The 57,671-nt window shown below is 64.5% G+C and carries 49 protein-coding genes, 1 tRNA gene and 1 pseudogene (1 of these 51 running past the window's edge); 32 read left to right on the top strand and 19 right to left on the bottom strand.

Going from position 1 to position 57,671, the window contains the following annotated elements:
* Nucleotides 1-54, top strand: a pseudogene (locus ACIGGF_RS02675) (FAD-dependent monooxygenase); its annotated part reaches 1,632 nt to the left of the window's first position; the annotation flags it as partial.
* 33 nt (nucleotides 55-87) lie between these two features.
* Here ACIGGF_RS02675 and ACIGGF_RS02670 read toward each other — a convergent pair.
* Nucleotides 88-939, bottom strand: coding sequence for a TspO/MBR family protein (locus ACIGGF_RS02670; protein ID WP_397520147.1), 852 nt, complete (start codon nucleotides 937-939; stop codon nucleotides 88-90).
* Between the two features lie 29 nt (nucleotides 940-968).
* Between ACIGGF_RS02670 and ACIGGF_RS02665 the strand changes: the two genes are divergently transcribed.
* Together ACIGGF_RS02665 and ACIGGF_RS02660 are read left to right on the top strand one after the other, a co-directional pair.
* Nucleotides 969-2,204, top strand: a complete 1,236-nt coding sequence (locus tag ACIGGF_RS02665; protein ID WP_397519905.1) for an alpha/beta hydrolase family protein — start codon at nucleotides 969-971, stop codon at nucleotides 2,202-2,204.
* Nucleotides 2,198-3,079, top strand: coding sequence for an alpha/beta fold hydrolase (locus tag ACIGGF_RS02660; RefSeq protein ID WP_397519904.1), 882 nt, complete (start codon nucleotides 2,198-2,200; stop codon nucleotides 3,077-3,079). The genes ACIGGF_RS02665 and ACIGGF_RS02660 overlap by 7 nt, the downstream gene beginning before the upstream one ends.
* A gap of 132 nt (nucleotides 3,080-3,211) precedes the next feature.
* On the opposite strand, the gene ACIGGF_RS02655 is transcribed toward ACIGGF_RS02660, so the two are convergent.
* The 7 genes from ACIGGF_RS02655 to dcd all read right to left on the bottom strand — a co-directional run bounded on the left by ACIGGF_RS02655 (nucleotide 3,212) and on the right by dcd (nucleotide 10,927).
* The gene (locus tag ACIGGF_RS02655) at nucleotides 3,212-4,327 is read right to left on the bottom strand and encodes a fused (3R)-hydroxyacyl-ACP dehydratase subunits HadA/HadB (protein ID WP_397519903.1); all 1,116 of its coding nucleotides are present in this window, start codon (nucleotides 4,325-4,327) and stop codon (nucleotides 3,212-3,214) included.
* A gap of 50 nt (nucleotides 4,328-4,377) precedes the next feature.
* Nucleotides 4,378-5,346 (bottom strand): Hsp70 family protein, encoded by a 969-nt coding sequence (locus tag ACIGGF_RS02650; protein WP_397519902.1) that lies wholly within the window; start codon nucleotides 5,344-5,346, stop codon nucleotides 4,378-4,380.
* A 127-nt stretch (nucleotides 5,347-5,473) separates the two neighbouring features.
* Nucleotides 5,474-5,761, bottom strand: coding sequence for an ANTAR domain-containing protein (locus ACIGGF_RS02645; RefSeq protein ID WP_397519901.1), 288 nt, complete (start codon nucleotides 5,759-5,761; stop codon nucleotides 5,474-5,476).
* Between the two features lie 150 nt (nucleotides 5,762-5,911).
* Nucleotides 5,912-6,997 (bottom strand): hypothetical protein, encoded by a 1,086-nt coding sequence (locus ACIGGF_RS02640; protein WP_397519900.1) that lies wholly within the window; start codon nucleotides 6,995-6,997, stop codon nucleotides 5,912-5,914.
* A gap of 82 nt (nucleotides 6,998-7,079) precedes the next feature.
* Nucleotides 7,080-8,522 carry a CHAD domain-containing protein gene (locus ACIGGF_RS02635; protein ID WP_397519899.1) on the bottom strand — a complete coding sequence of 481 codons (1,443 nt, stop codon included), beginning with the start codon at nucleotides 8,520-8,522 and terminating at the stop codon, nucleotides 7,080-7,082.
* Between the two features lie 54 nt (nucleotides 8,523-8,576).
* Nucleotides 8,577-10,247: an Hsp70 family protein gene (locus ACIGGF_RS02630; RefSeq protein ID WP_397519898.1), complete on the bottom strand. Its 1,671-nt coding sequence runs from the start codon at nucleotides 10,245-10,247 to the stop codon at nucleotides 8,577-8,579.
* A gap of 101 nt (nucleotides 10,248-10,348) precedes the next feature.
* Nucleotides 10,349-10,927: a dCTP deaminase gene (gene dcd, locus ACIGGF_RS02625; protein WP_397519897.1), complete on the bottom strand. Its 579-nt coding sequence runs from the start codon at nucleotides 10,925-10,927 to the stop codon at nucleotides 10,349-10,351.
* A gap of 141 nt (nucleotides 10,928-11,068) precedes the next feature.
* Here dcd and ACIGGF_RS02620 point away from each other — a divergent pair, with 141 nt between their 5' ends.
* The 6 genes from ACIGGF_RS02620 to ACIGGF_RS02595 all read left to right on the top strand — a co-directional run bounded on the left by ACIGGF_RS02620 (nucleotide 11,069) and on the right by ACIGGF_RS02595 (nucleotide 18,217).
* Nucleotides 11,069-11,782, top strand: coding sequence for a hypothetical protein (locus ACIGGF_RS02620; RefSeq protein ID WP_397519896.1), 714 nt, complete (start codon nucleotides 11,069-11,071; stop codon nucleotides 11,780-11,782).
* Entirely contained in the window at nucleotides 11,779-13,953 is a 2,175-nt protein-coding gene (locus ACIGGF_RS02615) for an Rv1355c family protein (protein WP_397519895.1), read from the top strand. The genes ACIGGF_RS02620 and ACIGGF_RS02615 overlap by 4 nt, the downstream gene beginning before the upstream one ends.
* An 87-nt stretch (nucleotides 13,954-14,040) precedes the next feature.
* On the top strand, nucleotides 14,041-15,852 hold the full coding sequence (locus tag ACIGGF_RS02610) for a putative bifunctional diguanylate cyclase/phosphodiesterase (RefSeq protein WP_397519894.1): 1,812 nt from the start codon (nucleotides 14,041-14,043) through the stop codon (nucleotides 15,850-15,852).
* A 35-nt stretch (nucleotides 15,853-15,887) separates the two neighbouring features.
* Nucleotides 15,888-15,961, top strand: a tRNA-Gly gene (locus tag ACIGGF_RS02605).
* Between the two features lie 281 nt (nucleotides 15,962-16,242).
* Nucleotides 16,243-17,094: a glycoside hydrolase family 16 protein gene (locus ACIGGF_RS02600; protein ID WP_397519893.1), complete on the top strand. Its 852-nt coding sequence runs from the start codon at nucleotides 16,243-16,245 to the stop codon at nucleotides 17,092-17,094.
* Nucleotides 17,095-17,260: 166 nt separating this feature from the next.
* Nucleotides 17,261-18,217: an esterase/lipase family protein gene (locus ACIGGF_RS02595; RefSeq protein ID WP_397519892.1), complete on the top strand. Its 957-nt coding sequence runs from the start codon at nucleotides 17,261-17,263 to the stop codon at nucleotides 18,215-18,217.
* A 4-nt stretch (nucleotides 18,218-18,221) separates the two neighbouring features.
* Here ACIGGF_RS02595 and ACIGGF_RS02590 read toward each other — a convergent pair whose 3' ends face one another.
* Nucleotides 18,222-19,400, bottom strand: coding sequence for a PucR family transcriptional regulator (locus tag ACIGGF_RS02590; RefSeq protein WP_397519891.1), 1,179 nt, complete (start codon nucleotides 19,398-19,400; stop codon nucleotides 18,222-18,224).
* 138 nt (nucleotides 19,401-19,538) lie between these two features.
* On the opposite strand from ACIGGF_RS02590, the gene ACIGGF_RS02585 reads away from it, so the two are divergent.
* The 5 genes from ACIGGF_RS02585 (at nucleotide 19,539) to ACIGGF_RS02565 (ending at nucleotide 25,014) form a co-directional block, all read left to right on the top strand.
* Complete coding sequence (locus ACIGGF_RS02585; RefSeq protein WP_397519890.1) at nucleotides 19,539-21,314, top strand: aldehyde dehydrogenase family protein; 1,776 nt, start codon at nucleotides 19,539-19,541, stop codon at nucleotides 21,312-21,314.
* A 31-nt stretch (nucleotides 21,315-21,345) separates the two neighbouring features.
* Nucleotides 21,346-22,932 (top strand): GMC family oxidoreductase, encoded by a 1,587-nt coding sequence (locus tag ACIGGF_RS02580; protein ID WP_397519889.1) that lies wholly within the window; start codon nucleotides 21,346-21,348, stop codon nucleotides 22,930-22,932.
* 162 nt (nucleotides 22,933-23,094) lie between these two features.
* Complete coding sequence (locus tag ACIGGF_RS02575; RefSeq protein ID WP_397519888.1) at nucleotides 23,095-23,790, top strand: hypothetical protein; 696 nt, start codon at nucleotides 23,095-23,097, stop codon at nucleotides 23,788-23,790.
* A gap of 91 nt (nucleotides 23,791-23,881) precedes the next feature.
* Entirely contained in the window at nucleotides 23,882-24,352 is a 471-nt protein-coding gene (locus tag ACIGGF_RS02570) for a hypothetical protein (RefSeq protein WP_397519887.1), read from the top strand.
* Nucleotides 24,349-25,014, top strand: a complete 666-nt coding sequence (locus ACIGGF_RS02565; RefSeq protein ID WP_397519886.1) for a methyltransferase domain-containing protein — start codon at nucleotides 24,349-24,351, stop codon at nucleotides 25,012-25,014. The genes ACIGGF_RS02570 and ACIGGF_RS02565 overlap by 4 nt, the downstream gene beginning before the upstream one ends.
* Here ACIGGF_RS02565 and ACIGGF_RS02560 read toward each other — a convergent pair.
* Complete coding sequence (locus ACIGGF_RS02560; protein WP_397520146.1) at nucleotides 25,001-26,317, bottom strand: hypothetical protein; 1,317 nt, start codon at nucleotides 26,315-26,317, stop codon at nucleotides 25,001-25,003. The genes ACIGGF_RS02565 and ACIGGF_RS02560 overlap by 14 nt on opposite strands.
* 79 nt (nucleotides 26,318-26,396) lie before the next feature.
* Here ACIGGF_RS02560 and ACIGGF_RS02555 point away from each other — a divergent pair, with 79 nt between their 5' ends.
* The 5 genes from ACIGGF_RS02555 to ACIGGF_RS02535 all read left to right on the top strand — a co-directional run bounded on the left by ACIGGF_RS02555 (nucleotide 26,397) and on the right by ACIGGF_RS02535 (nucleotide 29,900).
* Nucleotides 26,397-27,194 (top strand): S-methyl-5'-thioadenosine phosphorylase, encoded by a 798-nt coding sequence (locus tag ACIGGF_RS02555; RefSeq protein WP_397519885.1) that lies wholly within the window; start codon nucleotides 26,397-26,399, stop codon nucleotides 27,192-27,194.
* Nucleotides 27,191-28,249, top strand: coding sequence for an NAD-dependent epimerase/dehydratase family protein (locus ACIGGF_RS02550; RefSeq protein WP_397519884.1), 1,059 nt, complete (start codon nucleotides 27,191-27,193; stop codon nucleotides 28,247-28,249). Before ACIGGF_RS02555 ends, ACIGGF_RS02550 begins: the two co-directional genes overlap by 4 nt.
* Nucleotides 28,242-28,895, top strand: a complete 654-nt coding sequence (locus ACIGGF_RS02545; RefSeq protein WP_397519883.1) for a glycosyltransferase family 2 protein — start codon at nucleotides 28,242-28,244, stop codon at nucleotides 28,893-28,895. Before ACIGGF_RS02550 ends, ACIGGF_RS02545 begins: the two co-directional genes overlap by 8 nt.
* Nucleotides 28,892-29,566, top strand: coding sequence for a DUF2064 domain-containing protein (locus ACIGGF_RS02540; RefSeq protein WP_397519882.1), 675 nt, complete (start codon nucleotides 28,892-28,894; stop codon nucleotides 29,564-29,566). The genes ACIGGF_RS02545 and ACIGGF_RS02540 overlap by 4 nt, the downstream gene beginning before the upstream one ends.
* A gap of 172 nt (nucleotides 29,567-29,738) precedes the next feature.
* Nucleotides 29,739-29,900: a hypothetical protein gene (locus ACIGGF_RS02535; RefSeq protein WP_397519881.1), complete on the top strand. Its 162-nt coding sequence runs from the start codon at nucleotides 29,739-29,741 to the stop codon at nucleotides 29,898-29,900.
* A 7-nt stretch (nucleotides 29,901-29,907) separates the two neighbouring features.
* Here the strand turns inward: ACIGGF_RS02535 and ACIGGF_RS02530 are convergent, their stop codons facing one another.
* A complete protein-coding gene (locus ACIGGF_RS02530) occupies nucleotides 29,908-30,342 on the bottom strand; it encodes a MarR family winged helix-turn-helix transcriptional regulator (RefSeq protein WP_397519880.1) in 435 nt (144 codons plus the stop codon).
* A 76-nt stretch (nucleotides 30,343-30,418) separates the two neighbouring features.
* Here ACIGGF_RS02530 and ACIGGF_RS02525 point away from each other — a divergent pair, with 76 nt between their 5' ends.
* Both ACIGGF_RS02525 and ACIGGF_RS02520 read left to right on the top strand, forming a co-directional pair.
* Nucleotides 30,419-31,042 carry a class I SAM-dependent methyltransferase gene (locus tag ACIGGF_RS02525; protein ID WP_397519879.1) on the top strand — a complete coding sequence of 208 codons (624 nt, stop codon included), beginning with the start codon at nucleotides 30,419-30,421 and terminating at the stop codon, nucleotides 31,040-31,042.
* A 79-nt stretch (nucleotides 31,043-31,121) separates the two neighbouring features.
* A complete protein-coding gene (locus ACIGGF_RS02520) occupies nucleotides 31,122-32,957 on the top strand; it encodes an acyl-CoA dehydrogenase (RefSeq protein WP_397519878.1) in 1,836 nt (611 codons plus the stop codon).
* 204 nt (nucleotides 32,958-33,161) lie between these two features.
* Here the strand turns inward: ACIGGF_RS02520 and ACIGGF_RS02515 are convergent, their stop codons facing one another.
* From ACIGGF_RS02515 to ACIGGF_RS02500, 4 genes are all read right to left on the bottom strand, one after another.
* Complete coding sequence (locus tag ACIGGF_RS02515) at nucleotides 33,162-34,148, bottom strand: hypothetical protein (protein WP_397519877.1); 987 nt, start codon at nucleotides 34,146-34,148, stop codon at nucleotides 33,162-33,164.
* Between the two features lie 379 nt (nucleotides 34,149-34,527).
* Nucleotides 34,528-35,019 (bottom strand): flavin reductase family protein, encoded by a 492-nt coding sequence (locus ACIGGF_RS02510; RefSeq protein ID WP_397519876.1) that lies wholly within the window; start codon nucleotides 35,017-35,019, stop codon nucleotides 34,528-34,530.
* Nucleotides 35,020-35,190: 171 nt separating this feature from the next.
* Nucleotides 35,191-37,740, bottom strand: coding sequence for a VanW family protein (locus ACIGGF_RS02505; protein ID WP_397519875.1), 2,550 nt, complete (start codon nucleotides 37,738-37,740; stop codon nucleotides 35,191-35,193).
* Between the two features lie 228 nt (nucleotides 37,741-37,968).
* Nucleotides 37,969-39,273: a PucR family transcriptional regulator gene (locus ACIGGF_RS02500; protein ID WP_397519874.1), complete on the bottom strand. Its 1,305-nt coding sequence runs from the start codon at nucleotides 39,271-39,273 to the stop codon at nucleotides 37,969-37,971.
* A 148-nt stretch (nucleotides 39,274-39,421) separates the two neighbouring features.
* On the opposite strand from ACIGGF_RS02500, the gene ACIGGF_RS02495 reads away from it, so the two are divergent.
* Genes ACIGGF_RS02495 through ACIGGF_RS02475 form a run of 5 tightly spaced genes read left to right on the top strand, consistent with a single transcriptional unit; the run spans nucleotide 39,422 to nucleotide 44,217 of the window.
* Complete coding sequence (locus tag ACIGGF_RS02495; RefSeq protein ID WP_397519873.1) at nucleotides 39,422-40,243, top strand: ABC transporter ATP-binding protein; 822 nt, start codon at nucleotides 39,422-39,424, stop codon at nucleotides 40,241-40,243.
* Nucleotides 40,233-40,955 (top strand): ABC transporter ATP-binding protein, encoded by a 723-nt coding sequence (locus ACIGGF_RS02490; protein WP_397519872.1) that lies wholly within the window; start codon nucleotides 40,233-40,235, stop codon nucleotides 40,953-40,955. The genes ACIGGF_RS02495 and ACIGGF_RS02490 overlap by 11 nt, the downstream gene beginning before the upstream one ends.
* Before the next feature lie 22 nt (nucleotides 40,956-40,977).
* Nucleotides 40,978-41,856, top strand: coding sequence for a branched-chain amino acid ABC transporter permease (locus ACIGGF_RS02485; protein WP_397519871.1), 879 nt, complete (start codon nucleotides 40,978-40,980; stop codon nucleotides 41,854-41,856).
* 1 nt (nucleotide 41,857) lies between these two features.
* On the top strand, nucleotides 41,858-42,901 hold the full coding sequence (locus ACIGGF_RS02480) for a branched-chain amino acid ABC transporter permease (protein ID WP_397519870.1): 1,044 nt from the start codon (nucleotides 41,858-41,860) through the stop codon (nucleotides 42,899-42,901).
* Nucleotides 42,898-44,217, top strand: a complete 1,320-nt coding sequence (locus ACIGGF_RS02475) for an ABC transporter substrate-binding protein (RefSeq protein ID WP_397519869.1) — start codon at nucleotides 42,898-42,900, stop codon at nucleotides 44,215-44,217. Before ACIGGF_RS02480 ends, ACIGGF_RS02475 begins: the two co-directional genes overlap by 4 nt.
* Before the next feature lie 135 nt (nucleotides 44,218-44,352).
* On the opposite strand, the gene ACIGGF_RS02470 is transcribed toward ACIGGF_RS02475, so the two are convergent.
* Complete coding sequence (locus ACIGGF_RS02470) at nucleotides 44,353-45,651, bottom strand: acetyl-CoA C-acetyltransferase (protein ID WP_397519868.1); 1,299 nt, start codon at nucleotides 45,649-45,651, stop codon at nucleotides 44,353-44,355.
* 139 nt (nucleotides 45,652-45,790) lie between these two features.
* Between ACIGGF_RS02470 and ACIGGF_RS02465 the strand changes: the two genes are divergently transcribed.
* Together ACIGGF_RS02465 and ACIGGF_RS02460 are read left to right on the top strand one after the other, a co-directional pair.
* A complete protein-coding gene (locus ACIGGF_RS02465) occupies nucleotides 45,791-47,137 on the top strand; it encodes a 3-oxoacyl-ACP reductase (RefSeq protein WP_397519867.1) in 1,347 nt (448 codons plus the stop codon).
* Entirely contained in the window at nucleotides 47,134-47,991 is an 858-nt protein-coding gene (locus ACIGGF_RS02460; RefSeq protein ID WP_397519866.1) for a MaoC/PaaZ C-terminal domain-containing protein, read from the top strand. The genes ACIGGF_RS02465 and ACIGGF_RS02460 overlap by 4 nt, the downstream gene beginning before the upstream one ends.
* 109 nt (nucleotides 47,992-48,100) lie before the next feature.
* Here the strand turns inward: ACIGGF_RS02460 and ACIGGF_RS02455 are convergent, their stop codons facing one another.
* Nucleotides 48,101-48,721, bottom strand: a complete 621-nt coding sequence (locus tag ACIGGF_RS02455) for a TetR/AcrR family transcriptional regulator (RefSeq protein ID WP_397519865.1) — start codon at nucleotides 48,719-48,721, stop codon at nucleotides 48,101-48,103.
* A 62-nt stretch (nucleotides 48,722-48,783) separates the two neighbouring features.
* On the bottom strand, nucleotides 48,784-49,959 hold the full coding sequence (locus ACIGGF_RS02450) for a glycoside hydrolase family 3 N-terminal domain-containing protein (protein WP_397519864.1): 1,176 nt from the start codon (nucleotides 49,957-49,959) through the stop codon (nucleotides 48,784-48,786).
* A 153-nt stretch (nucleotides 49,960-50,112) separates the two neighbouring features.
* Here ACIGGF_RS02450 and ACIGGF_RS02445 point away from each other — a divergent pair, with 153 nt between their 5' ends.
* From ACIGGF_RS02445 to ACIGGF_RS02435, 3 genes are all read left to right on the top strand, one after another.
* Complete coding sequence (locus ACIGGF_RS02445; RefSeq protein WP_397519863.1) at nucleotides 50,113-50,580, top strand: universal stress protein; 468 nt, start codon at nucleotides 50,113-50,115, stop codon at nucleotides 50,578-50,580.
* Nucleotides 50,581-50,684: 104 nt separating this feature from the next.
* Nucleotides 50,685-50,855: a DUF2613 domain-containing protein gene (locus tag ACIGGF_RS02440; protein WP_397519862.1), complete on the top strand. Its 171-nt coding sequence runs from the start codon at nucleotides 50,685-50,687 to the stop codon at nucleotides 50,853-50,855.
* A gap of 22 nt (nucleotides 50,856-50,877) precedes the next feature.
* On the top strand, nucleotides 50,878-55,119 hold the full coding sequence (locus ACIGGF_RS02435) for an alpha-(1->3)-arabinofuranosyltransferase (RefSeq protein WP_397519861.1): 4,242 nt from the start codon (nucleotides 50,878-50,880) through the stop codon (nucleotides 55,117-55,119).
* On the opposite strand, the gene ACIGGF_RS02430 is transcribed toward ACIGGF_RS02435, so the two are convergent.
* Entirely contained in the window at nucleotides 55,097-56,245 is a 1,149-nt protein-coding gene (locus ACIGGF_RS02430) for an acyltransferase family protein (protein WP_397519860.1), read from the bottom strand. The two genes, ACIGGF_RS02435 and ACIGGF_RS02430, sit on opposite strands and share 23 nt — an antisense overlap.
* Nucleotides 56,246-56,412: 167 nt before the next feature.
* On the opposite strand from ACIGGF_RS02430, the gene ACIGGF_RS02425 reads away from it, so the two are divergent.
* Nucleotides 56,413-57,549 carry a DUF3068 domain-containing protein gene (locus ACIGGF_RS02425; protein ID WP_397519859.1) on the top strand — a complete coding sequence of 379 codons (1,137 nt, stop codon included), beginning with the start codon at nucleotides 56,413-56,415 and terminating at the stop codon, nucleotides 57,547-57,549.
* Nucleotides 57,550-57,671 lie beyond the last annotated feature (122 nt).

Here is a 57,671-nt window from a genome sequence, read left to right as displayed (position 1 = left end):
ATAGACCTGTTCGAGGTGGGCGAATCGGGAGCAGTTCTGGTGCGTCCCGACGGTCACGTCGCGTGGCGTGCCACAGACTCGCGGACGTCACTGCCCGAGTTCCTGCGTACGTGGACGAGCTACTACGGCGGCGACGGTCTGACGGCCCGTCGCCTGCTGCGACCTCACTCTGATTCCCACCGTCGCCACGGCGACGACTGCCGCCGCGAGCACCGCAGCCCAGCCGACCGTGGTGTTCGTCAGCTCGCCTGTGAGACGCCCCTGGGCCAGCCAGCCGAGTCCCCAGACGATGGCGAGCATGGGAGCGATCGCCCCGCCCGAATAGCGCGCAAGGGTCACACCGACGAGCGCTGCGACGACAAGCACGACGACTGCCCACGTGGTCGCGGCATCGGTGACTCCGAGATCCACCAACCATGCCGAAACGTTGGCGATGGTGGCCACGCACACCCAGCCCAGATAGAGGCCGAAGGTGCCGTCGGTGATCACCGCATCGGCGACGCTCTCGGGCGGGCGTTGTTGCAACAACACGAACACGCGCACGAGCGCAGCCAGCAAGGCCACGATGACGACGACACTCAGCCACACCTGCCCGAGCTGAATCGCGAGAATCCACGCCGGATTGAGCAACATCGACGCGATGATCGGTAACCGCAGGGCGTCGTGACGCGTCGTACGCCCGGGCAGGAATTGCCAGACGGCATAGACGATCAGCCCGGTGTAGATGACCGACCAGATGGAGAACGCGGGACCTGCGGGTGCCACCAGCGTCGAGGTTGCACTCAGCGCCCCGCCGGCCGCCTCGGCAATGGGGGTGCCGATCCACGCGCCGGATCCGAGAAATGAGACGACGACAGCAACGACCGCACTGACTACGACACCGATTTTCACAGCTGAGTTGATCCCCGTTCGGCGTCCGGTGCAAACACGAATGCCCATCCCCGCCGCACTCTGGTAGACACGCGGGAGTGAATGTCACTGGGGGACCCATCCGAGTTCGACGCGCAGGAACAGTTCTGGTCGCGGCGGCGTGCTCTCTGACCGCGCTCGTCGGGTGCAGTTCCGAGCCCGCTACCAGTCCCGCAACTGCTCCGGCAAGCGCCGGTACGGCCACTGCACCGGCCCCCGAGTACAACCTGACGGGTGTGCCGGGCACCGTTCTCGCTTCCGAGGACTTCGGTGCCCGCTCCACCGAGCTCACCGCCACGGGTGCCACGTTGTATCGCTTCGTGTACGAATCGACCTCGGGTGTCGACGGTTCCCAGACAGCGGTCTCGGGTGTGGCCGCCGTTCCGCCAGGCATCGCACCCGCGGGAGGCTGGCCGATCGTCGTCTACGGGCACGGCACCACCGGCGTGCAGGCCGACTGCGGACCCACCCTGTATCCGGATCTGCTCGGTTACCAATTCGCGGTGCAGGACTTCACCGAGCTCGGGTACGTCACCGTGCTTCCTGACTATCAGGGCCTGGGTGTCGGCGGTGGGACGCACCCGTACCTGGAACCACGCACCGCCGGCAACAACATGATCGACGCCGCCCGCGCAGCGCACACCGCACTGCCCGAGGTATCCACTCGCTGGGCCGCGGTCGGCTTGTCGCAGGGAGGCCAAGCCGCCTGGGCGGCAAACGAACTCGCCTCGTCGTACGGTCTGGGACTCGATCTCGTCGGATCGGTGGCACTGTCACCGCCGACCGACCTGACACCGCTGGTCCGATCCGGCATGGACGGAACCCTCACCGATCCCCAGAAGGAGCTGTTGCCGTATCTGCTGTACGGCGCACAGCACGTGGACCCGTCGATCGATCCGAAGGATTACAGCGGCAGCGTTGCCGAGGCCAACAACGAGCTGCTGCTCACCTGCCAGGGCGGAGACACCGAGGCCAAGGAGCGGGCTGTTCAAGCAATGGCCCCCGACGAGTTCGCCGCCGACTCGATCGAATCCGAGCAGAGGCTGCTCGACACCATCGGACGCTACACACTCCCGCAAGTGCGATCCGAGACGCCGATGTTCGTGGCCTACGGCGCGAAAGACGACATCGTGTTGCCCCAGTGGACCCGCGAGGGCGTCGAAAGGGCATGTGCCCTGGGCGATTCGATCGTCGCGCAGGAACAACCCGAGCAAGGCCACGACGTCAGCGACGAAGCCGCCATGCAGTTCCTGGCCGCAGTGTTCGCCGGCCAGTCGGTGCCCAGTACATGCTGACAACGTCGGGAAGGATCAACGAATACACCCACGAGGGACTGGTGTTCGACGTCCTCGACCAGGGACCTCTGGACGGTCCGGTTGTGTTGCTGCTGCACGGTTTTCCCGAGCGAGCATCATCGTGGTCTGCAGTGATGTCCATTCTGAACGACGCCGGATTCCGCACCATTGCACCGGATCAGCGTGGATACTCACCGTGCGCCCGGCCGAGACGGCGTCGTGACTATCGCGTCGACACTCTGGTAGACGACGTCGTCGAGCTCATCGAAACGATCGGCCGCCCAGTGCATCTGACGGGACACGACTGGGGAGCGATGGTCGCGTGGGTCACCGCGGGCCGACGCCCCGACCTGGTGTCGTCACTGACGGCGTTCTCGGTTCCGCACCCCGGCTCGTTCTTGACGGCGATGCTCACCTCGAAGCAAATACTGCACTCCTGGTACTTCGCATTCTTTCAACTACCGATACTGCCCGAGAAATGGATGGCGCGCCCCGGCCGCAGAGCCGAAAAGTGGTACGAGAACAGCGGAATGAGTACCGACGATCTGGAGCGCACGCGCACGGACATCGTCGAGTACGGAGCGCTTCCCTTCTCGGTGAACTGGTACCGCGGAATGCCGTTCTCGAACCCGGGCATCGGCCGCCTGCGCATCACCGTCCCAACCTCGATGGTGTGGAGTGATGGCGACACCTTCATCGCACGATCTGCCATAGAGGGAACGCAACGCTTCGTCGATGCGGCATACACACTGACCGTCTTGCCCGGCATCTCGCATTGGATTCCCACACAGGCGTCCAGAGTTGCTGCCGCGGCCATCCTGACCAACGCCGAACTCGCAGTTACACAGAGCTCCGGGGCCGAATCGTCTGCATAACTGCGAGCTCGTGAGATGGACGATGAACTCGACACATCTACGCCCCTCGTCGGAATCCGCGCCCCTTTATGCGGTGCAGATTCCGAACCGGGGCGTAGATCCCGACACCCGAACACATCGGCCGCAACAGGCTCAGGCCAGCTGCACCGTTGCCGTCGCGCGGTGACCGAAGATTCGCTTGCCCTCGAATGTCGCGCCGATGGAGATCACTGCAGTACGCGTCGCCTCGTCCTTCGACTTGATCTTGCCGCTGAAGACGATGTCGGCGGGCTTGTGGGTGTCCACCGGAATGGGGGTGGTGAAGCGAACGGTGTAATCCTTGACGGCACCCGGATCACCGAGCCATTCGCTGATGTATCCGCCGCCGACACCCATGGTGAGCATGCCGTGCGCCAGGACGTTCTCGAGGTCGATCATCTTGGCGAACTTCTCGTCCCAGTGAATGGGGTTCGCGTCACCGGCGACGCCGGCGTAGTTCACCAGATCACCGCGGGTCAGACGCACTGTGCGCGTGGGCAACTCGTCGCCGACGTTGACCTCGTCGAACTTCTGCGTCGGCTGCCCGCGGTACTCCTCGACGATGAGGGGCTCGTGCTCCTGCGGGGTGGACAGCGTGTCGTGCTCACTGCCGGCAGCGGCAGCGGCATCCATCGACACTCCGTGCATCACCAGGTTGCGGGCGGCATCGGCGATGGCCGGATCGATTTCACCGGACCGCCCGACGAGCAGGGTGGTGTACGTGGTCTGCACCAGTTCGTTCTTCTGGTTGGACACGACGTTCTTGTTAACCATCATGTCTCGACCCATGACGGTCTTGAACGAGTCGAGGGAGACGTCGCACGTCAGCTGATCGCCGGCCAGGATGGGCTTCTGGAAAACCAACACCTGGTCGGTCTGGAGAATCTGGCTCAGGTCGTAGCCCTCGGCGATGGACTCGAGGAGCTTCTTCTGCGCGAGGGTTCCGACCAAGGACATGAATGTCAGAGGTGCAACAAGAGCGTGGTGACCCAGCGCAGCGGCGGCCTCGCCGTCCCAGTGGGCGGGGTGGAAGTCCTGGACGGCGCGAGCGTACTCACGAATCTTCTCGCGACCCACCTCGTAGTAGTCCTCGGTGCGGTAGTGATAACCGACCATGCTCCGCGCGTGTTCTGCCGGGTCGAATGTCTGCCCGTCAGTCGTTACCGCGCCGGACTCCGCTACCTGCTCTGCCACTGTTGACCCACCGTCTCGTGCCCTGCTGTTCGTCATTACCGAAAGAAACCTACCCAACGACGGCGCGGGTTGGCCAGGATGGTCGTTCAAGCCGAGCGGTGTCGCGCGGCGTCGTTGTAGCCCACAACGCCCACCATCGCGTCCGGTGCCGACGGCGCACCGGCCCGGCTCATCGCCCCACGCGGGTGGTGCTGACGCGACGCAACCGCATCGGCGGCCATCAGCGCAGCACCGTGAGCAGTGAGCGATTCCGGATTCGCGGGCGCGATGACCGGCAGCATCAGATCGCGACGAAACAGCCGCCGAAGAGATGGCAAATTGGCGCAGCCACCGACCATCACCAGGGCATTCACAGCACAGGGCGCATCGACGATGACGCTGGCGACCCAGTCCTCGAGCGAACCGATACTGCGTTCGAGGACGTCGTCGAAGGTATTGCGCCACAATCGAACCGGACCAGCGACGAACGGACCCTCCACCTCGGCCACCCGCAACCTCGAGAGTTGCTCCCGCGCCGTGCGAACGGCGACCATCAGGTCTGCGCGGGCGCGATCGGACGCCAACTCGTCGGCTCCGAATGTCGAGAGCAGGTAGCGCGAGATCTGCTCGTCGCAGCCGATACCGCCGAACAGCGTGGTGCGCACCGAGCTGAACACCCTGCCGGTGGCCGGATCCGCGATGGACATCGTGGTGCCGGACGCGCCGATGTCGCAGATCGCGACGGTACGTGCGCCCTCCAGCTGGCCCGATCCTCGCAGGTACCGAAGCTGAGCACCGAGCTCCGACGCGACCAGCAGGCGATCTGCCTCGTACGTGGAGTACGCCGACGTACGGCCACGGGCTCCGGGGTCATCGGGGACTGCCAGGACGATGTCTGCTCGCCCGACCATCTGATCGCGCGACATCGACTCGAGCAGATCGAGAGCGACCTGAAGATGGTCGCCGGGATCGAACGAGTGCACGATGTGGGCCGACCGCACCGACTCGTCGATCGCATCGACTGCGACCCCTCGGGCCGTGGCAGAACCCACCGAGACTCCAAGGACTGTTCTCATGTTTCCTCGACTCGAATAGCTACTCCGACCTGCTGATAGTAGCCCTCGAACCGCCTACTGGACAGTAAAACACCGATCTAATCGAACTCAGAGTTTGTTTTGGCGTTCACTACGCCGAGAAACCCGATCAGGCGACGTGATCGAAGGGGTCGCGGCGGTCGGCCAACAACGATCCCCAGTCTTCCCGCGCCGACGTCATGGCAGCGCCCGCAACTCCGTTGGCCGAGTCCATACCGCGGGCAGCGGCAACGATGGACCTGGCCGATTGCACCAAGGAAACATCGAACCTGAAGCTGTGCGCCGCCAACTCTGCGAACGCGTCATCGGGACTACAACCACGCAGCGCGATGAGAACACCGACTGCCCTGTCGATCGTCGTGCGGGTCACCACTTCTGCTGCGGGATTGTCGGTCATCGGATACTCACCGTCTACTGGTCGATGACCCGATGGTAGCGAGGCTCGAGCAGAAGTTCAGGTACCCAAGGGGAATTCACACACCCGTCACGCGAAGGATTTCTGCGAGTATCAAAACCCCTCGCTCACAAAGGAAAAGCCCGTTTCGGATCACTCGACCGGTGCCGCGGTCTGATCCGCGCCCGACTCCTCCGGGGGCGTAGTGGGCTCGGTTGGAGTCGACTCGTCAGGATTGGTGGTAGGCGGATCCGTGTCCGGGTTATCAGGTCCGGGATCCGTGTCCGGATCAGGCTGTGGATCCGGATCAGGCTGGGGCTTCGGATCGGGCTGGGGCTTCGGATCGGGCCGGGGCTTCGGCACGGTGATCGGAGTTCGTCCACCGTCCGACTCTCGGCCCTCGGCCGAATCACCGCCGACCACCCGGTCCGGCCTGCTGCCTCCGCCCGAACCACCGATATCCGACGCCGCAGCGGCCGACGACGTCGGAACAAGAGTTGCCGGCAGCGATTCGCTCCACGCGCCCACCGGCACCGGCCCGACCACGGGTGACTCTGCGATCGGCGACGCGGCGACAGGAACACTCGACGAAGACGAAGACAAGGGTGCGTCGGAGCGATCGACCACCACCGTCGCCGACGGTTGCAGCTCGGAGACAGCGTCTGCGGTACCGACCGCCGGACTCTGCTCGGGGCCGGTCGCCGCCAGCGCCCAGACCGTCGCGCCGCTGAGCGCGGCGACGATTGCGACACCCAATCCGATCATCGTCAGTCGGGCAACGCGCGGGGTGCCCGTTCGATCATCAACCGGCGCGCCGACGCCGTCATCGCTCGTCGGGGGCCGGCCGGCCGGATGCTCACCGCTCCACAAGGCGGGCCCGGTTTCGATTGCGAACAGTGCCACTGCGGCGTCCAACGGGGCGTCGGCGTCCAACCGCGGATCGCCTGCATCGACCACCCCGACGTCGCGCACATCATGGGCTGCGAGGGCGGCACGGACGATCCCGCACAGGAGAATGCTGTCGCAGACCACCGCGGAGCCGACAATGTCCAAATCGTTCTGGGCAGCCTGCACCCGCATGATTCCGAGCATCGTGGTGACGGCGTCTCCGACTCCGCCGGGAGCCGCGGCAACAGAGACGGTGCGGGCCGAAATCGGTCCGACTTCGGGCAGATCGGAGTCGACCAGTACGGCCGACACTTCTTCTGTACCGACATGAACGCCGAGCGCTATGAACATGTTCGTCGACTCCCCCGAAATCAAATTCGGCTCAGAGTACCCTTCGGAACGTCAAACGGGGAAATGAACGGTTTTCCGCCGTTCAGAACTCCAACCGGCTCACCTCGTCGCGAGCCAGCTCCGCCGCGCGGCGCTCGCGCTCGAAGAGCAGACCGAACGTGAATCCGTTCTCCCCTGCCGTCGTCCCCGCTCGCGCACCCAACGTACGCAGAATGCCCGCCGCGACCACCGCATCCTGATGCTCGCCGAGCACTTCCTGAATGGTCTTGAAGCATTTGATCCTCGCTTTCGCGTCCTTCTTGTCCAGCACCGGCGCCACCAACTCGACCGCATAGCGAGCTCGCTTCGACGCCTTCCGCGCCCGATGCAACGCCTCGTCGTCGGTGCCGCGCACCGCACTCTTCGTGCGATCGATCGCCTTCTTGCCGGCCTTGCGCGCGAGCTTGACCAGCAGGCGTTCGTTGGCCTCTCCATCGATCGGCAGTCCGCGCGACCATGCCGACAACTGCGTCAGAAGTGCGCGGTAGCGGTCGCCGTCGAGTTCGGCCATCACCGTGTCGCGATGACCGATCTGCTCTGCCAACAGATCGTTCTCGATACGCGAGGCCACTGGCCCCAGCACCCATTCGGACGGCAGTTCCCGCAGCGCAGCAGCGAACCGGGCGCGCTGCACCTGACGGTCTCGCACCTCACCCAGAAGGCTTGCGTACCAGGACAACTCGGTCTCGAGCTGCGCGGCGGGCTCGTCCTCGAACAGGCTCCCGAACACCCGAAGAGTACTGCGATACCGTCTGATGGCCACCCGGGTGGAATGAATCGGATCCAACCCCCGACGCAGGTACACATCACCCGCCACGATTGCCTGCACCTGTTCATCGAGGTACTCCGTCACCAGCTGAACCCCGGCATCGGCCGGAACCTCGCGCACCACGGACAGCGCCCGATCCAACTTCGACGAGTGCGCCGACGGGTGAGCACCGGCACCGCGCAGCAGCTTTCCGGCTTTCTTCAGGAACGACTCCGAGCCCGCGGGGCCGAGCTCGACCTCCACCTCGCGCCACTGCGGGCCCGTCGCGCCGCCTATCAGAGTGACCGTGACGTGGTCGTCGGCGATCTCCGCAACAACCGCTCCGTCGGCGTCGGAGACCGTATGTACCGTCCGGCGCGTCGACAGGGTCGCGACCGCGGACAACTGCCCGCCCATCACGGCACCGCGAAGAACGTCGGCCAACTCGTCGGGCACGGTGTCGTCGACCCCGCTACCGAGAGGAAGCCGAATCTCCGTTCGCGCCTTCTCGGCCGGCACCTTCGCATGCCAGCCGTTGTCGGAATCGCCGGTTCGCCGTCGCACCGTGATGCCGCGCCGCAACAGATCGTGCCCGGTGGTATCGAAATACTCACTGACCAAGTCGGTCTCGCTCGAGGCAAGAGTCCCGTCGACGGGCACCAACGAAGCGAGAGTGGGCAACTCGAAATGTGCGTCGACGTCGAATTTGTCTTCGCGCTCGATCTGAATCGACTCCATACGACCATCCTGCCTCGAGTACCGGGGCCCACGACGGCGGAAGTCGCAGACCCGTCAGCCGCGAGGCATGTCCAGGTTGGGGAATGGAAAATCGAACGTCCGCGTCGAACGCGTCGTGGTCGTCGGACGACTGGTTGTGGTGGCCGGGGGCCGTGTCGTCGTGGCCGGGGGCCGTGTCGTCGTGGCCGGGGGCCGTGTCGTCGTGGCCGGGGGCCGTGTCGTCGTGGCCGGGGGCCGTGTCGTGGTGGGCGGTACCACGGTCGTCGTCGGCACCGTCGTCCGCTCCGAGGTGGTCCTGCCCGGGTCCCTCGACTCCACTGTCCGCCGCGGGGCGGTTGCCGGCGGCGCATCCGAGGTCGTGGATGCGGCGACCGACGATGTCGCGGGCGTGGGCGAGGAGGTCGAGAGCGCGGGCGGCGGAGAGCTCACGGCACCGGCCGAGGTCGTGAGCGGCGTCGGCAACCCATCGGACGCCGTGAGGGGACCGTCCGATGCAGGCGCGACGGGCTGGGAGCGAACGGCCGGTGAGGGGTCCTGCGAGGTGTACACCGTTGCAGCCGGGTCGTCCGTGGCGGTTCGCGCCGACGCGGCAACGACGGTCCCGGCTGCGCAGACCACGACCAATGCGGCGAGTGCGCCGCCGAGATGCCGTGACTTGTTGACCCGGGTCATCCGCTTGGACGAGGTATCGCTGTGTCGCGGGCGTTTGGAGGTCACCGCAGATTTCGAGACCACTGCAGATCCCGGTACGGCCGCGACCATCTCGCGGTCGGCGGAATCGCGTCCGACGGGTGCGAACCGATCGGTGATCGCATCATCCGTCGTCGGGGTAGGCCGCCGCCCCACCGTCCGGGCTATTCCTGCAGCACCATGTGCTGCAAGCAGTTCCGGCTGTTCGGGTACGTACACCGGCGTCGAGACCGCGTCGAAGAGGACCTGCCGAACGATCTGCATGTTGGCACCACCACCGACCGCGACGACGGCATCCACGCGGATGCCCTGTGCGGCGACGGCGTCGAGCACATCGACTGCCATCGAGACGGCATAGTGCACCGAGTCGGCGACGAGCTCGTCGAGGGTGCCGCGCCACAGCGTCGCACGACCGCCGACGAAAGGTCCGGGAACCGAGACGCTGCGGAACAGCGACAGTTCGTGCTTTCCGGCCCGGACATCGTGGACGAGCCGTCTACGGGCCTCGACCGTCAATGCCTCTGCCGCCCCGAACACGGCGATGAGGTGATCGCACAGGACGCGATCGCAGACAGCACCGCCGAATTCGTCGGTGCGCCGCGTTGCGAGTACCCGGCCGCTGTGGACGTCCACCACCGATACCGACGTACCGGACGCGCCGACGTCGAACAGCGCAACGCACTCCTCGCCGGCCAGCACACCGGTTTCCCGGAGTGCGCCCAATTGCGCGCCGAGCTCCGAAACCAGTACCACGCCGTCGGAGAAGTCCTGGTCGAAGGCCGTTCTGGGGTTGCTCTCACGAAGCGCGAGCACCGGATAGAAGGCGGCGGACGCATGCCCGCCCGCCAGATTGTGCACCGAGGTGACGACGGCATCCCACGGGTCGGGCGCGAGACCGTTGGGTGCGGGCCGGGACGCCACGGGTTCGTGTACTTCCAACACCGAACCCGAGCGGGCGCTGTTGCTGATGACGCTGCGAACACCGCTCGACCCCAGTGATGCACCGAGAACAGACGCGCCGTAATCCGCGGACACAAGAAACCTCGCTCTGGTAGGCCCCAACCCACGTTCGGTCACCAGAGTACCGCTACAACCGTCCACTCGTCATGTTTCAAGGGCCGGAAACAAACTGGAGGTCAGTCCACTCGCGACTGATTGAAGTTCAAGTACGCCTTGGACGGGGTTGGGCCGCGTTGGCCCTGATATTTCGACCCGACGGCGTCGCTGCCGTACGGGTTCTCGGCCGGCGACGACAAGCGGAACAGGCACAGCTGCCCGATCTTCATTCCCGGCCACAGCGTGATCGGAAGGTTCGCGACGTTGGACAACTCCAACGTGATGTGGCCGCTGAAGCCCGGATCGATGAACCCCGCCGTCGAATGGGTGAGGAGCCCGAGCCGTCCGAGCGAGCTCTTTCCCTCGAGCCGACCGGCCAGATAATCCGGCAGCGTCGTCAGTTCCAGCGTGGAACCGAGCACGAACTCCCCCGGGTGCAGAACGAAGGGTTCGCCGGCCGCGGGCTCGACCAGCGTCGTCAACTCGTCCTGCTGCAGCGCCGGATCGATGTGCGTGTAGCGAGTGTTGTTGAACACCCGAAACAGCTTGTCGAGCCGTACATCGACGCTCGACGGCTGGACCATCGACGGGTCGAACGGCTCGATCGCCAGGTTGCCCAGAGTTACTTCGGCACGAATGTCACGGTCGGAGAGCAGCACCCCTGCAGGTTACTGGTCCACCACGTCCTCCCGCGACACACCCGAGTCCCGGTTCCGGGCGAGTAGCTCGGCAAATGAATACGCGGACAATCGAACAGCACCATCTTTTCCACTCGGGCATCTCCTATCAGAAAGAATGACATGACAGTCTCATTCGACGTTCCGTCGTATCAGGACGATCGATCTCTGTGCCGCATTGTTGCCACCACACCCGGAAAGAATCCGGCATTGTGGGAACAATTTCTCGACGGCGCAGAGCAGAGTTATACGAGACACGGTGTTTCGTCGGCGTTGGAAATATCGGACATTCGAGACGGCACCAGCACCACCTTGTTCTTTGCCGCACTCGACCACGCCGAGGCAATGGTCGGCGGGGTGCGTGTGCAAGGACCATATTCATCGGTGGACCAATCACACGCACTCGTAGAATTTGCCGACTATCCGGACGGGCGTCGACACGTGCACGCCATGCTCGACGAGCGCATCGCGCACGGTGTGGTCGAACTCAAGTCGGCCTGGGTCGCTCGCGACGCACACCGCGGCCATGCCGTCACCTCGATGATCGCGGAATCGCCCGCCTACAGCACGGCCCTGCTCGGCGCGCGGTACGCACTGGCCACGGCAGCCTCGCACGTCCGACGCGCGTGGCTGGACACCGGCGCGATCATCGCCACCGAGATCGAACCGATTCCCTATCCCGACGAGCGATACCGAACAGAGGTGTTCTGGTGGGACAGGCGAACTCTCGCGTTCGACGCCGACCTCGCCACCTGGCGTCGGATGCGCCGCAACACCGTCACCCTCCTGGCGCACCGTCGCCCGCCCGTCGACCTTCCGGAAGCAGTGGCATCATGAGCGATCGAATCGACACCGGCCAGCGCTGGCAACCTGTGATACTCGACAAGACGGACCCGGTCCAGCGCGCCGCACTGGACGAACTCGGCACCGATCCGAGCCTGACTTTTCTCGACGAGCGCGAGACGCAAAGGAAGGGCTTGCAGACTCTGCTACCTACTCCCGAGCAGAGCCTCCTCGACGAGAACGACCGGTGGGTGTACTTTCCGTGGCGAAAGACGGTTGTCGCGGTTCTCGGGCCGAACGCTTTCCGCCACTTGAGACTCGACAGAAACAGGAACAAGATAACCCGCTCCGAACAGAATTCCTTGGGAGATCTCACGATCGGGATTATCGGCCTCAGCGTCGGACATGCCATTGCCCATACGTTGGCACTCGAAGGGATCTGCGGAACGCTGCGTCTTGCAGATTTCGACGAAATCGAACTCTCCAATCTGAACAGAATTCCGGCATCCATCCTCGACCTCGGCGTGAACAAAGCGGTTGTCGCAGCGAGACGCATCGCGGAGATCGATCCGTATCTACGGATAGAAATAGTGCAGGACGGAATCACGGAGAACACCATCGACGGATTCTTCGACGGGCTGGACCTGCTGGTGGAGGAATGCGACTCCCTCGACGTCAAGGTCCTCGCGCGCGAAGCGGCCAGGTCGCGAGGCATCCCGGTGATGATGGAGACGTCGGACCGCGGGTTGCTCGACGTCGAACGATTCGACCTCGAACCCGAGCGGCCGGTGTTCCACGGCGTACTCGGAGACATCGACTCGGCAAGTCTGCGCGGGCTCGGCACGCGCGACAAGATCCCGATCGTGCTCGACCAACTCGACGCCTCCCTGCTCTCGGCCCGGATGGCCGCCTCGATGGTGGAGGTGAGCGAGACGATCGAGACGTGGCCGCAGCTGGGCGGCGACGTCCAGCTCGGTGGTGCCACCGTCGCCGCCGCTGTTCGACGCTTCGGCACCGGGGCCCACCTACCGTCCGGGCGAATCAGAATCGACCTCGACGCCCATCTCGACGCGCTCGAGTCACCGCAACCGACTCGGACGCAGGAGAAGGCCCCTGCCCAAGACGACCGGCGATCCGGAATCGTGCCCGCCGATCTCGACACAGCAGATCTCGACGCTGCACATCTCGACACAGCAGATCTCGACGCTGCCGTGCTCGACGCTGCCCGACGGGCACCGTCCGGTGGCAACAGCCAGCCGTGGACCCTGTCGACCGACGGACGCACGGTGACGATAGGTGTAGACCGGTCAGTCACGTCGACTCTCGACATCGCATTCCGCGGCAGCTATGTAGCAGTGGGTGCTGCGGCCTTCAATGCTCGTGTGGCCGCCGACGCACAGGGCCGATTCGACGGTGAGCGCATCACCGAGCACGGAGTCGATATCACCTTGCGTGAGTGCAGCCCTGGGTTCATCGAGGATCGACGCCTGCTCGACGGCGTTCTCGGGCGCTGCACCACCAGGGAGTTGGGCACCGCCGAGCCCCTCTACGCGAATATCGCGACAGACCTCGTTGCTGCCGCCGCGGCGGAAGGCGGGCGAGCCGTACTCCTGACCACTCGCGAATCCGTCGCTGCGGCAGCAGACATCCTCGGCGCCGCCGATCGCCTTCGCTATCTCACACCGCAACTGCATCGAGAGATGTTCTCCGAGTTGAGATGGCCGGGAGATCCGGATCCGAACAGAGGTATCGAGGTGTCCAGCCTGGGGATCGACGACGCGGATCTGTCCAAGCTCGAGATCGTCAAACGGCCGGACGTCATGGCACTCGTCGATACCTGGGACGTCGGCGCTGCTCTGGGGACCGACATGCGGGACCGGGTGCTGTCGAGCTCGGCACTGGTGGTGATCGTGGTTCCGGGATCGACTGCGGAACATTACATTCGGGGAGGGTATGCAACGGAGAACGTGTGGGTAACTGCGCATTTGCAGGGCCTGGCGGTACAACCGGTTTCCCCCGCATTCCTCTACGCTCACACCCAGGAAGACCATTTGCACCTGTCGTCACACCACGCAGAACCGTTGCAGCAGTTGAACTTGCGATTTCGTGAGCTACTCGGCATCACCGACCCCGAATCGGTAGCGCTGGTGTTGCGGATCGGTTGCGCCCCGAAAAGCGGGATTTACAGTCGCAGACTGCCTGTTTCGATCCCCGGATCGGGGTAGAGTCCGGCGCAGACCAGGGAGAACAGTCCTTCACTGCGTCTGTGACGAGGCAGGAGTGGGGCACTGGCGCACACCCGGACGCTCGAGGTGCTCGTCACCGGCGTCGCAACCGAACTCATGGGAGTGGATGCGGCGACGGTGCGCGAGGCCTACGAATCGGTGCTGCGGCAACTCGTCGACCATCTCGGTATCGACTTCAGTTTTCTCAGACACAACGATTTCGAGGCCAGAGCCACGGTGCTCAGCGCGGAGTGGCCTCCACGATCGATCAAGCCGGATCCGGATCCGCTGGCGGTCGTGAAGTTCGACGACGCCGATTCGGTGTTCGCACTGGCCGAAACACTGACCGAACCGGCAGTGTTTCGGCCGAGGCCGCAACAAGAAGACTATCGCCGACGCGTCGAGCAGGCGTCTGGATTGTCCGCGACGTCGATGGCCGTGGTGCCACTGCTCCACGCAGGACGAACCATGGGCATCCTCGGCCTGATCAAGGTCGGCGACCGCTCCTGGTCCGACGCAGAACTCAACGCACTCAAGGCAATTGCGGCTCTCTTCTCGCAACTGCAGGCACGAGTGATCGCCGAGGAACAACTGCGATTCGCGGCAATGCACGACCACCTGACGTCACTGCCGAACCGCACCGCGCTGGCGCAGTACCTGCACGACCGACTCGACCCGTCCATGCCAGGTCCCGTCGCGGTGCTGCACATCGACCTCGATCGAATGAAAGCGCTGAACGACTTTCTCGGGCATCTTGCCGGCGACCGTTTCCTCCGTACCATCGCCGATCGAATGCGTGGCTTCGTCGGCGACTCCGCCGGCATCGTCGCGCGTCTGGGTGGCGACGAGTTCGTCGTGGTACTCGCTGGGCCGTGCTCGGCGCGCGTCGCGACGCATCACGCCCAAGTCATCGCCGATGCCATCGACGCACCCGTCACTCTCGGTGTCGAACGAATATCTCGTAGCGCGAGCATCGGCATCGCGTTCGGTCGCCCTGGGCACCACACCTCGGAATCCCTACTGCAACAAGCCGATCGAGCCGCCTTGGTCGTCAAACGAGCAGGTGGCCACGACATCGCCCTGTTCACCGACGAAATGCACGCCGATTCCGAACTACGCAACGACGTCGAGATACACCTTCGCGACGCCATCGCCGGCGACTCGCTGATTCTGCATTTCCAGCCCGAGGTGGACCTCGTCTCGGGACGGATCACCGCAGTCGAAGCGTTGGTTCGATGGCAGCACCCCACCCGCGGCCTGCTACCCCCGTCCGCGTTCATTCCGGTCGCCGAGGAGACGAACCTTGCGGGCGAACTGGGTCGCTGGGTTCTCGAAAACGCCTGCCGCACGCTGGCCGACTGGCACCGAGATATTCCCGGGCTGGACATCTCGATGCGAGTCAACATATCGCCCGTCCAACTCGTCACGAACGGCTTCGTCGGTGCCGTTGCCAGAGCTCTCGAACAGTTCTCGATAGTAGGCCCTGACCTCTGCCTCGAGATCACCGAAGTAGCAGTGGTGCAAGACCTTTCACGCACACGCGTCACGCTTCGCGAACTCCGCGAACTCGGGGTGCAAGTGGCCATAGACGATTTCGGAACCGGATACAGCTCACTGTCACACCTGAAGGAATTGCCCGTCGACACACTCAAGATCGACCGCGCCTTCGTCACCGAGCTGGGCAACGGGGCCACCGGCGACCTCGCCATCGTCCAGTCCATCATCGGACTCGCCGACGCATTCGGACTCGGCATCATCGCCGAGGGCGTCGAAACGCAGCGCGCCAGAAGCACCCTCATCGATCTGGGCTGCACTCGTGCGCAGGGGTACCTGTTCTCCACACCCGTAGCCGCCGAGGACGCCCTGATCCTGCTGCACGGTGTGCGAATCGACGTCTGAGCATCCTGCTAACCTGAACATCGCAGTACCACCTGGCCGGTGTAGTTCATTGGTAGAACGCGACCTTCCCAAGGTTGAGAGGCGGGTTCGATTCCCGTCACCGGCTCCACGGTACGACCCCTGCGGTCGTCCCCGACACCTCTTATCGGTCATCGACACTCTGACCTCACCGGCAATCCCCAGTCACTAGTTTCACTTCCGAAACAAACCGACCACCGGGTCGATCGTTCGGTACCCCCGCAAAAGACCAATTGCATATGCGAATTCAATCATTGTATTCGAAAGAATTCCTGCATTTTTAAAGACGCGACTAATGCCTTCTCGGGCGTGCTAGAAATCGGATGTCGGAGTTCGTTCAGACGGCATATGACCTGATAGGAATCCCCCCTCATGCGATCACTATTAACAATTGTTGCGGTCACCTTGACGACGATGGCCGTGGCCGTCTCGTCGGCGACTGCCGCCCCGTCGCTCGCCGCACCCCCGAGAACCCAGGGCGGAGCAGGAACCCTGCTGTGGGAAGATCAGTTCAACGGGTACGGCGGTCCCGATGCCTCCAAGTGGGGTTTTCAGACCGGGCGCTGGGGCGCGAGTTCTGGTGAGCAGCAGTACTATACGAATTCCTGGAACAACGCCAACCAGTTCAACGGCTCGTTGAACATCACCGCGCGCCGGGAGACTCCGCCGGACCGCAAGCGGGCACCGTACAACTTCACCAGCGCACGAGTGGTCAGCATGGGCAAGCAGTCTGCAACGCCCCCGGTGCGCATAGAAGCATCGATCAAGATGCCCAGCGCTCAGGGCCTGCTGCCCGCATTCTGGACCCTCGGCCTACAACCCGGTGGCGAATATTCGTGGCCGAGCCAAGGGGAAGTGGACATTGTCGAAATTCCCGGACTGTACGGACCGTCGTTCAATTTGCACGGCCCCTCGAAGTGGAACTCGAACCAAGATGTAAAAGCGGGCGGCGGGATGAATCCGGTGAACAACGGATTTCACACCTACCGCATCGACTGGCTACCGAACAGCATCACGTGGTTCGTCGACGGGATTGCTCGGTACTCGCTCACCCAGGCGCAGTACGAGGCCAAGGGCGGCAATTGGAAGGCCTTCTCGGGCGCGTGGCCGCATTACATCCTCCTCAACGTGGCAGTGGGTAACAACTGGACCGGCAAGACCCTCAACACCACGCCGTACCCGCAGACCATGAGCGTCGACTGGCTCCGGGTGAGCCGTCTCTGACCTGGGATCGACCCGCACGACCGAGGGGCCCGGCCACAGCGGCCGGGCCCCTTCTTGCGCGCCTGCACTCGCCTGGGTTTTTGTAGCAGAACAATATATGTGACTTTTACGGGCTGGGTAGGCATTTCGTTGGGACATATCACAGCATCGGACATACGGTTTGTGCATGCGCGGACCACGCTGGAGTCTGACCACCCTCGTCATCGCCGCTGCGGTAACCGTCGTGCCACCGACCGCACAGGCCACTCCCCTGATGCCCATCGCGTCTGCACCCGAGCAACCCGACCACGCAGACGCCATTCGCTATGCGGCACTCAACCGCGACGCCGCCCCGCCCGGGTCCAACGACATGAGCTGCAGAGCCACTGCACAGCATCCCGACCCCGTCGTCCTGGTGCACGGCACCGACTCCACTGCCTACTCGGATTGGGCCGGCTTCTCCCCGATACTCCGAGCAGCCGGATTCTGCGTGTTCGCCATCAACTACGGCGCGTCTCCGGACGGCACGAGCAACGGCTACGGAGCAATCGAAGACAGTGCAGCACAATTGAAGTCGATGACCCGATCCATCCTGGACGCGACCGGGGCCGCGGCGGTCGATGTGGTCGGTTACTCACAGGGCGCTGCGGTCGCGCGCTACTTCGTCAACCGGCTCGGCGGTGACGCCATGGTCCGGCGGTGGGTAGGGATGGCGTCGCCGACCTACGGCGGCACCATGTACGGGGCCACCCCGGTCGTGCAGGCCGTACCCGGCGCAACGCGTCTGGTCGCGCGCGAGTTCGGACCGGGCCTGACGCAACTGATGGCCGGATCCGACTTTCTCGATCGCCTCAATGCAGACGGCGACACCGTGCCCGGCGTCGAGTACACGTCCATCGCCACCAGGGTCGACGAAGTGATTCAGCCGTATACCAATGCGCTGCTTCGGGATTCCGGGGCACACAACATCGTGGTGCAGGATGTGTGCCCCGATACCGAGGTTGCGCACTTCACGTTCACCTACGACCCCACGGTACTTCGGCTGGCCCTGAACGCACTGGATCCCGCGAACGCACGCCCGCCGACGTGCGTTCCGGTACCGCTGGGAACCGGCATTCTCGACGTCGTACTCGCCAGCAATTGATGCCTCAGGCGAGCAGTCGATGCGCCCTGAGCCCCACGTACAGTTCTGCCGCCTGGCCGGGGTCGCGAAAGTCGCGACCGGTGAGCTCGGCGACCCGGCGTAGCCGATACAACACCGTGTTGCGGTGGTAATGCAGCAGCTCGGCCGCATCCTTGGTGGATCCGCCGCACGAGAACCACGCGTCGAGTGTCGTCAACAGGCTCTCTCGCTCGGTCGGTGGCAGTGTCAGAAGATCGCCGAGTATCTGTCGCGCGGCGATGCGCCCCGATTCCGGATCGCGGACCAACAGCAGCGACACCGGTACCGAGTCGTATCGCACCGGCACAGAGTCGCCGGTACCGCACGATCTCGCCAACCGCGCCTGGCCGACGGCACCGCCGATACCCGACGGAGACCGAAAGATCGAACTCACCCCTACCCGCCCGGAGCACAAGTTGCTCAGCGTCACCAGCGCGCCGTCGATTTCCGATTCCTTTGCGGCACAGATCAACCCGATGCTTCCGTCCACCTCTGCATCCCAGACGGACTCGGTGCCCACTGCACGGAGTCGCTCGATCAGCCCGTCGATCCCGACGGCCGAGGTCAGCGGCTCCTGGGAGACCACCGCGAAGTAGCCGTGGTCGGGAATGCGAAATGCTCGCAGCGCATCGGCAGCGGCCGTCGGATTCGCCGTGTGATCGGCGAAGAGCACGCGGATGAGTCGGCCACGCGCCTCGGCACTCTCGCGGGCACGCATGTCTGCGCTTTCGCGATAGGCCTCCGCAGCCTCGTCGGAGTACACGTCGACCAAGGCCCACACCTGAGCAGCCATGTCGAGCAGAGCATGGCTGGCCCGCCCGTCCGAGCGCATCATCAGCTCGTCCCACAGCAATCGGCCGCCGAGCCGAAAAGCATGGAGCAACGCCGCCAGCGGCACCCCCTGCTCGGCCTTGAGTCGGCCGGCGGTCTGCGCCGATTCGAGCTGCATGGGCGCACGACCGGACAGTTTGCCCAGCATCGACGCCAAGTTGCTCCGCGCCGCCTCGTACAGCTGCTCAGGGGTGAGCAGAGTCGATTCGAGGTACGCATGTTCTGCCCCCAGGATCCGACGCACCAGTTCGCTCGCCAGGTCGTCGACGCCGTCGAGCATCGTGGCGGCCAGCTCGGTCGGTGACGGGTGCAGCTCGATTTCGGTGGCGGTCATCACAGAAGTCTATCCGCATCCATGTAAGCCACGCCGCAGCCCAACTGTGCGACGGCACAAACGAGAGGACTCGATTGAGAGCACTGGCCCATAGCGTCTCCTGCCCGAATGCGACGACAATCACACTCGAAGCCGTGTATGACAACGACGACCGGAGCAGACAAGTTGACCAGCGAAGCCACACCGCACCTGCACACAGTCCCCACGACCGGTGCCGACACTCAGTCGGCCGTCGATGCCGCTCTCGCCGATCTCTCTCGGGGTGAGGAGAACTGGGGTCGGCTGACCCTGGCCGACCGGCGCGCATTACTCGAACGAATGCATGCGCTGACGTCTGCTCACGCCCAGGAATGGGTGACGGCAGCCACGTCGATCAAGGGGCTCGACCCCTCGTCCAGCCTCGTCGGTGAGGAATGGTTGTCCGGGCCGTACTCGATGCTCGGCGCGCTCGGTGCCCTGTCCCACACGCTCACGGCCCTGGAAGCGGGCACCAGCCCGCTGGCCGACGTGAAGTTCGGGACGGCACCCGGCGGACGGACCACGGTGTCGGTACTGCCGCTCAACATCTACGACCGTTTGTTGCTCAACGGGTTCACCGGCGAAGTGTGGCTGAAGCCGGGGATCGATCGTGCAACCGCACAGCGCTCGGCAGGCCTCGCTCAGCTCGACCCAGCCCGTACCGCCGGCATCGGAGTGGTACTCGGCGCAGGCAACATCACCTCGATCGCCCCGCTCGACGCCCTGTACGAACTGCTCGCATTCAACCGCGTGGTCGCGCTCAAGCTCAATCCCATCATGGACCCGTTGCTACCGGTGTTCGAGAAGGTCCTCGCACCCCTCGTCGACATCGGCGCACTGCGCCTGCTCACCGGCGGAGCCGATGTAGGCACGTACCTGGTTCGGCACGATCGAGTCGACCACGTGCACATGACCGGAAGCTCCCTCACGCACGACGCCATCGTGTTCGGCACGGGCAACGACGGCGCGGCCCGCAAGGCCACCAACGACCCGATCCTCACCAAGGACATCTCGAGCGAACTCGGCGGCGTCTCGCCCACGATCGTGCTGCCGGGTGAGTGGAGCCGCGCCGACATCCTGTTCCAGGCCGAACACGTTGCCACCCAACGACTGCACAACAGTGGCTACAACTGTGTCGCATCACAGGTCGTCGTACTGTCCTCCGAGTGGAAGCAGCGCGACGAATTCGTTGCCGCTCTGCGCGCGGCACTCGACCGTGCACCGGCGCGCACTCCCTACTACCCAGGTAGCGACAGGCGGGTGTCCGACGCCACCGCCACCTACCCCTCGGCCGAACGACTCGGCGACGGTGGTGGCCGCGTCCTCATCACCGACCTGAACCCGGGTGAATACGCACCGCTGCTGCAGACCGAGTACTTCGCTCCGGTGATGGGTGTCATCGAATTGCCCTACAGCGGTGCAGCATTCGCCGCCAAAGCCGCCCAGGCCGCCAACGAGGAATTCACCGGCACGCTCGGCATCAACATCATCGGCACCCCCGCCACCATCAAAGGACTCGGGGAGAAGTTCGACACCATGCTCGCCGAACTGCGCTACGGCACCATCGCCGTGAACGCCTGGACGGCGCTGGGATTCCTCACCGCGTCGGCCACCTGGGGTGCCTACCCCGGCCACACCATCGACGACGTGCAGAGCGGAATCGGCATCGTGCACAACGCACTGCTGATCGATGGGGCCGAGAGAACCGTGGTGCGCGGCCCCTTCCGTCCGTTGTCGCGTTCGCTGATCAACGGGGAACTCTCCATCTCTCCGAAGCCGCCATGGTTCGTCACCAACAAGACGGCAGCGTCGACCGGAAAGTTGCTCACCGCCTTCGCGGGTGCACCGTCCTGGTCCAAGCTTCCTGCCATATTCGCCTCTGCCCTGCGCGGCTGACACCGCTTCGACGACGACTTCAAGGACAAAGATGAGCTCACAGCCCAAGACTGCCGACTACATCGTGGTGGGCGCAGGTTCCGCCGGCGCAGTGGTGGCCAATCGCCTCAGCGCCGACCCCCGCAACGAGGTGATCCTGCTCGAAGCAGGCCCCGAGGACAAGAACAAGTTCGCCCACATCCCCGCTGCGTTCTCCAAACTCTTTCGTAGCGAGGTGGATTGGGATTACCTGACCGAACCGCAGCCCGAACTCCGAGATCGCAGCATCTACTGGCCGCGGGGCAAGATGCTCGGCGGATCGTCCTCGATGAATGCCATGATGTGGGTGCGCGGATTCGCAGCCGATTACGACGACTGGGCGGCGGTGTCCGACGACTCGTGGTCGTTCCGCAACCTGGTCGGATACTTTCGCAAGATCGAGAGCATCGAGGGCACAACAGCATCCGACGCGGGCACCGACGGCCCACTCATCGTCTCCCACCAGCGCAGTCCCCGCGACCTGACGTCGTCGTTCCTCGACGGCGTCGAAGAAGCGGGCTACTCGCTGGAAACCGCCAACCTGCCCGAGCCCAAGGGCTTCACCCGCACGATGGTCAACCAGAAGCGCGGAGCACGGTGGAGCACCGCGGATGGATACCTGCGACCGGCGAAGAAGCGCAAGAACCTCACCATCCTCACCGAGGCACACGCCACTCGCGTTCTCTTCGAGGGCACTGCGGCCGTGGGCGTCGAATACACCTCCGGTGGCCGGACACACAGCGTGCGCGCACACAAAGAAGTCATCCTCTCCGGCGGAGCCATCAACACTCCGCAGCTGCTGATGCTCTCGGGCATCGGCGACCAGGAACAGCTGAAGTCGCACGGAATCGCCGTCCAGCATCACTCACCCGGCGTCGGGCAGAACCTCCTCGACCACCTGGCCGCACTCATCGGCTGGAAAACCGAGTCCGACTCCCTGCTGCACGCCGAGAAGATCCCGGAACTGGTCAACTACCTCACTCGCCGACGCGGCATGCTCACCTCCAACGTCGCCGAGGCCTACGGATTCATCAAGAGCCGAGAAGACCTCACCCTGCCCGACATCGAACTCATCTTCGGCCCCGCACCCTTCTTCGACGAGGGACTCGTCGGCCAGGATTCGCACGCCGCCGTCATCGGCGCGGTACTCGTCAAGCCCGAGAGCCGCGGCGAGATCACCCTCCGCTCCGCCGACCCCCTGGCCAAGCCCATCGTGGAACCGCACTACCTCAGCGACCCCGGCGGACTCGACCGCCGCGCCATGATCGAAGGGCTACGGGCCTGCGTTGCAATCTCCGAAACCCCATCGATGAAGGGCGAGCTCGGCGACATCGTCCGCCCCAAGGTGGCGTCGAACATCTCCCCGGCGGACTTGCTCACCGAGACCCTCGAGCAGAATGCCCACACGCTGTATCACCCCGTGGGCACTGCCCGGATGGGCAACGACGCCGACAGCGTCGTCGACTCCGAGCTCCGAGTGCGGGGAGTCGACCGTCTTCGGGTGGCCGATGCCTCGATCATGCCGAGCATCATTCGTGGACACACCCATGCCCCATCGGTGGTGATCGGCGAACGGGCGGCAGACCTGATACTTCGCTGACCCGGAGTCGAACAACAGGAAACTTTCCGGTTTGAGAGTCCGAATTGCCGGGTAACAGGTGGACACGCTCCCAGACAGGGATCGAGATGAAACCCATCCGCTCGGCAAGCAGCGCCGAATGACCCACAACGCTCGAGAGACGAGCACGGAAGGTTGACCGACATGTTCACTGTTCGTAAAGCTTTGGCCGCCACCGCAATCGGTGCACTGTCCATTGTCCCGCTTGCCGCATGCTCCAGCGATGAGGCTTCCGACACCACTGACGCAGCTACTTCGTCGGAGTCGTCGGCCATGGAAACCACCGAAAGCACCCCCGAGCCTGCAGCCGAGGTCGAGAACCTCACCGGCGTCGACACCGCAGTCGCACTGGATGCCGGCTTCACCGGCGCACTGACCACTCTGGGCCTCACCCCCGGCGTTGTCGGAACCGCCACTCTCGCCGACGGTTCCATCCGCTTCCCGATCACCGGCGGAGACGTCAAGTACTGGGAGCCCGGCACTGTCGATCCCTACGTGCAGGGTGAGATCAACCACGACGGCAGCGGCCTGTCGCTGACCGCCGGCGACACCGTCGTCGAGCTCATCAACTTCGACATCGACCCGGGCACCTCGCTCCTCACCGGCGACGTCATGGTCAACGGCGAAGAAGCAGCTGCAGACGCAGTGTTGTTCGATCTCGACGGCCGCACCCTGCAGCCGCTCGCGACCGGACCCAACGACACCGCAATCCTGCAGGGCACCGAGGTCAAGATCTCGGAGACCGCTGCCGGACTGCTGAACAGCACCTTCAACACCGATGCTGTCACCCCGGGACTGCTCGTGGGCGTTGCGACCATCACCATCAACACCGCCTCGTAAACAGTTTCTTCAGCCCGTGCGCGGGGGTCACCGTAAGAGACGGTGACCCCCGCGCACGGGTGTTTGCGTTCTTCGGAACAGGAGCCATTCGGTGAGAGTGTTCACGAAAATCTATGGCGGACATCCCCTCCACGCAGTCGGCCTACTGTTGTCCTTCGCCTTGGTCGGCTACGTCGTCATGCTCGCCGGCCCGCAAAACCTGTGGAACGACGACATCTGGTGGAAGTCGATCGTCGTGTGGTTCTTCGGCTCCGTTCTGCTTCACGATGCCGTGCTCTACCCGCTCTACTCTTTGGCCGACCGCATCGTCACGGGCTTACCGCGACGGCCGTTGACGGTCTCGCCTGTGAATTTCGTCCGAGTCCCCGCCCTCGGGGCTGCTCTGACGTTTCTTCTGTTCTTTCCCGGGATACTCTCTCAGGGCGCGGAGTCATACCGAGCCGCAACCGGATTGACCCAGGAACCTTTCCTCGGACGCTGGCTAGTGCTGACCGCCGCGCTGTTCACGGTGAGCGCTGTCGCTTACTTCATTCGATTGATCCTCGTACGGAGCCGAGCATGAGCGTCACCGCCGATACACTCTTTCATCGTGCCGCAGCTGGATTGCCTTGCTGGATCGGCGATGTCGACGGCAGCCGACAGCAACTCCCCACCGCCCGCTGGATGGGAGGCGACGCCTCCTCCGCGGAGGACCGCCGCGCAGACCACGCGATGATCAGCCGATGTATCGGCCCCACCATCGATCTCGGCTGCGGTCCGGGGCGGCTCACCGAAGCGCTTGCTCGACGCGGCGTGTCTGCCCTCGGGGTCGATACATCCAAAGCTGCCGTGGATCTGACCATCGGCCGCGGCGGCAATGCCGTACTGCGGGATCTTTTCGAGCCCTTGCCCGACACCGGTGAGTGGTCGTGTGTACTGCTCGCGGACGGAAACATCGGTATCGGCGGAGATCCGGTGCGCCTGCTGCGTCGGGCGGCCGACCTACTGGCCCCGCATGGAGCCGTCATCGCCGAGGTGGATGCGCCCAGCGACTACGGAATTCGTCACCGCACCGTGCGCTGGGAGACCGACACCATGGTCGGAGACTGGTTCGCGTGGTCGAGCGTCAGCGCCGACGCCACCGCCGATCTCGCCCGGGCGGCCGGCCTTCGAATGATCGACGTGGCCCCGATCGACGGACGCTGGTTCGCCCAGATGACGCGTGAACCGCTCACCAATTCGTGAACAGCAGATGATTGATCGCCAACGCGCCGATCACTTGCAGTGCCAACCAGAATCGATGTGTGCGCGCCGGCAACACTGCGGGTGCAACGAGCATCCACATCGCGAACGGCAGCCAGATACGCTCGGTCTCGGCCTTGCTCAACTGGCTCAGATCTGCCATCACCACCGCCGCGATACCGGCAATCACCAGCAGATTGATCGGTTGCACGCGTGTGAGAATCCGCGGAAACGCAGCAGGCACAGCCACACCGAGTGCACAGAACAATGCGGCGAAATTGGCCCAACCCCAGTACTCGAACGGACGATCCGTGGCGATGCCCTGGTAGTAGCGCTCCTGCACGAGCTCGTAGCCGTCGTACCACCAGAATCCGTATGCAGTGAAGATTCCCGCGACGACGAGCGCTCCGATGAGCGCGCCCACGAACGGCAGAATTTTTCGCCCGGCGATCAACACCGCAACCGCCGGCAGACCCATCAGCACCAAACCGTAATTGAGATAGACACCGAACCCGAGAAGCACGCCCGCGCCGATCGCCGTCGGCCACAGGTACTTCTTCGTGGAGACCGCCAACAATGCGATTCCCCACGCGGCGACACCGGCGTAGAATGCATCCGCCGACACGGCGATCCAGATCGCCGCCGGTGCAACGGCAACGAACGGCGCGGCACGCCGAGCCATGTCCTCGTCACCGAGCACTCGGATCGTCAGGACCACCGCGACGGCCGCACTGGTTCCGACCAGCACACACAGCGTCGCCGCCCATGCACCACCGCCGAGGCCGAGGCGGTCCAACCAGACGAACGTCAGCAACGCCCCCGGCGGATGTCCCGAGACGTGAGTGGTCCACGAATCCGCCTGGTAGTCCAGGATTCGTTCGGAGAAGCCGCGCAACGTAGCGGGAATGTCGGTGATTCCCGGCACCTCGTGAAGGTACTCGTCCGTCGACGCCAATCGATCCACGAAGCCGCGCTTCCACCCGTCGACCATCGCCAACGACATGGTCCATGCGGCGGACGCACCCCAGACGACGAACAGCAGACGGCTCCACGACAATCGGCGGGCCACTGTGGGGCCCCACAACACGGTGGCCACTGCGATGAGCACGGCGAACGGTGTGCCCCAGCCGAAGTGAATCTCGCGGAACCCGAACAGCGGTGCCGCGTCGGCGAAATCGCGCACCTGCTGCGGCGTTCTGTTGATGATGGGAGTGACGAGCTCGTTTCCCAGATACGGAACGATGAACGCGACCACGACGAGCGCGACGGCCAACGTACCGGCGACGGCTTCTCTCCAGTAACGGATAGTGTTTTCTCCCTGCGGACATCGAGACGAGCACGGCTTCGCACAAGCATATCGACCGACGGTGATGGAGGATGAGCAGATGAACAAGGACCTGCAAGGACGGGCCGAGATCGCCGTCATCGGCGGTAGCGGCTTCTACTCGTTCTTCGCCGACGACGCCGAGGAGGTCGAGCTCGACACTCCCTACGGAGCCCCGAGCGCCCCGATCACGTTGGGGGAGGTCGAGGGTCGGAGGGTCGCCTTTCTACCCAGACACGGCCGGAAGCACGAATACTCCCCGCACACGTTGCCGTACCGCGCGAACATGTGGGCGCTGCGAATGCTCGGGGTTCGGCAGGTGCTCGCGCCGTGCGCCGTCGGATCGCTGGTGCCCGAATACGGCCCCGGCACCGTCGTGATTCCCGATCAGCTCGTCGATCGGACGTCCGGGCGCACACAGACCTACTTCGACCAGGGCGGAATTCACGTCGAATTCGCCGACCCGTACTGCGCACAGTTGCGCGGGGCTGCCCTCCAGGACAATGCGATCGACGGCGGCGTCATGGTGGTCGTCGAGGGTCCACGATTCTCCACTCGGGCGGAGAGCCAATGGTTCGCCCGTCAGGGTTGGACACTGGTGAACATGACCGGTCATCCCGAGGCCGTTCTCGCTCGAGAACTCGAACTCTGTTACGCACCGATAGCTCTGGTGACCGACCTCGACGCAGGCATCGAATCCGGCCAGGGCGTCAAGGCCGTGGATGTCTTCGCGGAATTCCAGAAGAACATCGAACCGCTCAAGAACCTGGTCCGCTCCGCGGTGCGGGACGCACCTACAGGCGAGTGCTCCGATTGCCGAGTCCACGCCGGGATCACCCTACCGATCGAGCTGCCATGACCCGCGTATTACTCACCGGCGCAGCCGGTTTCATCGGCGGCCACATCCTCGATGCCGCACGAAGTGCAGACCTCGAGGTCCTGGCCGTCGACGCGATGCTGGAATCTGCGCACGGCCCGGGTGCGCGCACCGACGGGATTCTGGGCCTCGATGTGCGAGACAAGGACGCACTCGTCGAGGCACTGCGCGGGGTGGACGTCGTGTGTCACCAGGCAGCCGTCGTCGGAGCGGGCGTCGACGCCGCAGATGCTCCGGCCTACGCGAGCCACAACGACTACGGAACAGCCGTCCTGCTCGCAGCAATGTACGAGGCCGGTTGCACACGACTGGTTCTGGCCTCGTCGATGGTTGTCTACGGTGAAGGGCGCTACCTCAATTCGTCGGGGGAAACCGTCGTTCCACGCCCCCGGTCCCGCGCCGATCTCGACGCCGGCATGTTCGACAATCGCGATCCCAGGTCCGGTGAACCCCTCGATTGGCTTCTCGTCGAAGAAGATTCGCGGCTGGAGCCCCGAAGTACCTACGCTGCGAGCAAGCTGGCCCAGGAGAACTATGCCGCCGCGTGGGCAATCGCCACCGGTGGCTCGGTGACAGCTCTGCGCTACCACAACGTCTACGGCCCGCACATGCCGCGCAATACCCCGTATTCCGGTGTCGCAGCCATGTTCCGGTCATCTCTCGAACGTGGCCAGGCTCCGACGGTGTACGAGGACGGCAAGCAGGCTCGCGATTTCGTGCACGTGCACGACGTCGCGGCGGCCAACATCGCATCGATCTCCGCCGAACTGGACGGTTTCACCGCCTTCAACGTGTGTTCGGGACAACCGATCACCATCGGCGAAGTCGCCGGCATTCTCGCCGACGCACGCGGAGGACCGGCTCCCGAGATCACTGGGCAATATCGAGCGGGCGACGTTCGGCACATCGTCGCCAGTTCCGAACTCGCCGAACGCACCATGGGATTCCGCGCGAAGATCATGCCCCGTGACGGCCTCACCGCCTTCGCCGACGCCCCGTTGCGCGACGCCGAAGGAACGGGGCCACCTCGTGTCTGAGCCCGCTTCTGTCACCGTTGTCATTCCCTGCATGAACGAGGCCGAATCGCTTCCCGCAGTGCTCGACTCCATCCCACCGGGATACCGGACGATCGTGGTGGACAACAATTCGACCGACGGCACCGCAGCCGTCGCCGCCGCACATGGTGCCAGAGTGGTCGGCGAGACCGTCCCCGGTTACGGAGCCGCCGTGCACGCAGGCGTACTCGCCGCCGACACCGACATAGTCTGTGTGTTGGACGGGGACGGCTCGATGGATCCACGCGACCTGCCGACGCTGGTGGCCGCTCTCGATCACGCCGACCTCGCGGTCGGCCGTCGCCGACCGGCCAAGGGCAGCTCGCCGCTGCACGCCAGAATCGGCAATGCTGTTCTGTCCCTTCGGCTTCGGACCAAGTACAAGCTGCCGGTACACGACCTCGGTGCCATCCGCGCGGTCCGCCGCCAAGCACTGATCGACCTCGATGTCACCGACCGCCGCTCCGGCTACCCACTCCAGCTACTGGTGTTGGCCGCCGAAGCCGGCTGGACCGTCGTCGAACACGACGTGGACTACCGCCCGAGAACGGCGGGCACGTCCAAGGTCTCGGGGTCGGCGAAGGGGACGATCGTCGCCGTTCGAGACTTCTGGAAGGTGCTCTCGTGATCGTCACCGCACTCGTCGTTGCCAAGGCACCCGTACCCGGCCTGGCCAAGACACGCCTCGCCGCCACGATCGGAGACGACGCCGCAGCCGAATTGGCCGCGGCCTCGCTGCTGGACACCCTCGATGCCGTCGCAGCGGCCCGTGTCGATCACCGTGTCGTGGCACTCACCGGCGCCCTCGCCGACGCGGCCCGCTCCGACGAATTGACTCACGCGCTGGCGTCGTTCACGGTGATCGCGCAACGCGGCGAAGGTCTCGGGGAACGACTGGCGAATGCGCACGCAGATGCCGCGACCACCGGCGCCGTACTGCAGATCGGAATGGACACACCCCAGGTCACCGCGCAGGCCCTGTCCGACGCCGCTGCGCTCTTGGGCAACACCGACGTGCTCGGAGCAGCAGAGGACGGCGGGTGGTGGGCACTGGGCTTGCGCGATCCCGCCATGGCTCGTGCTCTGCTCGACGTACCCATGTCGGCACCGTCGACGGGTACCGACACGTACGACGCACTGACCGCCCAGGGCGCGTCGCTGACGATGCTCGAGGAATTGCGCGATGTCGATTTCGAGTCGGATCTGGACTCGGTATCGCGGTTGTGCAAACCGAACAGTCGATTTCGAAATGCCGTCGGCCGAATTCGATCGAAACAGGATTTCGGGTCCGTTACGTGAGGTTTGTTTTCGGCACATTTGCATTCGGACCCCAAAGCCTCCACATCTGTTGCGGAGCAGATGCTTCCAACCGACTGGATTGTCCAGTCATGGACGACCGATAACCAATTGCAACAAAGCCGAATCACCGTTTCTCGGCTATTTCACAGACACAGGTGCTACAAAGTGTGTCATGACCGGGTTGTTGATATTCGTCACCGTATGGGTGGTGTGCGCGGCGATCGTTGCCGGCGTCCTCGGTCGCGTCGCACACCGGGGTGACACCGAGGAATTGGGCTCGACATTCGATTGGGATATCGACACTCTCGACCACGAAGTCAGCAACGACAACTGACGTTCTCTCAGTCGACCTGCTCGACGATCTCGGACAGAATGCTCGCGGCGGCAGCCAATGTCTCCCGCTCCTGCGGCGACAGGTTCTGCAATTGTTCGGCCAACGCGATTTCCCGGGCGGCAACCTCTTCTCGCGCAGCAGCTGTTCCCGCATCGGTCAACTGCAGAACTACCTGTCTGCCATCCGTCGTGTGCGGCTCCCGAGAGATCAAGCCCGACTCCACCAACGAATGCGACGACCTCGACACCGACGGGGGCTTGATGCGCTCCCGCGCTGCCAACTCGCCCGTCGTCATCGGCCCCTCACGCAGCAGCGTCGTGAGAATGGACAAGTGAGCAACAGGCAATCTGTCGCTGGAGTGGCGCAGCCGCAGCCTTCGGACCAGCCGCATAGCACTGACGGACAAATCCCGGGCCAGCCCGGAATCGGGTAGATCACTCACGCCATCCAGGTTACGACATCGAGGTGCATTTGCCCGATTCCTTCACCCGTACAGTGACCCCATTAGGCTTCCGCAGGTGGACGCCGCAGACTGGGATCGCAAATACGACGGCCGAGAACTCGTGTACGGCGAGGCACCGAACGCAACATTGGTCGAGGTGGCGACAACACTGAAGCGCGGTCGTGCACTGGATCTGGCATCCGGCCAGGGCAGGAATGCCATCTGGTTGGCAACTCGCGGCTGGACCGTCGACGCGGTGGACTTCTCTGCAGTGGGATTGACACGAGCGAGTCGCGTCGCCGCCGCCGCGCCCACGTCGGTTCGCGAGCGTCTGACCTGGATCCACGCCGATGTGACGCAATTGGCAACGGAGCCGAACTATGACCTGGTTCTCATGTTCTATCTACATCTGCCCCCGCCTGCCCGACGTTCCGCCGTCTCGGCCGCGATCTCGGCTCTGAAACCTGATGGAATCCTCATGATTCTCGGGCACCATAGTTCCAACATCGACGCCGGCGTCGGCGGCCCCCAGGAGCCTGAAATACTGTACACACCAAGCGATTTGGTGTCTGACGTCGACTCGCGACTGACCATTGTCACGGCCGAGAATCGCTATCGCGACGTGAGCGGCGGCACAGCGATCGACGCTTTACTACTCGCGAGTAGGTCCGCCCTTGGCAGCGAAACGGATCGGGGGTAATATCCGTTAAGTTACCGACGAGTAGCTAACTTGGGCGGTACTCACGAGACCGCACCACCGACTGGAGAGCGAACGAGCAATGGGCCATTACAAGAGCAACCTCCGGGATCTCGAGTTCAACCTCTTCGAGATGTTCGGACTCGACGAGACACTCGAAGGCGACAACTTCGGCGACATGGACGGCGAAGTAGCCCGCGACATGCTGCGCGAGGTAGTACGCCTGGCCGAGGGCCCGCTGGCCGAGTCCTTCGCGGATGCGGACCGCAACCCCCCGGTCTTCGATCCCGAGACCCACAGCCTGAAGCTTCCCGAATCTTTCAAGAAGTCCTACAAGGCCCTTGCCGACGGTGAGTGGTGGCGCGTCGGACTCGACGAGGAAATCGGCGGCATGCCGGCCCCCCGCAACCTCCTGTGGGGCATCAACGAGATGCTGCTCGGCTCGCAGCCCGCAGCATTCATGTACTCCGCAGGCCCCGGCTTCGCAAACATCCTGTACCACAACGGAACCGACGAGCAGAAGGAATGGGCCAAGGTCATCGTCGAGCGCCAGTGGGGTGCCACGATGGTTCTCACCGAGCCCGACGCCGGTTCCGACGTCGGCGCAGGACGCACCAAGGCGATCAAGCAGGACGACGGCTCCTGGCACATCGAAGGCGTCAAGCGCTTCATCACCTCGGCCGTCTCCGACGACCTGTTCGAGAACATCTTCCACCTCGTGCTCGCTCGCCCCGAAGGTGCCGGACCGGGCACCAAGGGCCTGAGCCTGTTCTTCGTTCCGTCCGTCCTCTTCGACTTCGAGAAGGGTGAACTGGGCGAGCGCAACGGCGCATTCGTCACCGGCGTCGAGCACAAGATGGGCCTCAAGGCCTCCGCCACCTGTGAGCTCACCTTCGGTGGCCACGGCGTTCCCGCCAAGGGTTGGCTCGTCGGCGAGGTCCACAAGGGCATCGCGCAGATGTTCGACGTCATCGAGCACGCACGAATGATGGTCGGCACCAAGGCAATCGGCACCCTCTCCACCGGCTACCTCAACGCTCTCGAGTACGCCAAGGAGCGCGTCCAGGGAGCCGACCTGACGCAGATGACCGACAAAACCGCGCCGCGCGTCACCATCACGCACCACCCCGATGTCCGACGCAGCCTCATGCTGCAGAAGGCGTACTCCGAGGGCCTGCGCGCGGTGTACCTCTACACCGCCGCACACCAGGATCCCGTCACCGCCAAGCAGGTATCAGACGCAGACGAAGACATTGCATACCGCGTCAACGACCTCCTGCTGCCCATCGTCAAGGGCGTCGGATCGGAAATCGCCTACCAGGTGCTCGCCGAGTCCCTGCAGACCTTCGGTGGCTCCGGCTTCCTGCAGGACTACCCCATCGAGCAGTACGTCCGCGACGCCAAGATCGACTCGCTGTACGAAGGAACCACCGCCATCCAGGCGCAGGACTTCTTCTTCCGCAAGATCGCCCGCGACCGCGGTGTGGCCCTGGCTCACGTTGCCGGACAGATCAAGTCGTTCATCGACAGCGAAGCAGGAAACGGTCGCCTCAAGTCCGAGCGTGCACTGCTCGCCACTGCACTCGAAGACGTGCAGGCCATCGTCACCTCGATGACCCAGCACCTCATGGGCGCACAGGACCAGCCCACCGAGCTGTACAAGGTCGGCCTGGCATCGGTGCGATTCCTGATGGGCTTCGGCGACCTGCTCATCGGCTGGCTGCTGCTGCGTCAGTCCGAAATCGCCATCGCTGCACTGGACAACGGTGCAGAGGGCAAGGAGAAGTCGTTCTACGAAGGCAAAATCGCAGTGGCATCGTTCTTCGCCAAGAACATTCTGCCGCAGCTCACTGCAACGCGAGCAATCCTGACCAACATCGACAACGACATCATGGAACTGGACGAAGCAGCGTTCTGATTTCCTGAGTTCTTCGGCGGCCGCACTCGTTCACGAGTGCGGCCGTTGTTCGTTGTGGCGTCGGGTGGGGGTTGCTCGCTCGGATGTCGGCCGGTGTTGCCGCAAACGCGTGCGCATTTGTCAGGGGTGCGAGGGTTGCACCGCCACCGAGCGGGTCGCAAACGCGTGCGCATTTGTCAGGTGCGCGCGAAATCTCCGGAATCGTCAAGCAATTTCGCGTGCGCCCGGCGAATGCGCGTGCGTTTGCAGACCACCCGATGGATGTCGCACGCTCCCCAGAGGTGGGGGCAGAGCAGCGGCCCGTTCTACAGCTCGGGCGACACGAGCCACCAATTCTGCCGGATTCGCCAGGTCCGCCCAGGTCCAGCGCACCACCGGATAGCCGAGATCGCGCACCGCATCCTCCCGTACCTTCTCCTTGAACACCACGTCGCCAGGGCTCTCACCCGATCGCAAGTACTTGATGTATTTGGCTTTTCCATCGAATTCGCACGCGACGATGCTATTGACCAGCCAGTCGATCCGTGCCACCGATCGCCCGCTTGGATCCAGTATCTCTACTTGAGATTCAACGTCGAATCCATACTCGCGCAATATCATTCGACTCTGCGATTCCCCAGGATTGTCGCTGCGCCCGTCCATCAGATTCACGGCTCGACGCGCCTGCGCTACACCTTTCCATCCTCGAGCCCGCTGCAACTCCGCGTCGAGCTCCCACGGGTCGCAGCTCTTCAGAGCCACGTCACCTGCGATCACTGCAGACAGCAGTGTCTCGGTTCGAGCAAGGTCTACCACCGTCCGAGCCAGCGAGGTCACCGATATACCGTCGACTGTCACGCTCGATACCGACGGTGCACAGTGCACGATTGCCGCCGCATTCTTACGACCGCCGCCGCGGCGGTGTCGTGTGACGTGAACCTTGTCGAATCCGCCTGTGGGTAAGGGCAATTCGTGCAGTAGTGCGGCCGAGCGGTGACTGACGACGTAGTCATCGGACAAGATCGGCAGCACGGCATCGAGCAACAACCTGTGCCGCTGCTGTTCCGTCAACCCAGCCAACCTCGACGTCGGAACGTAGACGCCGTTCACAAGACGCTCCCAGCCACCCCGCTCGTACAGTGCCCGCAGCTCGTGATCGGCGCTCCCGTTAGCCAGCGCCTCGGCGCGTCGAACCATTCGGTCGTCCTTCATTCTCCGAGTCTCGGCCATGCGTCGACAGAGTCGAGCTCGAAAGCTGCTGATTGTGGACAACTTCGGCCCTGTGGATGGATTCAGGTACCGGCGTACCAGTTCACCGGGCCTGTCGCTCGCGCAAACGCGAGTGCGTTTGCCAGGTGCGCGCAAAATTGCTCACGATTTCGCCGCCATACCGCGCGCGTTCAGCAAACGCGCACGCGTTTGCGAAAACTGGAGGGCGGACGAGGCGGAGGAGGGGCAGACGAGGCGGAGCAGGCGCAGGCGGAGGAGGGGCAGACGAGGCGGAGCAGGCGCAGGCGGAGGAGGGGCAGACGAGGCGGAGCGGGTGCAGTCGGAGCAGATGCAGACGGAACAGGCGCAGGCGAAGCAGGGACTACTGCTGAAGCTTGCGAAACTTGCTGCCGTGGAACACGATTGGGTTCACTTCACTCTGCACTTCCAGGGAATGGATCCGCAGCAGCACTATCGTGTGGTCGCCTGCGGGGAGTTGCTGATCGATGGTGGTGTCGAGCCACGCAGTCGCGCCCACGATGAAGGTGGCTCCCCCGTCGGTGACGGTGAGATCGAGGCCCGCAAATCGGTCACCGGTTTTGGCCGCCAGAGTTCGGACGGCATCGTTGTGCGCTTCGCCGAGAACGCTGACGCCGATGTTGGGTGCCGACTCGAGTTTCGGCCACGTAGTCGACGTGTTCTGGATGCAGACAGCCACCAGCGGCGGATCGATGGACACCGATACGAAGCTGCTCGCGGCCAGCCCCACCGGCACGCCGTCGATCTGCGCGGCGATTGCCACCACCCCGCTCGGGAACTGCGCGTACGCCTCACGCAGCGTCTGCTGATCGAGGACGGTACGTGTGAGCGTCATCGGCGATGTTCCCCTTCGGTGATCGAGTGCAGCGGAGAACCTGTGTTGTGCAACCTCCGCACGGACGCATTCGTTTCGAGCAAGTCCCTACTGCTAGGAAACACCCGATCGAGTGTCGACGCCACAGTCCGAATCGACGTGATTCGAATTGCCTCCCCCGCGACTGGGGCCTCACTCATCCGGTTCGGGCTCCGGCTCGGCGTTCGGTCGCGGCTCCGGAGAAGGATCCGGACGATCGGGTTGCACACATCTCACGATCGGAATCGGGTCGTACTTGACCGTTCTGGTGTTCCGCGACAATTCTCTGCCCGACGCGGCATCGCTGATCACCCTGGTGTCGCTGGCCGTGAAGCCCTGGCCCCCACCGGATGCGACGCAGCCGTCGCCGGCGGGCAGTGTCACCGTGTTCGGCGAGGTGAAATTGGTTCGCGAACCGGTGATCGATTCGACGTCGACCGTCTTGGTTCCCCACAATCGGACGGTGACACTGGACGAGTCGGCGAACGACTGGATCAGAACCCCGGTGTCGTTGGGGTTGGTGAACTTCAGGTCGATGGCACCCTCGAAGACCGTCGCTTCTCGTGCCTCGGGATATCTGCTGATGTAGTAGCTGTGCTCGGTGTGGTCGGTGTCTTCCATGCCGGCGAAGTACGACGCGTTGTAGAGGGTCGTCGCGAACTGGCTGATCCCGCCGCCGACAGCGCGATCGGGTCGACCGTTGTCGATGATCCCCGACTCGACGAAGCCCTGCGCAGTACCCCGCGGACCGGTGTATCCATTGAGCGAGAACGTCTCTTTCGGCTTGACGAGTGCACCGTTGACGATCTGCGCGGTGAGCCCGATATTGACGCCCGAGGCGTATTCGAACCCGCCGGTGGTGTACTCCGCGATCACTTCTCGCACTCCGAGATTCTCGGCACCCTCGGTGGTGAGTGCGGGCGGGGCCGGCTCGTAGATCGCCTCGGTGGTACGTGGTCCGTCCGCAGACAACAGTGCGGGCAGCTGCTCGAGCGTCTTGCGCCACTCCACCAACTCCCCCATCACTCCCGGCACGACCGTCGGGGCACCGCCGGAGAACGTGAACGACGCGTCCTTCGGCGGTACCTCGGTGCGCACGAGTTGCGGTGCAAGAATGCCGGCGGCGACATCGGTGTTGTACACAGGAGTCAGACCACCCTGGCCGTCCGGGTCGAAGCTCAGCACCTCGCCGACGCGCTCCGGTGCCAGGACCGCGTCCACGTTCTGCCGGCCAGACACGATCACCGGCGCTTCAACGGCGGGTGCGGCGATATTGTCGAGTGCCTCGTCCACGGCGTCCTGCGTGACCGTGACAGGGGTGGACTCGTAGACCACTTCCGTTGCGCCCGAGGCCCATTCGGTCTGCAAATTTCGACGCGTCCCGTCTGCGTCCAAGGTCCGACCCTCCAACGGTGCAACAGCGACAGGGGTAGCACCGTCGAACACCACGTCACCCTCGACGGGCTCGCGATCGGTTTCGGCCCGAAGCCCGTCGACGGCCGCGTTCAGCGCCTGTTCATCGGTGGTGGACACGACGCCGATCTCGCGACTGCCGAAGAACGATGTCAACCGCGTGATCGGATTGATCGGCTGGGATCCCGCGCGGTCCAACGTCGCGTTCCAATCCACTCCGAGTCCGGCAGCGGCAGGGAGCACCTCGACCTGCCGATCACCGACGTCGACCTGAACGGGTTGCTCGGCGCGGGGGCCCAACTCGGAGCGCAGAGCGGCTTCGGCGTCGGAATGAGCTTTTCCGCCCACGTCGATTCCCGCCACGGTGACACCCCGGGGAACACGATCGCTCGAGGCAATCCAGTCAGCGGCGTACAGCATCGCCAGAACGGCAACCACTGCACCGGTGCCGATGGCAATCTTTCGCCACGGCGGTGCCGACCCGGCCTCGTCTGTGGGCCGGACTTCGCCACCGGGTGGACCCGACTGCGGTTCGGCAGGGGACGCGGACTCCCCGAGCACCGCCGACCGTTCGGAACCAACCGGCTCCCCAGCAACAGTCGGCTCGTCAGAAACAGTGGGCTTTTCGGAAACAGCAGATCCCCCGGCAGCGACGGACTGCCCTGGCACCGCCGGATCCCCGGAAACCTCCGGCTGCGCCGGCACATCAGGCTGCGCTGGTACGACTGCCTGCGCTGGTACAACTGGCTGCGCCACGGTCGGGGATTCGTCCGCAACGGGCGTCTGCTGCGGGGCCGAAAGCACAGTATCGGACTCGACTCCGTCTGCCGGGTCGGCAGATTCGCTCACCTCTGTGGCGACGGGTTCAGCAGTCGGGGCTTCATCAGTCGAGGCATCAGTGTTCGGGACATCAGTGGTCGGAACATCGTCAGCGGTCCGAGCACCCGGGACGGCCTGCTCTGCGGCTTCGGACGGATCTGCGGCTTCGGACGGCTCTGCGGCTTCGGTCTCGTCGACTTCCGCGTCACCGGACCCGGCCTGGGTATCACCGGAAACGGCCTCGGACTCATCGTGCTCGGACTCATGGTGCTCGGACTCATTGTGCTCGCCGACGTCGGCTGCAGAGTTCACCGGCACGTCGTCGGTTGCACGGTCATCTCCGGGCACCTGCTCCGAGCCATCGTCCGTGACCGCTCCGAAGACCTCGGTGGGAGCGTCGTACGGCGGTATGTCGGGGTTGGGATCGTCGCCCTTCGGCGCGTCACCCGACTTACTGTTGCCCTCGCTCACGTTCGACCCTTCCAGGACCACCGTTCGATGAAAGTTCCACCCGTGGGCACGGCGTACCCCGCGCACGAGCTTACGCAAACCGAACGGTGATGCTCACTCCGATGTTCGGTGCTGAAACGAAGAAGGCCCCGCGCTGCTGCCGGGTCGGGGGTCAGGCAGCAGCACGGAGCCAACTGGAATATAGGCACATGTCGACGGTGCGTTACATCAACTAAAAATTTGTCCCCGTCAATTAATCCGATTGAATGATCCGCGAGGTGTCGAGCTGTCACCTTGCCCCACGGCTCGGGTCCAATGCCCCGTCCTGACCAGCGCTAGCGTGAGCAGGAGTCGATCTCGCGGATCGGTCAGATCGTGGCCGGTGAGCTCCTCGATTCGACGGACCCGGTAGATCACGGTGTTGCGATGGCAGTAGAGCGCCTTCGCGGCATTGGTCGGCGAACCGTCGGATGCCAGCATGTGCGCCAGAGTGTCGAGCAGCGTTCCGCGATGCGGCTCCGGGTGCGTCCACAGGCTGCCGAGCGCATGGCGAACGAGCAACTCCGACGACTGATGGTCGGCAGCCATGATCACTCGGGGCAGCCGCTCCGTCGCCAGTGCCACACCGCTGCCCTCGGTGATGGTTTCAGCCGTCAACGCCGCCAGCCGGTACGCCGCCGCGAACGACGCCACACCCTCCGGGGAATGTGCGACACCGACCGGCCCGACGGCCCGAGCATCGAGAGCGTCGACGACGGAGTTCCACGATCCGGTGCCGAGAGCGACGAGTGCGAACTGATGGCCGTCCCGGGTATTCCAATGCGAGACGGCACCGATTTGATCCAACGCATCCTCCGGAGCGGGAAGCGGCGGCGAACCCTGATCGTCGAGCGGCCCGACGACGCACGCGATTTGCTGCGACGCCGAAAGACCCAGAGTGGCACGAGCTTCGATGACGAATGCCGGATCGCCACCACGGCCCGATCGAAGACCGTCGAGAATTTCCAGGACGTTGGCGAGATCCCGCTGCTGCATTCGGGCGCTCTCCTGGCGGTAGGCCTCGACGAGAGTTTCGTACTGACTGTCGAGTGCACGCCACAACTGCTGACCCGCCACCAGAAGCAGCCGCTCGTCGATCCTGGTGCGGCATTGCTCTCGCTCGAGCATCAGCTCTTCCCAGAGTGTTCGACTACCGAGCGTGTAGGCCTTGAGTACCAGTTCCATCGGAATCCCCTGGCGGGCCCGCTCCCTACCGGTACGACGCCACACCTCGCGGGTGTTGTCGTGTGCCGCAGGCAACCCAGACAACGTACGAAGACCTTGACCGATGTGCTCGCGGGTACTGCGTCGGATCTCGCCCGCGATGTCCGGGGCGGGGCTGGCCAGGTAAGCGGGCTCCTGCTCGATGAGGGCCAACGTGATGGAGTCGGCGATCGCATCGGCCCGCGGCGTCAACGCCGCCCAGGCGCTCCGAATCTTCTCCTGGTCGGCGTCCGTGACCGCGCCCCGGGCAGCAGAACGCGTCGGTGCACGTCGACCACCAGGAGCATCCACACGCACAGTTTTGCGCACAGAGCCCACATAACAGGGTGATTTGACCGGTACTGGTGCCGAGTGACCCAAATATTCTGTGCGCAGCGCCCATATCGCTCGTTGTGCGCGACGCCCCATAGTGAACGCAACAGATTGTGAGGTGCGTCACTTGAACTCTCTCGACACGATGGACCCGGTGCTCACCCTGAACGACGTCGAAGTGTCGTTCGGCGGAATCGTCGCGCTCTCCGGTGTCAGCCTCGAAGTACGCCCCGGGGAGGTTCTGGGGGTGATCGGGCCGAACGGAGCCGGGAAGACCACCCTGTTCAATGTTGCGTGCGGACTCGTTCGCCCGCAATCGGGATCCCTCGGCCGACACGGCAAGACACTGCCCGGCCTTCGACCGCACGACCTTCCCCGACTCGGCATGAGCAGAACCCTGCAGGGTCTCGGGTTGTTCGACCGCATGACCGTGCTGGACAACGTCATGATCGGTGCCGACCGAACGGCCCGAACAGGAGTTCTCGCGGGCCTGCTCGGCCTACCGTCGAGCGCCTCGGACGACGCTGCGGTCCGCTCGACCGCGATGGCCATGCTGGCGCGACTACGCATCGACGACCACGCGCACCGCCTGCCGCCGAGCTTGCCGTACGCGGTGCGCAAACGCGTCGCCCTGGCACGTGCGCTGGTGAGCGAACCGACATTGCTCCTGCTCGACGAACCCGCCTCGGGTCTGTCCAGTGACGAGATGAGCGAACTCGGCAACGAGATCCGCTCTCTCGCAGGCGGACCCACCGATTCGGAGCCGGACAGGCCGGCAACGTCGGTCATGCTCGTCGAGCATCACATGGATCTCGTGATGAGTGTGTGCGACCGAATCTACGTACTGGATTTCGGCAAGGTCATCGCGCAGGGAACGCCCGATCAGATACGCGAGGACCCCGCCGTACTGGCGGCATATCTCGGAAACGACGTGGCACATGAAGACTGACGCGGCACACCTGACCATCACCGACCTGACCGTTCGCTACGGCCCGGTCACCGCTCTCGATTCCGTGTCGATGTCCGTCACCGCCGGAGCGATCACCGCCGTGCTCGGAGCGAACGGAGCCGGAAAGACGACGTTGCTTCGCACCATCTCGGGATTGCTGAAACCGGTGTCGGGAAGGATCGAACTCGCCGGGGTCGATATCGTCGGCGTGGCACCGGATCGCATGTCCCGCAAAGGGCTTGCGCACGTTCCCGAGGGACGAGGAGTGATAGCGGAACTGACCGTCGACGAGAATCTTCGACTCGGCGCCTTGGGACGCAACAGAAGTCACGACGCCGTCACGCTGGACCGTATCTACGACATGTTCCCACCTCTGACGGGCCGGCGGACCTCGTCCGCACACACCCTGTCCGGCGGGGAACGACAGATGCTCGTGATCGGCCGGGCGTTGATGGCGACACCGTCGGTCCTGCTGCTCGACGAGCCGTCTCTCGGGCTGGCTCCGAAAGTCGTCGCGCAGATCTTCGAGACACTGCGCGGACTCGTCGATTCGGAATCGATGACCGTCGTACTCGTCGAACAGAACGCCCGCAGCGCGCTGTCGATCGCCGAACACGCCGTAGTCCTGGATCTGGGCAAGGTCGCGATGGAAGGCCCCGCCGACACCCTGGCCGGGGACGACGCCCTCCGACACGCCTACCTCGGGTTCTAGAGCCGAAAGGACTCCTGCCACAGTGCAACAACTGCTCACCATCCTCATCAACGGCGTGACGACCGGCATGATCTATGCCGCGTTCGCGCTCGCCCTCGTCCTCATCTGGCGATCGACACGCATCGTCAACTTCGCTCAGGCCCCGATGGCCATGATCACCACCTACGTCGCGCTCGTCGTCATCGACGCCGGGTACTCGTACTGGATCGGATTCGCGGTCGCACTCGTCAGCGGCTTGCTGTTGGGAGCGTTGATCGAACGACTCGTCATCCGATTCGTCGACAGCTCCTCGCACATCAACCCGGTGATTCTCACGCTCGGGTTGTTCATCATCATCCACGCCGTCGCGGCCATTGTCTTCGGCAACCAATTCCGTTCCTTCCCTGCACCGTTCGGTCTCACGGGCCAGCGGATCGGTGACGTCAACGTGGCCTTGACCGGTTACGACATCTTCAAGATCATCGCCGTCCTGGTGGTACTGGCGCTGCTCATCCTGCTGTTCCGCTTCACCGATCTGGGACTGAAGATGCGGGCGAGCGCATTCGAGCAGGAGGTGGCCAAACTGCTCGGCGTGCGCGTGAGTCGGATGCTCACCCTGGGTTGGGCTCTTGCCGCAGTCGTCGGATCACTCGCAGGCCTGCTCATCGCGGGTGGCTCGTTGGTGCATCCGGGTTACATGGACTCGATCGTCGTATTCGGTTTCGTCGCAGCAGTTCTCGGCGGCCTCGACAGTCCGGCCGGTGCGGTGGTCGGCGGTCTGCTCATGGGCATCGGCCTCAGCTTCGTCAGCGGCTACCTCGGTCAGGATCTCGTATCCAGTGCGGCGCTGGTCATTCTGATCGTCGTTCTCCTGGTACGCCCGAGTGGTTTGTTCGCCAGCGCCACGGCCAGGAGGGTATGACGTGAACGCAACTCTCACTCGCCTCACAGCGACCCCGGTTCGTCGCCACTTCCTCTGTGCTGTCATCGGACTCGTGGTCATCGTGCTCGCGCTCGAATCTCTGAGCACGTTCCGGCAGAGCCAACTGACCTCGGTCGCGTATCTGGCCATTGCAGCAGGCGGTTTGACGGTGCTCACCGGATTGAGCGGGCAACTCTCGCTCGGACACGGCGCCTTCATGGCCGTCGGCGCATACACCGCGGCGTTGATGCTGCGGGCCAACGATTCGGGATGGTCGGTGCCCCTGGTACTGCTCGCCGCCACCGTGATCTCGGCCGTGGTGGGCGTGGTGGTGGGAGTTGCCGCTGCCCGACTGCACGGGCCGTATCTGGCCGGTGCCACGCTGGCACTCGCCGTCGCCGTACCGGGCCTGGCGCTGTACTTCTCGGACTACCTCGGGGGCGAGCAAGGACTCGTCGTCCCGGCTCCGCAGGTCCCGCAGCTGATCGACGACGCGATGTACTTCGTCACCGGAAACGAGCTCAGCGGAACGAAATTCGTCGCCTACGTCAGCTGGGTGCTGCTCGTCATCGTGTTCTTCCTGTTGGCCAACGTCTCGTCGAGCCGGATCGGCCGTCGCTGGCGGGCCGTGCGAGACGACGAGGTGGCCGCCGAGCTGGCCGGAATCGACCTGGGACGCGCACGCATTCTGGCGTTCGTCGTCAGCGCGGCCTGTGCGGGTGCCGGCGGCGCCGTCCTCGCGATGTCCGCGCGCATCGCCGCACCGAGCGGATTCACGCTGACACTCTCACTGACATTGCTCTCGGCCGTCGTCATCGGTGGCCTCGGAACCCTCTCCGGGGCCTTGATCGGGGCAATACTGCTGACCTACATCCCACCGGTGGTCACCAACCTCGGTCTCGATGTGGGCCTGAGCAGTCTGCAATCCGCCGAACTCGCACCACTGGTGACCGGGGTCTTCACCGTCCTGGTCATCCTGTTCGCCCCACTGGGTTTGGTGGGCACGTATCGAAGGTTTCGTCTGACCAGAAAAGGAATGAAATGACAAAGTTCGGATCGGTGGCGGTCAAGACGACCGCGCTCGTCGCCGTCGTCGCGCTGGCTGCAGCGTGCGGCGCAGGCGGTAGAGACGAGGCAACGGAATCCTCGGAAGGCTCGACGGTCGGCATCACCGACACCTCGGTGAAGATCGGTGCCCACTTCCCGTTGACCGGGGTCGCAGCGCCCGGCTACAGCGAGATTCCCACGGGCGCACAGGCGTACTTCGACTACGTCAACGCCGCAGGCGGCATCAACGGCCGGCAGATCGAATACGTGGTGCGGGACGACTCGTACGATCCGACCACCACCACCCAGGTCGTCAACGAACTCGTACTGCAAGACGAAGTGTTCGCCGTCGTGGGTGGACTCGGGACGGCGACCCACAGCGCGGTCATCGACTTCCTGAACGAAGAGGGCGTGCCGGACCTGTTCGTCTCGTCCGGCGCGATCATGTGGGGCAATGATCCCGAGAAGTACCCGAACACCTTCGGCTGGCAGCCCGATTACCAGGTCGAGGGCAAGATCATCGGTGACTGGGTGACGAAGAACCGGCCCGACGCCAAGGTGGGACTGTTCCTCCAGGACGACGACCTCGGCCGAGACAGCGAGGAAGCAGTACGCCAGTATCTCGACGACCAGATCGTCGAGGTGGTGCGCTACACCTCGGGCAACACCGACGTCGCACCTCAGATCGCGGCCCTGCAGGGTGCCGGAGCCGACCTGATTCTCGGCTTCAACGTGCCCTCGTACACCGCGTTGAGCCAGCTCACCGCCATGCGACTGAACTACGACCCCGAGTGGTTCTACAGCTCGATCGGTTCCGACGTCGACCTCGTCGGCTCCCTGCTCGGACGCTTCTCCCAGGGCGCCGTCACCGACGGCGCGCAGTCCCTCGAGGGCATGATCTCGCTCGAGTACATTCCGGGCGTCGACTCTCCGGAAAATCCGTGGACCCAACTGTGGCAGAAGGTCTGGGCCGAGAACGGAACCGGTGAACCACTGACCAACTACCGCATCTACGGACTGAGCCAGGCGTACGCATTCGTCCAAGCGCTGCAGGCGGCGGGCGAGAATCCGACCCGCGAGGGCATCGTCGCGGCCATCCAGGACGGCGGACAGGACTTCGAAGGTCCGCAGCTTGCTCCGTTCCGCTACTCGGAAGAAAGTCACCTCGGCATCTCCGGAGCCAGTGTCTTCCAGATCCGCGGCGGCGTGCCCGAATACCTGACGCCGGTGCTGCAGACGGACATCGGAGATTCGGCCGTGGAGGAGTACACGGGCGAGGAATCGACCCCGCCGGAAAGCGGAATTCCCGGCTGATCGGACACGAAGAAGGGGCACGCATGCAATGCGTGCCCCTTCTTCATGTTCTGGTCGGCAGATCCGAAAACCCCTCGATTGCCGGATCCGCCGACCGTGTGTCCCCCGATTCGGGAGCAGCCGAAGCTGCAGTGATCAGCGCTCGATGATGGCCGTGACGCCCTGGCCACCGGCTGCGCAGATCGAGATCAGGCCGCGGCCCGAGCCCTTTTCGGCCAGCATCTTCGCCAGCGAGGCCACGATGCGACCGCCGGTCGCGGCGAACGGGTGGCCCGCGGCGAGCGAGGATCCGTTGACGTTGAGCTTGCTGCGATCGATCGAACCGAGCGCGCCGTCGAGTCCCAGACGCTCCTTGCAGTACTCGTCGCTCTCGAATGCCTGCAGAGTTGCCAACACCACGGAGGCGAACGCCTCGTGGATCTCGTAGTAGTCGAAGTCCTGCAGCGTCAAGCCGTTTCGGGCGAGCAGACGCGGGATCGCGTACGTCGGAGCCATCAGCAGGCCGTCCTTGAACGATCCGTTGCCGTGCACGTAATCGACCGCTGCGGTTTCGGAGTCGACCAGGTGCGCGAGTACCGGCAGGTTGCGCTCGGCAGCCCACTCGTCACTCGACAGCAACGCAGCCGACGCGCCGTCGGTGAGCGGCGTCGAGTTGCCGGCCGTCATGGTGGCGTCGCCCAGCTTGGTTCCGAAGACCGGCTTGAGGGTCGAGAGCTTCTCCACGGTCGATCCCGGACGCAGGTTGTCGTCGCGAGTGAGGCCGAGGAACGGCGTCACCAGATCGTCGAAGAAACCGCGGTCGTATGCGGCTGCCATGTTCTTGTGGCTCGCTGCAGCCAGTTCGTCCTGGTCCTCGCGGCGGACGCCGAATTCCTTGGCGGTGATGGCGGCGTGGTCGCCCATGGACAGGCCCGTGCGCGGCTCACCGTTGCGCGGGATCTCGATGCCGAGCATGCCGGGCCGGACGTTGCCGAGAAGCTTGAGGCGAGCGGTGGTGCTCTTGGCCCGGTTGAGCGAGAGCAGGAACTCGCGCAGTTCGTCGTTGACACCGATCGGGGCATCGGACGTGGTGTCCACTCCGCCGCCGATACCGGCGTCGATACGGCCCGACGCGATGGCGTCGCCGACCGCGATGATCGACTGCAGGCCGGTGCCGCAGGCCTGCTGGATGTCGAAGGCCGGGGTGTACGGGCTCAGCGCGCTGCCGAGAACGACCTCACGGGTGAGGTTGAAATCGCGCGAATGCTTGAGCACGGCACCGGCCGCGACGAGACCGAGGCGCTCGCCCTGCAGACCGAATCGCGAAACGAGGCCATCGACGGTGGCAGTGAGCATGTCCTGATTGGACGCCAGCGCGTACTTCTTGTCCGAACGCGCGAACGGAATGCGGTTGCCACCGACGATCGCGACCGGTCGTAGCTGCTTGCTTGTCACTGACGTCTCCAAACATCGTCCCCAGCGTGTGGGGAATGGCCGTGGTGGAGTTTCATCTTACTGGCGAGTAAGTTGGTTGTCGACACCCGGTCGTGCGCCTCGCTCCTCGAGCGTGCAGCGCTGAATGAAAGGTACGACAGTGGCAGCCTCCAAGGGAGCCCCAGATCTCTACTCAACGTTCCTCGCGTCCGCGCCGGGAGCCTTCATCGCCAAGCAGGCAGGCCTGCCGCAGCCAGAGAAGCTGCGTCGCTACAAGGCCGGCGAGCCCCCACTGGCCGGACCGGTGCTGATCGGTGGCAGCGGCCGCCTCGTCGAGCCCCTGCGTGAACTGCTCTCGGACTACCCGCAATCGCAGCCGCACGACGACAAGCACGGCGGGTTGGTGTTCGACGCCACCGGCATCGGCAACGTCGCCGAGCTCGAGCAGCTCTTCAAGTTCTTCCAGCCGGTCATTCGAAACCTGGCACCGTCGGCCCGCGTCGTCGTCATCGGCACCACCCCCGAAGAGACCTCGAGTGTCGACGAGCACATCGCGCAGCGCGCGCTCGAAGGCTTCACCCGCAGCGTCGGCAAAGAGGTCAAGCGCGGCGCAACGGCTCAGCTCGTCTACATCTCCCCCAACGCATCGACCGGACTCTCCGGCCTCGAATCCACCCTCCGCTTCCTGCTCTCGGCAAAGTCCGCCTTCGTCGACGGCCAGGTCATTGCCGTCGGTGACGCCGATTCGGAAGCACCGGCATCGTGGGACAAGCCGCTCGCCGGCAAGGTAGCCGTCGTGACCGGCGCTGCTCGCGGCATCGGTGCCACCATCGCCGAGGTCCTCGCGCGCGACGGAGCCACCGTCATCGCAGCCGACATTCCCGCTGCGGGAGAAGCTCTCTCGCAGACGGCCAACAAGGTCGGCGGCACCTCGCTCGCACTCGACGTCACCTCTCCCGACGCCGGTGAAGTCTTGAGCAAGCACTTGCTCGAGCGTCACGGCGGCGCAGACATCATCGTGCACAACGCCGGCATCACCCGCGACAAGACGCTCGCCAATATGGACGACGCGCGCTGGAACTCGGTCATCGGCGTCAATCTCGCTGCCCCGCAGCGCATCACCGACGAGCTGATTGCCTCCGGCGCACTCAAGGAGGGCGGCCGCGTCGTCGACGTCTCCTCCATCGCCGGCATCGCGGGCAACCGCGGCCAGACCAACTACGGCACCTCGAAGGCCGGCGTCATCGGCCTGGTGCATGCCTCCGCACCGGTGCTCGCGAAGAAGAACATCACGATCAACGCCGTGGCCCCCGGCTTCATCGAGACCGCGATGACGGCAGCCATCCCGTTCGCCACCCGCGAGGCCGGACGACGCATGAGCTCACTGCTGCAGGGCGGCGAAACCGTCGACGTCGCAGAGTTGGTCTCCTACTTCGCTTCTCCGGCATCCAACGCCGTCACCGGCCAGGTCGTGCGCGTGTGCGGCCAGAGCCTCCTCGGCGCATGAGCACCGTCACGCTCACCGCGCAGCCGAAGACGTCCGACATCTACACCTCGGCTGCGCTGGGCGCGCTGCCGTTCTTCGGATCCCGGTCGTCTTCGGTCCCCAGCACGGTGTACGAGCTCAAGGGCCTGCGAGTGGACCCCGACAACCTCGCCGGGTACTGCCGCGCAACGGGATTGCGATTCGGCGATCAGCTGCCGGTGACCTACCCGTTCACGCTGGTGTTCCCCACGGTGATGAAACTGATGGTGTCCAAGGGCTTTCCGTTCGCCGCCATCGGTTCGGTGCACGCCGAGAACGTCATCGAGCAGTTCCGTGGCATCTCGGCCACCGAGCCGCTGGACATCCGAGTGCATGCGGAGAACCTGCGCGAGCACCGAAAGGGCTTGCTGGTCGACCTGATCAGTGAGGTCAAGGTAGGACGCGAGTTGGTCTGGAAGCAGACCTCGAGCTTCCTGAGCCTGCAGAAGACCTCACTGTCCGGTGGCCCCCGCGAGGCACCGCCCGCCGACGAGGTTCCGCCGCCCCCGACCCGCACCCTGCGCGTCGACCAGCGGATCATCAGCCGGTACGCGGCCATCTCCGGAGACCGCAACCCGATTCACGTATCCTCGCTGGGCGCAAAGGCATTCGGGTTCCCGAAGACCATCGCGCACGGAATGTGGAGCGCTGCAGCAGTACTGCAGACCGTCGAGGGTCGAATCCCGGAGGCCGTGAACTACAGCATCCGCTTCGGCAAGCCGATCGTGCTGCCCGCGACGATCAACGCCTACGCCGATGCCGTCGGTACCGGCTGGGACCTGTCGCTGAAGAACCCGAAGAAGGGTTACCCGCACCTGACGGGAACCTTGCGGTAACTGCTGTTTCGCCCAGCTCGAAGTTATGGACGGAAATCCCAGGATTTCCGTCCATAACTTCGAGTTCGGGAGCAGGAGTGGAGCCTGCGGAACGACCCAGGCAGCGGCGCTAGGTGGTGACGACCGGCTCGGTGGCGGCGGTTTTCTTTCCGGCCAGACCACGCCACGCCAGATTCTCCAAGAGGTCCGCAGCCGCGTCGACCTCGATCTCGCCGCCTGCCACTCTGTCGGCCACGGCCTCGCCGGCACCGACCAGGGCGACGGCCATCAACCCGAAATTGTGCGACTGATCCGGGTCCCTGGTGCTCATTGCCAGCAAACCCGCCGTCAGCTCGATCAGCCGATCACGGCTGCTCTGGACCTGCGAGGCAAACGCCTGCTGGCCGATGGCCTGACGGTAGAGCACCATCCACGACTTGCGGTTTTCGCCGACGAAGCCGAGGAAGCCGATCAGTGCTTTGCGCAGCTGCTCGCGCGGCGTCAGAGTCGGGTCGGCGGCGGGAGTCAACGCTTCGACGAATTTGACACCCTCACGGTGGATGCACGCGGCGAACAACTCGTCCTTCGACCCGTAGTACAGATAGAGCATCGGCTTGGAGATTGCCGCCTTCCTGGCGATCGCATCCATCGAAGTCTCGTGAAAACCGTTGTCGGAGAACACATCCACCGCCGCGTCGAGCATCTGCTGCTCGCGGACGGCGCGGGGCAATCTCTTGGTGCCGCCAGCCATGGACCCTCCAATACGTACGAAGTACTAGACGTTACTCCACAGTAAGGTCCAGTACCGCGCAATCACGCCCCGCACGCCCCCTTGAACCGCGCAACCGTCGCTGCGGCCTCGTCCACCTGAGCCGCCGCGAGGCGTCCCGTCGCCACTGCGTCTTCCAGATTGTCCAACACCGCGGGCACCTGATCGGTGGTGAGCCACAGCGCCACATCGGCTCCCGCGACGATGGCCGCCTCCACCGCGTCGACGATTCCGAGTCGCGCCGTGATCGCTGCCATGCCGCTGAGATCGTCGGTGAAAATGGGGCCGTCGAACGGCGCGGCACCGTATCCGACGCCATCGCGCAACAGCGCCATCGCCGCCGGGCTGATACTCGCCGGCACACCCGGATCGGTCAGTCCGGGCACATCGAGGTGCCCCACCATGACGCCGACGCCGGTATTGTTCAACGCCGCGAACGGCACCAGATCCTTCGCCTTCAACTCGTCGAGTGACGGCGTCGTCACCGCGCCGGTATGCGAGTCACCCGAACCCGAACCATGCCCGGGAAAGTGCTTGATGACGGGCTTGACGCCCGCGTCCTCCAGACCCCGCGCGTACGCCCCCGCGTACTCGATGACGACCTGCGGATCGTCGGAGAACGACCGATCGCCGATGACGGAATCGGCAGGCTGGCTGCTGACGTCGACCACCGGAGCGAAGTCGACGGTGACCCCGAGATCCTTCAAGCCCTGTCCGCGCGTCAACGCCTGCTGATACGCCTCGTCCACCGACACCGTCTGCGCCAGCTCCCGAGCCGACGGGGCAACACCCAGCAGATCGGCTACCCGCGACACCCGTCCGCCCTCCTCGTCGATCGTGATCATCGGAGCCACCGCGGAGGCGCCCCGCACCTGCGGCACTTCCCGATTACCGAGCATCGACTCGTCGGTCCAACTGCCGACGAAGAGGCCACCGACCTGCTCGGTCGACATGATCTGGACCGCATCCTGTGTACCGGTGACGCCGACGGTGAGCAACTGAGCCAGACGTTGACGCTCGGTCAGACCCTCCACGAAGGTGACGCAGCCGTCGACGGGCGGCAGAGGCTGTGGGACCGTCGTCTCGACGGGAGCGGTCGTCGGCGCAGGAGCCACCGACTGCGTCGACGCGACCTGTGCGGACTCGCTCGAGCAGGAGACCAACAGGCCGACACCGACCGTCATCACCGCAGCGGACCGAACCGAAAACCTGAGTCGCATGGAAACGACGGTAGCCGAGAAGTTGTGTGCAGCTGACAGCCCGCCGGTCCGGATCAATGCGACTTTGTTGCATTCTGAGCGACTCAAACCCACATTGATCCCGACGGGGGTGGGGGTAATCTGGACGAACGCGACATGAGGAGGATCTGAACCATGACTTGCGACCTCATACTCATTGCCTACGACGGTTCCGACAACGCCAAGCGTGCGATCGACTATGCAGGACGGTTTCTCACCACCTCTCGCGCGATCGTCGTCACGGCCTGGGAGCCGATGGTTCGTCAAGCAGCCCGGATGTCGGGGCTGTCGGGTGTCATGCAACCCGAATGGGTGCCCGACGACGAGGCCGAGGACGTTGCGCTCACCGACGCGAAGGTGACCAACAGCGAGGGCGTCGCGCTGGCCGAGGCCGCGGGCCTGAAGGTGGAGGGTCAGTGCACCGAATGCACCACCGCCATCTGGAGCGCAATCGTCGAGAAAGCCGACGAGATGGACGTCGACATCATCGTCACCGGCACGAGAGGCACCACCGGCCTGCGCGCATTACTGCAGAGTTCGGTGGCCGAGCACGTCCTGCGACACAGTCACCGACCCGTCCTGATCGTTCCCCCCGGCGCGTAGAGCGTCCACCGGCCTTGTTCCGAAGGTTCGGGTGATAGCGTGATGCCCGCGTGGGGGTCCACCTCACCCTTTTGCTCTGTGAGCCGACTGACTGGAGAACCGAGATGAAGTTCGCTGTCCCGGGTGTCATTGCCGCCGTCGTCGGAGCCGTGCTGGGTGCGGGCGTCGTGTTCGGAGTCACCGCCGCTGCAGCCGACAACACTCGTCCGGATATCGATCGCACCGGAAACGCCGACTCGTCCTTGCTGAACCAGGTTGAGTACGGCAGCCGCTGACGCTGGTCGCTCTCGTGGATCGATGATCTCGGCCGAGCCGCTCGGCCGTAAATGGCTTCTCGGCGTCTCGGCTCTGGCACTACTTCTCACCTTCCTCCAGGTTCCCGGCTTCACCGTCGCCGACACCAAATACGACCTGGCGCAGAACCCTCTCGGATTTCTCGAACGCGCCTCGCATCAGTGGAACAGTGCGGCACCGTTGGGCCAGGTGCAGAACCAGGCCTACGGTTACTTCTTTCCGCACGGAGCGTTCTTCGCCGGCGGCGACCTGCTGTCCATCCCGCCGTGGATCACCCAGCGCATGTGGTGGGCATTGCTGCTCATCGCCGGGTTCTGGGGAATCGTTCGACTCGCCGAAGCTCTCGGGATCGGCAGCCGTAGTTCTCGGCTGATCGCAGCAACCGCCTTTGTTCTGTCTCCGCGAGTGATCACCACCCTCGCGTCGATCTCCTCGGAGACGATGCCCATGATGCTGGCACCGTGGGTACTGATTCCGATGGTGCGCTTCTTGGGAACGCAGACGTACAGCGTGAGGCGAGCGGCGGCACAATCGGCGCTGGCCGTGGCCTTGATGGGAGCGGTCAATGCGGTCGCGACGGCCGCCGCGGTTCTGGTCGCGGTGATCTGGATGCTGTCGCATCGGCCGAACAAGCGCTGGATCGTGTTCGGCTCCTGGTGGGCCGGCTTCCTCGTGCTCGCAACACTGTGGTGGATAGTGCCATTGTTGTTGCTGGGCAAAGTCTCTCCACCCTTTCTCGACTACATAGAATCCTCCGGCACCACCACCCAGTGGACGTCGTTGACAGAAGTTCTGCGCGGCACCGGTAGTTGGACGCCGTTCGTCTCACCCGAGCGGGTGGCCGGTGCCGTCCTGGTGACGCAGCCCGCCGCGGTCATCGCAACCGGCTTGATCGCGGCTGCAGGAATTGCCGGCTTGGCGATGCGATCGATGCCCGCTCGTGGCCGGCTGACGATCATGCTGTTCGTCGGCCTCGTAGGACTCGGTGCCGGATTCGTCGGCGATCTGGACGGCCCGTTCGCAGCCACAGTGCGACTGTTCCTCGATTCCGCAGGCGCACCGCTCCGCAACATCCACAAGCTCGAACCGGTTATTCGGATCCCGTTGGTGCTGGGCCTGGCTCACCTGTTGGCCCGCGTTCCGCTCCCGGGCTCCGCTCCGCGGACTCAGTGGCGCGAGGCCGTCGCGCATCCCGAGAAGCACCCGATGGTGGCGGTGACCGCGTTGGTCCTCGTGGCCTTGACGCTGTCCACCTCGTTGGCGTGGACGGGCAAGCTCGCGCCTCGCGGAGCCTACGAGGCCGTTCCGCAGTACTGGCACGATGCTGCGGACTGGCTCAACGCCAATGCCTCGGGGTCGAGCCCCGACGGGTCCGATGCGCAGCGTGCATTGATCGTGCCCGGTGCCCCCTTCGCCCTGCAGACCTGGGGCCTGACCCGCGACGAACCGCTGCAGGCTCTGGCCACCACACCCTGGGCCGTGCGCGACGCCGTCCCGCTCACCCCTCCCGGGGCCATTCGCGCACTGGACTCCGTGCAACGACTCTTCGCCGACGGGAGACCGTCCAGCGGACTGGCCGACACCCTGCAAGGACAGGGCATCAGCTACGTCGTCGTGCGCAACGACCTCGATCCCGAGGACTCTCGGTCCACCCGCCCGGCATCGGTGCACCAGGTGCTCGACGGTTCGCCGGGGCTGGCCCGGGTGGCCGAGTTCGGCGAGGACGTCGCGCCCGGTCGGGTCGACGGCGTCGTTCTCGACGGCGATCTGCGGCCGCCATATCCTGCTGTCGAGATCTATTCGGTGAACGGTTCGGCCGATACTCCCGCGTCCGGCCCCTACACCGTCGATCTCGATCGGGTCCCGGTGATTCAGGGCGGGCCGGAGTCCATTTTGCGATCGAACGAGCTGCGCAACAACGGGATTCGTACTCCGGTGCCGTCGGGTCCGACCCTTCTGTCTTCGGACGCAGCTGCCGCTGGCATACCTGTCGACTCGGTGACGGTGACGGACACCCCGATGAACCGCGAGACCGATTTCGGTCAGGTGGACAACCACAACTCTGCGCTGCGAGCCGCCGACGAGCCACGACGTTCGCTCAACGAGGTTCCCGATTACCCGGTCTACGGGGCACAGACGGTGGACGCCGAGTGGGAGGGCGCGACGCTCACGGCGTCGAGTTCGGCGTCGGACGCAACGCAGATCGGCGGCAGCGTCCCCGGCAGCGGTGTCGCCGCCGCGGTGGACGGCGATCTGGCCACCAGCTGGATCAGCAACGGGATCGATCGCGCTGTGGGGCAATGGCTTCAGCTGGACTTCGACACTCCGTTGCGTGGTGGCCTACTGACTCTCCGCACCAGCCCGGGCACGATCGGCGATCCCGTCAGATGGCTCGAGATCACGACGCCGAACGGGTCCACGGCCGCGCGGGTCGACGAGCCGGGTGAACCGACGACCGTCTCCCTCCCGGGCGGTGAGACCCCATGGCTACGCATCACTGCCAAGTCCACGGTGGACAACACGAGCGGGAGCCAGTTCGGCATCAGCGAAGTCTCGGTGGACGACTACTCCGACCGAGACAACCCACAGCCGGTACCGATCGTGCGTCGTGCGGTGCTGCCCGAGACTCCCGACGGGGCGAGCGTCGACGCCTGGGAACTAGGCCAGGAATTCCCCGGCCACTCCGGATGCCTCGACACCGAGAATCGAATCCGTTGCAGCAGTGGATTGTCCAAAGCTCCCGAGGAGCTGGGCCGCTTCTCGCGCACCATCGAGGTGCCGATGGGCACCGCGGTCATCCCCGATCTGACGGTACGCACACGGCAGTCACCCGAACTCGAAGCATTACTGGCCCAACCGGGGCGACCGTCGGCCAGCGGAGCGTCGGACGTCGCGGATCTGGAGGGTTCGGCCTTCGCGGCCACCGACGGTGATCCGCGTACGTCGTGGACCGCGCCGGAGAAGTCGATCACCGATCGAGCCGGAACCAACCCCACCCTGACCATCGAATTGCCCGCTCCCACACTGGTGGACGGACTCGAACTCAGCCCCAGCCTCGGCGCACTTCCGGCTCATCCCACGCGGGTGGCAGTTAACCTCGGTAACGGCCCGATGGTGCGCGACGTCGATACCGACGGTTCGACGACCCTCGAGCTGGCACCGTTCGTGACCGACCGGATCGTCGTGTCCATCGTGGACTGGGACGGCGTATTGGATCGAAACTCGTTGGACTTCATCCAGTCACAACCACCGGGTTTTGCCGAAGTGACGCCACTGTCTTCTCGCGAACCGATAGGCGCACCGTACGACGGCGATCGCGTGATCACGGTGGACTGCTTCACCGGGCCCATCGTCTCGATCGCCGGGCAGACGGTACGCACGTCGGTGACCGCCACCGCCGACCAGTTTCGTTCCGGCGAACCCTTGAAGGCCTCGGTCTGCGACGGCGCCATCCCGGTGAACGAGAACTTCGTCAACCCCGTATCACTACCCGAGGGTCGCCAGGACGTCGTGGTGGAACCGGGCGCATCGTTCTTCGTCGATGGCATTCGGCTGCGCGCCATGCCTATTCCAGCCGACTGGCCGACGAGTTCGGCACCGGAGTCGGCGAGAACGACCGCCTGGGGCCCCGATCACCGCGAGGTGACGCTCACCTCGTCCACCGAAGATCGCCTGCTGGTGATTCCGGAGAGCAACAACAGCGGTTGGCGCGCAACAACTCCCGGCGGTGTCGAGCTGTCTCCCGTGGTGGTCGACGGGTGGCAGCAGGCCTGGCTGGTTCCGGCGGGGGCGTCGGGCACGATCTCGTTGGATTTTGCCACCGATCGCTGGTATCGGCTGGGCATCTTCGGCGGGCTGCTCTTGTTCATCCCGTTGCTGTTCATGGCATTTCGTGCGCCTCGTAGCGAACCCGAGTTCGGCCCGGCACCGCGGACGTGGCGGAGCGTTCCGGCTGCAGTAGCGGCGTTGCTCGGAGCAACGATCGTTTTGGCCGGGATCACCGGGGCGGCCACAGTTGCCGTCATCGGAATCGGTGTCCTCGTTCTGGACCGCCGCTACGGTCCCGCGCTCTCGTCACGCGTGTTGGCGTGTACGGCAGGCGGATTCGCCTTGCTGGGCGCGGCGCTACTCTCGCTCGGTCCGTGGCGATCGACCGACGGCTACGTCGGCGGATCCTATGGAGTGCAGCTGGCTGCGCTGATCGGGATCGTCGCGTTGGCGGTCAGTGCGATACGGAAGCCGTGACCGGTTTCTTGCGGGATGTGAGGCGTCGTCGAGCAGGGTCTTCCACCAGCGCGTAGCTCGCCGCGGCAACAGGAATCGACAGTGCGAGAGTCACAGGCAACACGAACCACATCCCGCCTGAGAACGGGACGATGCCGAACACCGGGAACACGACGGCGAGCACAGCCAGATGCCAGATGAACAACCCGTACGACCAGCGGCCCAACGTCAGCATCACAGGATGTTCGAGGAAGCTATGCCGACGACCGTCCTCGGCGAGAATCAGCGGGGCGAGCATCGCGAAGGCCAGTATCGCGCCGAGCAGGATTTTGATCTCGAACTGCCAGGCCGCCGGACGCACCAAGCCCTGCGGTCCCGCCAGAGGAGTCGCCGACATGGCGAACGCGGCAACCGCGATGGACGACATGACGAATCGGCGACGAGCCAACCGATGCACCCAGGTCGGTGGCCCCACCGAGATCTCGGCGAGCAGCATCCCGGCCGCGAACCACGGGAAGTAGCCGGGGAGCCAGTTGTCATGGTGAATGCCGTCGGGCGTCGACACCGGAACGAAAGCCCACGACAGCGTCAGCACTGCAGCGCCCAGAATGACTGGGATACGGCGGGCGGCGTCCGCACCGCGCAGGCACACCATCGACCAAGCGAACACCGGCAGCAGAAGATAGAAGGCGAGCTCGACCGACAGCGACCACATCTGAGTCAAGCCCTGGGTCAGGGTCAACGGCACGAATATCTGAGTGAACGACAGGTTCGCCAGCCACACGCGGTAGTCACCGCCGGCACCGGGAAGAAACAGCAGGATCAATATCACGCCGACCCAGTAACCGGGCAGAATCCTCGCGAGCCGCGAACGGAAATAGCGACCGAGCGGCTGCGCACTCCGATGACCGCGGGCTGCCGCCGCGTGGGGACGCCACAGCAGGAAACCGGACAGCGAGAAGAAGATCGCCACCGTCAGGTCGAATCTCCCCCAGATATGACCCAGGATCGGCGACGTCGCGCCACCGGTCTGAAAAGCCACGTGGGTGACAACGATTCCGATGCATGCGACGGCACGCATCCCCTCGAGTGACGGGACGAACCCTCGAAGCGGGACGACGCTTGCCGAACGGGTCTGGGTGCTCATGGTGGTATCGAGTGTGCCGTGTCGAACCGGCGCAGACGAGACCGGTGCCACTGTCGACTGTTACTGTCACCTGCGACGTGTCGTAACAAACCGGGCATCGGGTCGGGGCCGAACGTGTTTCCCGCCTGCGGTGTCCTTCATGAAGCGGTCAACTAAGGAGATTCAGCATGGCGGAGCGCTCAGGGCAGAGCCGGATACTTGCCCTCGTACTCATCGGCTTGGGTGCGTTTCTGGTGGTCGCCGCCATCCTCATTCCCACGTACACGGTGTCGTCGCTGGAGAAGACTCCGTTGGACCTCGAGGTCACCACCGTCTCCACCGGTGAGGGCAGCGTTCTGGAGAGGACCTCGCTCGCAGCCGGACGCGTCGTCGTCGACCAGAACGTTCCGATCGTCTCGCAGCGATTCGTCACCGTCGAGGAACCCTCCGACGCCGACATCATCACAGTGCAGGCCGGCACGACATTGCGTCGCACCGACAAGCAGGCCGATACCGGATTGCTGTCGGCCACCGTGGACCGCGTCACCCTCGACCGTAAGTCCTCGATGCCCGTGGAGAACCCGATCGGAACGATCCAGGTGGCCGGCGACACGCCCGCTGAAGAGGTTGCCCACACCGGTCTGCAGTACAAGTTCCCGTTCGACGCAGAGCAGAAGAGCTACCCCTACTTCGATATCAACACCCGCCAGGCCCAGGACATTGACTTCGTCGAGGAAACCGAGATCAACGGCACGCCGGTGTACATGTACCGGCAAACCGTCGGCCCGGTCGATCTGTCCACCGTGGCGAACCTGCCGACCAACAAGGTGACCCTGCCCGCCGACACCTGGGGTGTCGAAGGCGGAACCGCTCCGGTGACCATGACCCGGTGGTACGAGAACACCCGCACTCTGTGGGTCGAGCCTGAAACCGGCGTCATCGTCAAGGGCGAAGAGCAGCTTCACCAGTACTACGCACGTGAGGCGGGCCAGCCCGAGGTCGACGTCCTCAATGCTCCGCTCACGTTCGACGAGAACACGGTCGAATTCCAGATCCAGCAGGCCAAGGACGGCCAGGATCGGCTCTCGCTCTTCGGACGCACGGTTCCGATCGTCGCCGGCATCCTCGGTGTCATCTCGCTGATCGCCGGAGTGTTCCTGCTCATGCGCAGCGGCGGGAATGGCGGACACCGTCAGCCGGCCCGAACCGACAACACTCCGCGACCGACCCCCGGCGGCGGAACTGCACCCGCGCCCTCCAGCAACCGCGACTGGACGACCGATCGCACCGAGGAAATCCCGAGGACGAACCTCAACAAGGAGTAGGTGCCTTCGGCAGTGGCGTGGGGGGGGCGGGGGGAGGAGTCGGTAGCTGGGTGGCCGCGAACCAACAAACGCACCCGCTGTAGAGCAAAACGAGAAGTAAAGCTGACCACAAGAGATCCAAA

The organism is Rhodococcus sp. NPDC078407 (assembly GCF_044542515.1).
Classification (GTDB): Bacteria; Actinomycetota; Actinomycetes; order Mycobacteriales; family Mycobacteriaceae; genus Rhodococcoides.
This window is presented reverse-complemented; position numbering and strand designations above follow the sequence as displayed.

Excerpts from the sequence above, each read along its gene's own strand:
- ACIGGF_RS02670 (WP_397520147.1), bottom strand. The coding sequence starts at position 939 with ATGGGCATTCGTGTTTGCACCGGACGCCGAACGGGGATCAACTCAGCT.
- ACIGGF_RS02660 (WP_397519904.1), top strand. The coding sequence starts at position 2,198 with ATGCTGACAACGTCGGGAAGGATCAACGAATACACCCACGAGGGACTG.
- ACIGGF_RS02655 (WP_397519903.1), bottom strand. The coding sequence starts at position 4,327 with ATGACGAACAGCAGGGCACGAGACGGTGGGTCAACAGTGGCAGAGCAG.
- ACIGGF_RS02650 (WP_397519902.1), bottom strand. The coding sequence starts at position 5,346 with ATGAGAACAGTCCTTGGAGTCTCGGTGGGTTCTGCCACGGCCCGAGGG.
- ACIGGF_RS02645 (WP_397519901.1), bottom strand. The coding sequence starts at position 5,761 with ATGACCGACAATCCCGCAGCAGAAGTGGTGACCCGCACGACGATCGAC.
- ACIGGF_RS02640 (WP_397519900.1), bottom strand. The coding sequence starts at position 6,997 with ATGTTCATAGCGCTCGGCGTTCATGTCGGTACAGAAGAAGTGTCGGCC.
- ACIGGF_RS02635 (WP_397519899.1), bottom strand. The coding sequence starts at position 8,522 with ATGGAGTCGATTCAGATCGAGCGCGAAGACAAATTCGACGTCGACGCA.
- ACIGGF_RS02620 (WP_397519896.1), top strand. The coding sequence starts at position 11,069 with ATGACAGTCTCATTCGACGTTCCGTCGTATCAGGACGATCGATCTCTG.
- ACIGGF_RS02615 (WP_397519895.1), top strand. The coding sequence starts at position 11,779 with ATGAGCGATCGAATCGACACCGGCCAGCGCTGGCAACCTGTGATACTC.
- ACIGGF_RS02600 (WP_397519893.1), top strand. The coding sequence starts at position 16,243 with ATGCGATCACTATTAACAATTGTTGCGGTCACCTTGACGACGATGGCC.
- ACIGGF_RS02595 (WP_397519892.1), top strand. The coding sequence starts at position 17,261 with ATGCGCGGACCACGCTGGAGTCTGACCACCCTCGTCATCGCCGCTGCG.
- ACIGGF_RS02590 (WP_397519891.1), bottom strand. The coding sequence starts at position 19,400 with ATGACCGCCACCGAAATCGAGCTGCACCCGTCACCGACCGAGCTGGCC.
- ACIGGF_RS02585 (WP_397519890.1), top strand. The coding sequence starts at position 19,539 with ATGACAACGACGACCGGAGCAGACAAGTTGACCAGCGAAGCCACACCG.
- ACIGGF_RS02580 (WP_397519889.1), top strand. The coding sequence starts at position 21,346 with ATGAGCTCACAGCCCAAGACTGCCGACTACATCGTGGTGGGCGCAGGT.
- ACIGGF_RS02575 (WP_397519888.1), top strand. The coding sequence starts at position 23,095 with ATGTTCACTGTTCGTAAAGCTTTGGCCGCCACCGCAATCGGTGCACTG.
- ACIGGF_RS02565 (WP_397519886.1), top strand. The coding sequence starts at position 24,349 with ATGAGCGTCACCGCCGATACACTCTTTCATCGTGCCGCAGCTGGATTG.
- ACIGGF_RS02555 (WP_397519885.1), top strand. The coding sequence starts at position 26,397 with ATGAACAAGGACCTGCAAGGACGGGCCGAGATCGCCGTCATCGGCGGT.
- ACIGGF_RS02550 (WP_397519884.1), top strand. The coding sequence starts at position 27,191 with ATGACCCGCGTATTACTCACCGGCGCAGCCGGTTTCATCGGCGGCCAC.
- ACIGGF_RS02535 (WP_397519881.1), top strand. The coding sequence starts at position 29,739 with ATGACCGGGTTGTTGATATTCGTCACCGTATGGGTGGTGTGCGCGGCG.
- ACIGGF_RS02520 (WP_397519878.1), top strand. The coding sequence starts at position 31,122 with ATGGGCCATTACAAGAGCAACCTCCGGGATCTCGAGTTCAACCTCTTC.
- ACIGGF_RS02515 (WP_397519877.1), bottom strand. The coding sequence starts at position 34,148 with ATGAAGGACGACCGAATGGTTCGACGCGCCGAGGCGCTGGCTAACGGG.
- ACIGGF_RS02510 (WP_397519876.1), bottom strand. The coding sequence starts at position 35,019 with ATGACGCTCACACGTACCGTCCTCGATCAGCAGACGCTGCGTGAGGCG.
- ACIGGF_RS02490 (WP_397519872.1), top strand. The coding sequence starts at position 40,233 with ATGAAGACTGACGCGGCACACCTGACCATCACCGACCTGACCGTTCGC.
- ACIGGF_RS02475 (WP_397519869.1), top strand. The coding sequence starts at position 42,898 with ATGACAAAGTTCGGATCGGTGGCGGTCAAGACGACCGCGCTCGTCGCC.
- ACIGGF_RS02460 (WP_397519866.1), top strand. The coding sequence starts at position 47,134 with ATGAGCACCGTCACGCTCACCGCGCAGCCGAAGACGTCCGACATCTAC.
- ACIGGF_RS02455 (WP_397519865.1), bottom strand. The coding sequence starts at position 48,721 with ATGGCTGGCGGCACCAAGAGATTGCCCCGCGCCGTCCGCGAGCAGCAG.
- ACIGGF_RS02450 (WP_397519864.1), bottom strand. The coding sequence starts at position 49,959 with ATGCGACTCAGGTTTTCGGTTCGGTCCGCTGCGGTGATGACGGTCGGT.
- ACIGGF_RS02445 (WP_397519863.1), top strand. The coding sequence starts at position 50,113 with ATGACTTGCGACCTCATACTCATTGCCTACGACGGTTCCGACAACGCC.
- ACIGGF_RS02440 (WP_397519862.1), top strand. The coding sequence starts at position 50,685 with ATGAAGTTCGCTGTCCCGGGTGTCATTGCCGCCGTCGTCGGAGCCGTG.
- ACIGGF_RS02435 (WP_397519861.1), top strand. The coding sequence starts at position 50,878 with ATGATCTCGGCCGAGCCGCTCGGCCGTAAATGGCTTCTCGGCGTCTCG.
- ACIGGF_RS02430 (WP_397519860.1), bottom strand. The coding sequence starts at position 56,245 with ATGAGCACCCAGACCCGTTCGGCAAGCGTCGTCCCGCTTCGAGGGTTC.
- ACIGGF_RS02425 (WP_397519859.1), top strand. The coding sequence starts at position 56,413 with ATGGCGGAGCGCTCAGGGCAGAGCCGGATACTTGCCCTCGTACTCATC.